The organism is Phyllobacterium sp. K27 (assembly GCF_054796155.1).
The window spans coordinates 115,344-173,014 of sequence record NZ_JBTWND010000003.1 but is presented as its reverse complement, the minus strand read 5'-3'; the positions used below and the strand labels follow the sequence as shown (position 1 = coordinate 173,014).

Below are 57,671 nucleotides of genomic sequence, written 5' to 3'. Positions count from 1 at the left end.
AGACCGCATCGGCGGCACCGCCGGCAAGGAAGCGCGCTGCATCGAAAGTATGGATTGCCATATCGAGAAACAGGACGTGACGCATCTCTTCGCGGAAGCCGCCAAAATGTGGAGCAAGGAAGAAGTCGCAATGGAGGCTGGTCACTTCGCCAATGGCACCGGATTGGATCAGTCGGCGGATACGGCGAATCTGGGCGAGATACCGCCGGTTTTGCACAATCGCATGGATGCGGCCCGCTGCTTCAGCCCGGAGAACGAGATCGCGTGCCTCATCCATCGTTTCCGCCATGGGTTTTTCGGAAAGCACATGGCAGCCGGCGGCAAGCCCGGCGGCTACGGTGGCATGACGTGCTGCTGGAACCACAATGTCAAAAAGCAGATCAGGTTTGGTGCGCGCAAGCGTGGCCGCCAGATCGTTGGACGCAATTGCCGATGTCAGGCCAAATTCTGAGACACGTGCTTGCGCACGATCTGCTGCAAGATCAACCACGCCGACGATCTCAATATCGCCAATGGTGCGAACCGCCTCAAACCAGGCTTTGCTCATGGCTCCGCAACCGACTAAAACGGCACTCTGCATTCTTGCTCCTCCCTACAGAAACCCGCTCTAAACCGAGAAAATCGGTTGTAAAACGCTTCCGTAAACGTTTACGATCTAAGAATGGAGAATTATTTTTGTCAATCCCTTATTTCGGTGTTTTATGGGAGAAGACCCTCACATCGAGTCGCCATCAGGAGAAAAGCGTGAGCATTCGGGACCTTGCCCGCCACCTAAATATTTCAATCGGGACGGTCTCGCGTGCGCTGAATGGCAAGAGCGACGTCAATCCGGAAACCCGTCAACGAGTGCTTCAGGCTGCCAAGACGCTGGGCTACGTTCCCAACCAGTCCGGGCGCAGCTTGCGGCAAGGCACGACCAACACGATTGGTTTCATGATCGAATCGACGGTTGAAACAGCAGAGAACGGGGATAGCTTCTTCTTTATGCCGGTATTTGGGGGGGTTCAATCCGTTTTCAGGCGACATCAGCTCGATCTTGTCGCACTATTGTGCGGGACCGACGAAGATCCTGGCGTTTATCTCAACCGCGTGGTGGGACGGCGTTTCGTTGACGGCTTGATTATATCAGCCACAATGCGAGACGACCCACGCATACCGTTTCTGCTTGAGCGGGAAATCCCGTTTGTGGCCCTTGGACGCAGTGGCGCCGATGGCTCATTCCCCTGGATCGATCTTGATTTTGAAGGCACGGCCATTACCGCCGTAACGCGGTTGCTGGGCTTTGGACACAAGTGCATCGCCGTCGGTGTCCCCAATAGCGATGTCAATCTTGGCCATGTATTTCTGAGCGGCTACAGACGAGCGCTTGTGAAGGGTGGCATCACGTTCAATCCGGATCTGGTTCTGGCTGCACCCAGCAATGAAGAGGGCGGCTATCAGGTTGCTTGTGCCATGCTTGAGCAGAAACCAATGCCGACGGCTGTTGTTCTGGTCAATGAAAACATGGCGATTGGACTTTATCGTCGCTTTTACGAGGCAGGCATCCACCCTGGACGGGATATCGCCGTTATAGGGTTTCGCGAAAGCACGCAAAGCCGCTTTTTGTCGCCGACCTTGACGTGCTTCCGGCTTTCACTTCGCGACCTTGGGATCAAGCTGGCCGAAACATTGCTTTCGACCATGCCTGCATTTGAAAACAATTATCCTCCGGTAAAGTCCGGCATCATATGGCCAATGGAACTGGTGGCCGGGGAAAGCGACCGCCCGCTGCCGTGATATTGATGACACGCAACCCCATTGCAACAGCGCCGATCTGAGTGCGGTTCCCTGGCTACCTGGCAGATAGAGGTGGTCCCGTTCTTGATTTCTGCTGGCGTATGCGGGACTGATGCTTTGTCCCTACACGCAGCAGCTTTTGAAAAGTGGTGCATTCCATGTGTGAGGTGGCAGGGCAATCTGCCACATGACGCATGATCGCTGCCAAAGCCTTTATCTCCTGCGCCTTTTTATCCAGAGCATCGGCGCGCGTGCGCAATTCGTCACGCGGGATCACAAGCTCACTGTTGCGGCCAAAAATATCAGCGACATCGCTTAGCAGAAATCCTGCTGTGCGGGCCATGTTGATCAATGCAAGCCGCTTGAGCACTACCGGCTCATATTGACGCCGCAACCCGTGCCTGCCGACGGAGGCGATCAGTCCTTGCTCTTCATAATATCGCAGCGTTGAGGCGGGTAATCCGCTTGCTTTTGCGATCTCGCCTATGTCCAGAAATTTCATGCTTGACCTCAAGTTGACTTGAATTCGTATGATGCCCGCTTGTGATTCAAAGGGCAATAGAGATGGTACAAATGCAGCTGACGAATGAACTTGAAGAACGGCCAATTCTCCGTGACCCGCGCGCCGTGGCGCTGATGTTGGTTGCATCTCTCACAGTGATGACGGCAGCCACGATCAGTCCCGCTTTGCCCGGCCTTGAAAGACAATTTGCGGGTGACGAAACCTATAGTTTTTTGATCCGGCTATTGGTTCCGGCTCCATCATTGGCAGTCGTGCTTGTCGCACCTTGGTGCGGTGTGATTGCTGACAGATCAGGTCGACGACGGATGCTCTTAGCAGGGTTGATCTTGTTCATTATCTCGGGAAGCGCCGGACTGTTTCTGCCGACATTGCCATTGATCATGGTCAGCAGATTGTGCCTGGGTGTTGCACTTGCCATGATCATGACGGCACAATCGGCGCTGCTGGGCGATTATTTCTCCGGAAAAACTCTGCATGTTGTCACCAGCGCTCAGGTCTCTGCCCGCAATCTTGGCGGGTTCGTTTTCATCGTGATTGCTGGCCTTCTTGCAACGGTCGGACCAAGGTTTCCTTTTGCAGTATATGCGCTGCCAGCCCTTGCCTTGCCATTCTTCTGGCGCGTCATTGTCGATGCGCCGTCGAGCATGTCAGTTGAGCAAAACCCCGCTTTGATCGGCGCTGGCAAAACTCAGCCCCTCGTATATTTGCTCGCCCTCGGTCAGATGGTCGTGACAATGCTGTTCTTCGTCATGCCCACGCAATTGCCCTTTTTTCTATCAGGACAAGGTTACTCATCGCCCGCCATGACCGGGGCTGCGCTCGGAACGCTCATGCTGGCGGGCGGGGCGGCGGCTCTCTATTATCCGCGCCTTCGCGAGGCGATTGGCTATGCTGGTAATTGGGCCTGCGGCTTTGGTCTGATGGCGACCGGGTTTGCGATCCTTGTGACAGTTAAAGCTGGAATGGCTGTCTTTGTCGGTTGCGCAGCCATTGGCGCGGGCTACGCCCTGGCCATTCCTGGGTTCGTGGCGATTTCTCTAAACGCAACCTCTTCCAATAAACGGGGAAAAACGGGTGCTTTGCTCACGGGATCTGTCTTCCTCGGCCAATTTCTGTCACCTTTTATAAGCACCCCTGCCATATCCGAATGGGGATGGCGTGCCAGTGGCGTCGGACTTGCGGTAGTATTGGGTATCTTGACACTGATTTCAGGGCTTGCATTCCAGCGGTCGCGGCGCGTTGCTCTTTAATTTTTATGCTTTGACTTTAAGGCTGGCGCTTAACGATACACAGCCGCAAGAGCAATGGCGTCGGCCACTTCCTCGCAGCGATTAGACAAAGTGGCTGTAGCCACCCGCAGGTGACTGCTGGGGAGAATTGAAAATTTGGCTCCGGGATGAACGGCAATGCCACGTGCCGCCATTGTTACCATGGCAAAAGGCTCGGACGACACGCAAACCCAGGCGCATAAGCCTCCCCCCGGAGCTGCTTCGACATTTCTTTCGCGCAATGCCGCAACAAGGTTGCTGCGTCTTGTCTGGTAGATTGTCCGCGCGTGGCGCACGGCTTCCTGTGTTGCTTCATCGCGCAGCAACCAGCCGGTAGCTGCCTGCAGGATACGGCTTGTCCAGCCGGCGCTGAAGCTGCGATAGGACTGGATCTGTTCGACGATTGCCCGCGAGCTTGAAAGCACGGCCAAGCGCAGATCGGGCCCATGCGTTTTCGAATAAGACAAAATGTGGATGACTCGATCGGGATAGTGGCGTCCCAACGAATGCCGCGGCGCCTCGCTAATATCGGCAACGCCATCGTCTTCCACGATCAATGTGTCAGTGCCGCGCAAAATCTCTGCCAAGCGCTCCATGCGCTGCGGACTGACGCTTTGGCCAGTGACGGAATGAATGCGCGGCTGAAACAGGAAGGCTACCGGGCGGAATTTCAGTGCTTCCTCCAGCGATGAGGGCATTGGTCCCTCATTATCGCAAGTCACAGGAATGATGCGTACGCCGCGATCTTCCAGAATATCCAGCAAGCGCATCCCGGTGGGGTCCTCAACCGCCACACTGGCGCCTGGAAGGACGAGAGCGTGGATCAGCGTATAAACGGCATTATAGCCGCCATTTGTTGCCAGGAAGGCCTCCGGTTCATAGGGCCAGGTCTTTCTTGCTTCGTTTTCCAATTCGGGGAGGATACGGCTGCGCTCATAGCTGTTGAGATTCTCAGCCGATGCACCATAGGCCATAGCGTCGGCGAGTTTCGGCAGCAGCGTGACATCAGGCACTGCGGCGGTCAGATCCAGCGCATCCTTTCCATAGTTGCCGACACTCGCCAACCGTGCCGGCTGCGCCACAAAACGGTCACCGCTCACCCATGTGCCGTTGCGTCCGCGTCCGCTGATGATTTTCTGCCTGCGTAATTCGTGCCATGCATGCGAAATGGTTGCAGGGCTAATCCCGAGCGCAAAAGCAAGATCGCGGATGGCCGGGAGCTTGGTTCCTACAGGCAACGCACCTGCGCGGATCAACGCGCTGGTTTCTATCGCAATACCGCGAATTGTCCGATCCTTCAGCTTCTGAGCGAACCAATCTGCATCCCGGGCTTCATTCATTTCATCACCGTTTTTTAAATGTTCAATAACGTAATAACATTTGATCACCCAGATTTGAACATTTAACGTGAGGCGGACAAGAAAAAATTGCGAGTGAATGTCTATGCCGATTACCCTTCGTCTTGCTCTCCGGGATTGGGACTACATGACGCCGCTTGTTCTTGGCGATGTCACGTCGTCAAGACTCGATATCAGGGTTGATCGCGTTGGCACATTGATCCCGCATGTGGGAAAGAGCGATGCCTATGATGCTGCGGAAATGTCTTTCAGCCGCTACACCCAGCTTTGTTTTGAAGGGGATAAAAGCGTTGTTGGCATTCCGAATTTCATTATGCGCGGGTTTCGGCACCGCTGCATCATCACCACCAAAGACAGTTCAATCCGAACACTCGCCGATCTTGCGGGCAAACGTATCGGTGTCACCGGCTGGCGCGATTCCGGCAACACGTGGACGCGGGCAGCGCTGCGCAGGGAAGGCGTGGGTGTTGAAGATGCGATGTGGTATGCGGGGCGGCTGACAGCGGCCCATCCAATCACCGATCGTCTCGACGGCTTCGGTTGTCCCGGAAGGATTGAGGCTGCACCCGGCGAAAGGCCCATGGTTGAATTATTGGCGGACGGGGAGCTTGATGCCGTGTTCACGCCCTTTATGCCAGATGGATTTTTTTCCGACGATTCTCCGTTCCGGCAGGTGCTTGTCGATTTCCGCAGTGCCGAGCGTCGTTATTTCGACGAGGTTGGATATGTACCGGGCATGCATCTCATCGGCATCAAGGCAGATATTGTGGCCGAGCACCCGTGGATTATCTCCGAACTGAGCAGCCTGATTGATGAGTCCCAACGCGTTTGGCTGAATAAGCGGCGTAAATATGCTGAGACAACCCCGTGGATGTTCGACGAGCTTCTCCGATGCTCCTCCGATCTGCCGGCCGGCTGGGATGCAAGCGGCTTTGCGGAAAATCGCGCGATGATAACCGGGTTCATCGAGGAGCTTTACACCCAGGGAATTCTCCCGCAGCGGCTTTTGCCGGAGATAATTTTTCCGTTCGATATCGATGGCAGTGACACTGCCGCCTCAAAAATGAAAACAAAGGGGAATGAACATGTCGCATAAAAAACTAGTCTGTCTCGCATTGGCGAGTGTAATGATCTCAGCTACTGCCGTGGCGCAAGAGAGTTCTGCGAAGCTTCCGGTAAATGATGAGCTCCACGCCAAACTGCCAGAAAATATTCGCTCGGCTGGAAAAATGATATCCGTTAACAACGGATCGTTTCCACCCTATGAGATTGTTACGGGTACTGAAATGAGCGGTGCAAGCGCAGACCTGACAGACGCGCTTGGTCAGATACTTGGCGTCAAGATCGAACACGCAACCGTTGGCGGGCTTCCAGCCCTGCTCGCAGGCGTCAATTCCGGCCGTTATCAGTTCGCGTTCGGGCCGGTCGGTGATTTCAAGTCGCGTGAAGAGGCCAATGATTTTGTGGACTGGGTTCAGGAATTTGTGGTCTTCGCCGTTCATAAGGGCAATCCGAAAGGGATAACGTCACTCGATTCCGCCTGCGGGCAGCGTATTGCCGTCATGGCGGGCGGTTCGGCCGAGAAGGTGATCAAGGCTCAGGCCGAAAAATGCAAAACCGATGGCAAGGAGCCGATTGAGGTTCAGTCATTTACCGATCAGCCAAGTTCCATTTTAGCAGTGCGCTCGAAGCGTTCCGATGCGTTCTTCTCGTCGCAGGCACCACTTACCTATTTCGTTACCCAAGCCAATGGTCAGCTGGAATTGACCGGGGTGGGCCAAAAGAACGGTTTTGAGAATCTTTATCAGGGCGCTGTTGTGCCGAAGGGCTCGCCGCTCGGGCCGGTCCTGCGGGATGCTATCAAAGTGCTTATGGATAACGGCACCTATGCCGCGATCATGAAGAAATGGGGACTTGAAAACAACATGCTCGAGGAGCCTGGCATCAATCTTGGCGGGACATTGCCGAAATGAGTAGAGTTGATGATGTAGGACTGATGCCGCCCGCCGGCGGCATCGGAAAGGACGTTGCCGAGGCTCATACACCTTTCCCTAAAGGTCGCGTCGCCGCGTGGCTTTTGACCCTGGCAATTGCAGCTTATTGCGCATGGTCTGTCGCCATGAACGAGAATTTCGGATGGCCGATCGTTGCTGAATATTTCTTCGATCCGACCGTGATAAGCGGGCTCTACGTCTCATTGGGGCTGACCGTAGTTGCAATGGTGATCGGTATTGTGATCGGCCTGCTTCTTGCCGTGGCAAGGATGTCAAAGGATGGGCTTGCCAAATCGTTGGCCTCGCTTTTCATCTGGTTCTTTCGAGGAACCCCGCTGCTTGTGCAGTTGATTTTCTGGTACAATCTGTCCACACTTTTTCCCACTATATCGATCGGCATTCCGTTTGGACCGACCTTCGTCAGCTGGGATACAAATTCGGTAATCAGCCCCATGACTGCTGCCATTGCCGGGCTTGCCCTGAATGAAGCTGCCTATATGGCCGAGATCATTCGCGGCGGCCTTCTATCGGTCGACCGGGGACAGTTCGAAACTGCAGAGTCCTTCGGCATGACGCGTGCGCGCGCACTTCGCCGCATCATCATACCCCAGGCGATGCGCTCAATCGTTCCACCGACAGGCAACCAGCTGATCAGCATGATCAAGGCGACCTCGCTTGTCAGCGTTATTGCAATGGCCGATCTGCTCTATTCTGTTCAGTCCATTTATAACCGTACCTTCGAAGTGGTTCCAATGCTGCTTGTGGCTGTCATCTGGTATCTTCTCATCACGTCGGTGCTGAACGTTGGGCAAAGTTATATTGAGCGCTATTACAGCCGTGGTGACCGCCAATCGGGAGCCGGTAACAGGACGAAGGAAGATGTTCCGGCAGTAGCGGCTGTGCCTACCCGTACTGTGGCACAGGAGGTGGCACAATGAATGCAAACGTCGACGCGACTCCTCTGGTAAGGGCGCGCAATGTCCACAAGTCCTACGAGCAACTGGAAGTTCTCAAAGGCATTGATCTTGATGTTGCGCCGGGGGAAGTCGTGGTTGTGCTTGGGCCGTCGGGCTCGGGTAAATCCACCTTCCTGCGCTGCATCAATCATCTGGAATCAATCAATCGCGGTTCGATTGAGGTGGATGGCGAGCAGATTGGTTACAAACTTCAAAAGGATCGGCTGCAGCGACTGTCAAATTATGCCATTGCCCTGCAAAGGCGCAAGATCGGCATGGTTTTTCAGCAGTTCAACCTCTACCCGCACATGACTGCCTTGCAGAACATTATCGAGGCACCTGTTGGCATCCATGGCGAGAGCCGCAAAGAAGCGTCGGAAAACGCGCGGAAGCTTTTGAAGCGAGTTGGCCTTTCGGAAAAGGCAGACAGCTATCCGCGGCAATTGTCGGGCGGGCAGCAACAACGTGTAGCTATCGCCCGCGCGCTGGCAATCAAGCCAAAGTTGATGCTCTTTGATGAGCCGACTTCTGCACTCGATCCGGAGCTTGTCGGTGAAGTGCTGGCGACCATGCGCGATTTGGCAGAGCAGGGTCTGACAATGATCGTTGTAACCCATGAAATCGGGTTTGCGCGTGAAGCTGCGGACCGCGTCGTGTTCATGGATGACGGCAAGGTAGTTGAGCACGGAAAGCCGGAAGACGTCCTCGGCAATCCTCAACATCCAAGGACCAGAAGCTTCCTGTCGCGCTTCATCTAGCGCTAACTGATCGAAAACCCCGCCACCCTTCCCAGGGTGGTTTTATCCCCAAACCGCCGGAATGATTATGACCTCCGATAATGATTTTGCCCGCCTTTCCGATTTTGACTCGATGAAAACGGAACTTGTAAAGGTCCGGCATCACCTCCATGCCAATCCTGAGCTATCGTTCGAGGAAGCCGAGACAGCGCGCTTCGTAGCAGAAAAACTTGAGGCCTGGGGTTATGAGGTCAGCAAGAATGTCGGTGGCCATGGCGTGGTCGCGCGCCTGACGGCGGGTGTTGGGACCAAGAGCATTGCCATTCGGGCTGATATGGATGCGCTGCCGATCGAGGAGCAGACAAACCACCCCTATGCCAGCAAATTTACGGGCAAAATGCATGCCTGTGGTCATGATGGTCACACGACGGTGCTTCTCGGGGCGGCCGAATATCTCGCGCGAACGCGCCGCTTCAGCGGGACAGTGAACCTCATTTTTCAGCCTGCTGAAGAGGCGGGCGGATGGAGTGGCGCGCAGGCAATGATTGCCGATGGTCTTTTTGAACGGTTTCCCTTCGACGCGATCTTTGGTCTGCACAATCATCCCGGGGCACCGGAAGGGACGTGGCTGATGCGTTCTGGTCCACTTATGGCAGCGGCTGATACTGTTGAGATGAAAGTTCACGGCAAGGGTGGCCATGCCTCGCGTCCCCATCTGACAATCGACCCGGTAGTGGTTGCCTGCAATATTGTGGTGGCTCTACAGTCGGTCGTTTCGCGCAATGTCGACCCCACGCAGACCGCCGTTGTGACGGTAGGAGCGATACACGGCGGCGAGGCGGCAAATGTCATTCCCGAAAGCGCAAGATTGCTTATTACTGTCAGATCGTTTGACCCGGGAATCCGTGACCTCTTGGAGACGCGTATCACGGCATTGGCGAACGCAGTTGCCGAAGGCTATGGGGCAAGAGCAGAGATCAATTATACCCGGGGCAATCCTGTTGTCGTAAATTCAGAAACGGAAACAGAGTTTGCGCGTATCGTGGCTGAGGAACTGGTGGGCGCGGACAAGGTTTCAATCTGCCCTCTAATCCCTGGCAGTGAAGATTTCTCACATTTCTTGCAACATAAGCCAGGAAGCTTCCTGCGCCTTGGCAATGGCGTGAATTCGGCGATTTTGCATAGCGACAAGTATGATTTTGCGGACGAAAGTCTCACGGTCGGCGCCGCGATGTGGGCACGACTGACGGAACGGTATCTCGCATAGCATGCCGTGAACTTCGCGTCGGACGGCACGACCCGCTGGGATTGCCAGGTGCACGGGCTTTGTGAAAATTTTTGCGGAGGTGGACTTTTATCTCCCGATCTGCTATTGTCGTTTTTAGAATACTAGGCTGTACTGGTTACGGTCGGCCAAGTCCGTTCCTCTTGGGTGTCCACATTATATTTCGCATTTTATGCTCGATTTTGCAGAAATTTTGCGCCTTTAACTCTGTTTGTACGGCCCGTACATCCGGATTTCGAGAAGGCCCTGTATGCGAGCCAAATGAAGGAGATCACCAACCGCTGTCGCAGGTTGAACATTGCTTATGATATCAGATACTAGAACAGACGATAAAACCCCTTCCGCAGAAGTCAAAATCCGCCTCCAAAATGTCTATAAAGTTTTCGGCAACAGGCCGGAAAAGGCGCTCGCTCTTTCCAGATCAGGCAAGGAAAAAGCAGATATCCATGCTGCAACAGGCAGTACAATTGGTGTTGACGATGCCAGTCTCGAAATTCGGGAAGGCGAGATTTTCGTTATCATGGGTTTGTCTGGTTCAGGCAAATCCACCTTGCTCCGCCTCCTGAATCGCCTGATCGAGCCTTCCGCCGGCAGTATTGAGATCAATGGCGTCGACATTACCAAAATGTCCAATCGGGAACTCATTGAATTGCGTCGACGCGATATGAGCATGGTCTTCCAATCATTTGCCTTGCTGCCAAATCGCAACGTCATCGACAATGCCGCTTTCGGATTGGAAGTGGCTGGCATTGGCGAAAGTGAACGCAACACAAAGGCTTTGGCTGCGCTTAAAGCTGTTGGACTGGAAGCCTATGCCACAAGCAATCCGGACGAGCTGTCGGGTGGAATGAAACAGCGTGTAGGTTTGGCGCGCGCGCTTGCAAGCGAACCAACCATCCTTTTGATGGATGAAGCCTTTTCGGCGCTGGATCCGTTGATCCGAACTGAAATGCAAGATGAACTTATGCGTCTCCAGGCAGAACATAGCCGAACCATAGTGTTCGTAAGCCATGATCTGGACGAGGCCATGCGTATCGGTGACCGGGTTTGTATCATGCAAAATGGCCGGGTAATTCAGGTTGGTACCCCCGATGAAATCATTCTTCAGCCAGCCAACGACTATGTTCGCTCATTCTTTCGCAATGTCGACGTTTCGCACGTTTTCAAGGCAGGCGATGTTGTTCGCAAGAACCAGATCACGATCTTTGACAGGCAAGGTGTAACTGCTCCTGTAGCGCTGGGCCGCATGCGGCAAGATGATCGTGAAGTCGCGATTATCACAGGCACTCGAAAAGAATATCTGGGCATGATCAGCCTCGAGTCTTTGATCGAAAAGGTGAATGCGCGTGATGCGGATCCTTATCGCAGCGCCTTCCTGCAGAACGTTGATCCAATCCTTGCCAGCGAGTCACTGTCTGATGTGATGGGCCGGGTGGCCGGCAGCCGTTGGCCGGTTCCGGTGATTGATGATCAGAAGAGATATGTCGGATCAATCAGCAAATCATCCCTCCTTGAAGTGCTTGATCGCGCGCATTAAAAATTGGACATCCTTATGAATTTTAACTTTAGCATAGGCGATGGTGCCGATACCGCCGTCAATTTTATCCTCGACAATTTTACACCTGCCCTCGATTTCATTGCGATGATTATTGGCATCGTTACCGATGGCATAGAGGGCGCGTTACTTTTCATCCCTCAGCCGATAGGAATAGCGCTGCTGGGTGCTATTGCCTTGTGGCGCGTCGGTTTGGGCTTTGCTGTTTTCACGGTGATTTCGCTTTGGCTCGTTGGTCATATGGAGCTTTGGTCCAGTATGATGGAGACATTGGCGCTCGTAATTGCAGCAACCTTGATTGCTGTTCTTATTGGCATTCCCGCCGGAATAGCCATGGCAAGAAACGACGCGATTGCATCCACCGTTCGTCCGGTGCTCGATTTGATGCAGACCATGCCAGCCTTTGTGTACCTTATTCCAGCAGCGATGTTCTTTGGACTAGGTGCAGTGCCTGGAACAATTGCCACGGTCATCTTTTCCATGCCTCCAGTCGTCCGGCTTACCAATCTCGGCATACGTCAGGTTCATAGTGAATTTGTCGAGGCTGGCCTGGCATTTGGCTGCACACGGATGCAGTTGTTGTTCAAGGTGCAAGTTCCCAACGCCATGCCATCGATTATGGCGGGCATCAATCAGACAATTATGCTGTCGCTTTCGATGGTTGTGATTGCTTCGATGATCGGCGCCGGTGGTCTGGGCAACACCGTATTAACGGGTATCCAGAGACTGGATATAGGCACCGGATTTGAGGGTGGTCTGGCGGTCGTCATTCTCGCTGTCATACTGGATCGCATTACCCAGAGTTTCGGCAAAAAGCGTCCAGCCTTATTTCGCCTTCCGTCGTTCACCAAGCGAGACAGTGAGGGTGCTCGATCATCCATTCAACCCCTCGCACAAAATCAAAAATGAGGCCGCTACCGGCCTCATAAATGAAAAGGAGAACCTATGTTCCGAAAAATAGTATCAATAGGGCTGGCTGCCATGGTCGCAGCGTCACTGTCTACAGCAGCATTTGCCCAAGATCAGGCCAAGCCTGTCAAACTGGGTTGGGCTGCCTGGTCTGATGCCGAGTTTGTTACGAAACTTGCCGCAAAGCTCATAGAGGATAAGCTTGGCCGCAAGGTCGAACTGGTACAGACCGATGTTGCTCCGCTCTACCAAGGTGTGGCCCGCGGTGATCTCGATGCGATGTTGATGGCATGGCTCCCTGAAACGCATGCAGATTATTTTGCGCGGGTGAAAGACAAGGTTGAAACGCTTGGAACAGTGTATGAGGGAGCCAAGCTGGGGTGGGTTGTTCCAACCTATATTCCTGCTGATGTAGTCAGCACCATTGAGGACCTCAAGAAACCCGACGTCGTGAAGCAGCTCGGTGGCACCATTCAAGGCATCGACCCCGGTGCAGGTCTTACCCGACTGTCTGAGCAAGCCGTTAAAGACTATGGCCTGGACTACAAGTTGCAGATATCCAGCGAGGCCGGAATGTTGACATCGGTCGAAAGAGCGACGCGATCGAAAAAGTGGTTTGTCGCTACCTCGTGGAGTCCCCATTGGATGTTCGGCAAGTATGATCTGCGTTATCTCGAGGATACCAAAGGCTCGTTGGGCAAGGCCGAACATGTTGATGTGATTGCTCGCAAAGGGTTCACGGAAGAAGATCCAAAAGTGGCAAAGTTCCTCTCGCGGATGAATCTGCCTATCACCGATCTGGAGCCTGCCATGTTCAACGCCCAGGAAACCTCCTATGACGCGGCGGTCGACAAGTATATCGTCGATCATCCCGACCAGGTAAATGCCTGGCTCGAAGGCTTGAACTAACCGATTTTTTTAAAGACCACTTCGTGCTGGACGCCTTTTGCCGTGTCCAGCACGATGTGCCATCGGGCAAGAGGGCATGCCCATGGGCCATGCCCTCACGATATTTCAGCAGATTTCATACAGTGACTACGCTTCAGGCGATATAATGCGCGTCGCATTGTGCGGACAGCGCCCCCTTCTTCCAAACCATTACACACTGCGTCCTAATGTCAGGCTTGCACAATTTTAAAGCATGCGCAAAATTGAGGCATGATTGCTGCCTTGTCCATAATGATCTTCGACGAAAATCGTATCCGCGCCTCAATTATCGAGGAAGGACTGCGCGAAGCTGGACATGATAAAGTTGTCGTTTTGCATGATATTGTCGGGCTTGCACGGCAGATCGAAAGCATCGGGCCGGATGTAATTGTCATTGATATAGAAACGCCGAACCGTGACATGCTGGAACATCTTTTTCAGCTGACACGATCTATACGCAAACCTATTGCCATGTTCGTAGACAGATCCGACAGTTCCTCTATCGAAGCGGCAGTCGAGGCGGGTGTTTCTGCCTATATAGTCGATGGACTCAAGAAAGAGCGGGTAAAGCCCATTCTTGATATGGCGGTCAGCAGGTTCAAAGCATTCAGTCGATTGCAGCAGGAATTGGCAGAAGCCAAGAGTGCCCTTGAGGAGCGGAAGATCATTGATCGCGCCAAGGGCATCTTGATGAAGTCCCGCTCCATGTCGGAAGACGAAGCCTATTCATTGCTGCGACAGACGGCAATGAACGAAAAGCGGAAGATTGCCGACATCGCGCAGAGCGTTGTTACGGCGGCCGCACTCTTAGGATCTTAGGAAGGGTTACAATGAGTTTCATCCGCACCGGTATCGATAAAGGCGGACTGGCAGCACCGGCTACTGTTGCCGGTCCCGGGTCGAAGTTGGTTCGTGCAGGATTCATTCCTTTGGTTGACGCTGCGATTCTGATTGCGGCGACCGAATTTGGTTTTGCTGCGCGCGAGGGCATTCAACTCAGTTTGATTAAGGATGTGTCGTGGGCAAATATCCGTGATCGTCTGGCGTTCCGGCAGTTTGATGTTGCCCATATGCTTGCGCCCATGCCGGTTGCCGCCGGTCTGAGCCTCGGTTCCAATCCGTCTCCTGTAATAGCGCCTTTTATCCTCGGGCGTGGAGGAAACGCCATCACGCTTTCACTTGGCTTGTACCGGCGCATGCAGGCGATGGCGGACCTGTCCGGCAAGCAGGATGCGCTGGCAAATGCAAGGGCTTTGAAGCGCGTAATAGAGGCCCGCAGAAACGAAGGGCAGGGGCCAATTACACTGGGTATAACCTATCCCTTCTCATCGCATAATTATGAGCTGCGATATTGGCTGGCGGCTGGTGGCATTGATCCAGACCTCGAAGTAAAGCTGGTTGTGGTGCCGCCCCCCATGACCTCGGACGCATTATCGGCCGGCGCTATTGATGGGTTCTGTGTCGGCGCGCCTTGGAACATGGTGGCGGTGTCGCGGGGCGTAGGGTGTATTGTTGCGGTTAAGGAAGACATTTGGTCGTCCAGCCCGGAAAAAGTCATCGGCATGCGCCCGGATTGGTTTGATCAAAATTCAGAGACGGCTTCACGCCTGATCGTTGCGCTGGATCATGCCGCCCGCTGGTGCGATCGTGCGGACAGTCGGCGGGAACTGGCTCTGGCGTTGTCAGGACCCGATTATCTTGATGTGCCATTTGATATCCTGCATCGTATTCTCCTCGGGCAATTTACAATTGATCCGGATGGAGCCGAGCGCACTGTTCCCGACTATTTCAATTTCCACCGGGATGCTGCGAATTTCCCCTGGGTCAGCCAAGCTCAATGGATTTACAGTCAGATGGTCCGCTGGGGCCAGGTGGAATATGGTTTACTCCTTGCCGAAAAAGCAGGCGCTGCCTTTCGCCCTGACTTGTACCGCAACGCCATAGGACAGCGTCCTGATACGCCAGCAAATGACGCGCGCGTGGAAGGAATGGGCATCGCAGATGCTTTCCTCGATGGTGCTGTTTTCGACCCTGAGGACATTCCCCGTTATCTGCGAAGTGTTGGTTCAAACGAGCGCTGATGGGAAGCAGGGCTGCTTATTTCTTGTGCATCGCACAAATTATCTGCAGAGGCTGCACTCAAAAATCGGTGGCATTCTGGAGATTTTATGTGTTGAAGAAGGGCATATTAAAAAACTTCATTTAGAATCAAGTAATTAACAAAATTCTATCGCAGTTGGCACGCTAATTGCTTTTATAAATATGTTCCGTCAATGGAGACAGGAACCGCTGGCACCGCATCGGGTGCTTTCAAAAGACACAGACGTCGCTTGGCTCAGTTCATTCCAACGGTTTACCGGGAGTGTGCGTGATCCAGCGGCGTTTTTTTTTCGACCAGCCTTTATGGCCAAATAGTGCAGGGAAGCTTATGGATCAGAAACTTTCAAATGGCATGGCGCGACGCAAATTCCTGAAGACAAGTGGCGCGCTGACCCTGTTGGCAGCCGCAAAATCTCTGTTTCCCAGCGGTGCCTTTGCCGCTGGTGCCGGCCCTGAAACGACCAAGGCCGTTCTCGGCTTTATTGCTTTGACGGATTCAGTCCCGCTCATCGTTGCAAAGGAAAAAGGCCTCTTTGCCAAATACGGGATGCCGGACGTTGAGGTTGTAAAGCAGGCTTCGTGGGGAACGACGCGTGATAATCTTGTCTTGGGTTCTCAAGGGAATGGCATAGACGGCGCTCACATCCTGACGCCCATGCCCTATCTGATAAGCACGGGCAAGGTGACCCAAAACAATCAACCTTTGCCCATGGTCATATTGGCCCGCCTTAATCTGGATGCTCAGGGCATTTCCGTTGGTTCGGCCTATGCGCACAATAAAGTGGGCGTGGATGCCAGTGCTTTGAAGGAAGCTTTCGCCAAAAAGAAAGCCGAAGGAAATGCAGCCAAGGCTGCCATGACGTTTCCTGGTGGAACACATGATTTGTGGTTGCGGTATTGGCTGGCGGCGGGCGGTATTGACCCGGACAAGGATGTTGACACGATCGTGGTGCCGCCACCCCAGATGGTTGCCAACATGAAAGTCGGTACCATGGACTGCTTCTGCGTCGGCGAGCCCTGGAACGCACAGCTTGTAAACCAGGGTATCGGCTATACGGCACTCAATACGGGAGAATTATGGGCGAAGCATCCGGAAAAGTCGCTCGGCATGCGGGCCGACTGGGTCGAGAAGCACCCCAATGCTGCCAAGGCGCTGCTCATGGCAATCATGGAAGCGCAGCAATGGTCTGATGATCTGGCGAATAAGGATGAACTTGCGAAAATGGTCGGTAAGCGGGCCTGGTTCAACGTTCCGCCCAAAGACATCGCGGGCCGGCTGAAGGGTGAGTATGATTACGGCAACGGTCGAATCGAAAATGCCAGCCCCCACCTCATGAAGTTCTGGCGTGATCATGCCTCCTACCCCTTCCAGAGCCACGACAAATGGTTTCTCGCTGAAAATATCCGTTGGGGAAAGTTTGCACCGGATACGGATATTTCCGGGCTGGTCGGACAGGTGAATCGCGAAGACCTGTGGAGGGAAGCTGCGAGCGAACTTGGTATCGCAACGGCAGATGTTCCAACCTCCAAATCTCGCGGCGTCGAAACATTCTTCGACGGCAAGGTTTTCGATCCCGAAAATCCGCAGACCTATCTCGCCAGCCTCGACATCAAACATTTTGCGTGAGGAGAACGGAATGACCGCTAATCCTGTCCGCCTGAAAACCAGTGAACCTGTTAAACCCCAGGCTCAAATAGTTCCTCTTGCCGTTTCCAAGCGGATTCCTGCAAGCGATGCCCTGCGTCAATGGCTTTCATCTGTTACCGCACACGTCCTTCCGCCACTCGTGACCCTTTTGTTTCTGCTGATATTCTGGGAGATCGTCTGTTCTTCTCCCACCGCAAACGTCCCGCCGCCTTCGCGTGTCGTTTCTGAAACCTGGGAACTTATTATTCATCCGTTTTACGTGGGGCAGGGCATTGATCAGGGATTATTCTGGCATATTTTCGAAAGCCTCAAGCGGGTTGCGCTCGGATATTGTCTTGCCGCATTTGCAGGTATCGCGCTCGGAGTGCTGGTCGGCCAAAGCGAGTGGGCCATGCGTGGTCTCGATCCGATCTTTCAGGTTCTGCGAACGGTGCCACCTCTCGCATGGCTGCCCCTGTCTCTGGCTGCTTTCAAAGACGGCAATCCATCAGCAATCTTTGTGATTTTTATCACCGCGATTTGGCCGATCATCATCAATACCGCGGTCGGTATCCGCAATATTCCACAGGATTACCAGAATGTGGCGAAGGTATTGCGGCTTAATCAGCTTGAGTATTTTGCAAAGATCATGATCCCGGCTGCGGCACCCTATATTTTCACCGGCCTGCGCATCGGTATCGGGCTTTCCTGGCTCGCTATTGTTGCCGCGGAAATGCTGATCGGTGGTGTCGGCATCGGCTTCTTCATCTGGGATGCCTGGAACTCATCGCTCATCAGCGACATCATTCTGGCGCTCATCTATGTTGGCATCGTCGGATATTTCCTTGATCGCCTCATTGCCTTCATCGCCAAGGCTGTCACCCGCAACACGGCAAGTGCCTGAGGAGCTCATCATGGCAAAACCCTATCTTTCGCTAGAACAGATCGACATGGTGTTCAGCCGTGGCGGCGCCACCACCCAGGTTCTCAATCAAGTCTCGCTTACTGTTGAAAAAGGCGAGTTCATCTCAATCATCGGTCATTCCGGCTGCGGGAAGTCGACACTGCTCAACATTGTTGCAGGGCTTACACAGGCAACGCGGGGCGTTGTATTTCTTGAAGGCAGCGTCGTCGACAAACCGGGACCGGACAGGGCCGTTGTGTTTCAAAACCATTCACTTCTGCCATGGCTTACAACCTATGAGAATGTGAAGCTGGCGGTCGACAAAGTATTCTCGTCAACCAAGACCCGCGCAGAGCGGCATGAATGGACCATGCGCAACCTTGAACTTGTGCAGATGGTACACGCCAAGGACAAACGGCCTTCGGAAATATCGGGCGGCATGAAGCAAAGGGTGGGCATTGCGCGCGCCTTGGCCATGGAGCCCAAGGTGCTTCTGCTCGATGAACCGTTCGGAGCACTCGATGCCCTGACGCGCGCGCATCTTCAGGACCAGGTGATGCAGATTCATGCGGAACTCGCCAACACGGTTCTGATGATTACCCACGATGTTGACGAGGCAGTCCTCCTTTCAGACCGTATCGTGATGATGACCAATGGCCCCTCGGCAAAGATTGGCGAGGTACTCGACGTGCCGCTGGACCGCCCGCGCCGTCGCATCGAGCTGGCCTCGGATGCGTCCTATACCCGCTGCCGCTCGGCAGTAATGAAATTCCTGTACGAACGTCACCGTCTTGTGGAGGCCGCATAATGGCAGCGCGCAAACAGAAACTGGTCGTCATCGGCAATGGCATGGCTCCCGGCCGTGCGCTGGAGTATCTGCTGGAACTGGCGCCCGACGCCTATGAAATTGTCATCTTCAATGCCGAACCACGGGTTAATTACGATCGGATCATGCTTTCGCCCGTCCTTTCGGGCGAGAAGGAATTTGAAGAGATTATCATCCATGGCGATGGATGGTATATCAAGCACGGCATCACCCTCTATAAGGGCCACAAGGTCGTCAATATTGACCGCGAGGCGAAGACCGTTACCTCCGATGCAGGTACGACGGAAAGTTATGACAAGCTTCTCATCGCCACCGGCTCCGTGCCCTTCATTCTGCCATTGCCGGGCAAAGACCTTCCGGGCGTTCTGACCTATCGTGATCTTGATGATGTCAATGCCATGCTGTTGGCCGCACAGTCACGGGCAAAGGCAATCGTCATTGGCGGTGGCCTGCTCGGACTGGAAGCGGCAGCGGGTCTTGCATCGCGCGGCATGGAAGTGACCGTGCTGCATGTCATGCCGACACTGATGGAGCGCCAGCTTGATCCGGCGGCGGGCTATCTCTTGGAAAAGGCTGTAGAGGCACGCGGCATCAAGGTTATTACCAAGGCCAATACCAAGGAAATTATCGGCAACGGCAAGGTCGAAGGCGTTCTATTGGCCGATGGCACACAATTGCCAGCCGATCTGGTTGTCATGGCGGTTGGCATCAGGCCAAACGGAACCTTGGCGAAGGATGCAGGACTGGAAATCAATCGCGGCATTGTCACGAATGCCGGAATGAGCACCTCCGACCCCGATATCTATTCCATTGGCGAATGCGCGGAGGTTGGCGGCCAATGTTACGGGCTTGTCGCACCATTATATGAAATGGCCCGTGTTGTTGCGGCGCAACTCGCTGGCGATTCAAGCGCGGCCTTTGTTCACAGCGAAACGCCAACAAAACTGAAGGTAACAGGCATTAATCTGTTCTCGGTGGGTGATCTTGGCGAAGGTGACGACCGGCAGGAGATCGTGCTGCGCGACGCAGCCGCCGGTGTCTACAAGCGCCTTGTCCTGAAGGATGATCGGATCATTGGAACCGTGCTTTATGGCGAAACCTCTGACGGCGCATGGTTCCATGACCTCACCAAAAAACGCACCGATATTTCGGAGATGCGAGAGACCCTGATTTTTGGCCAGTCCTACCAGGGAGGATCCCCGCTGGACCCTATGGCGGCCGTTGCAGCATTACCGGATGATGCGGAAATCTGCGGTTGCAACGGCATATGCAAAGGAAAAATCACAGGCGCGATCACATCCAAGGGCCTGACATCGCTTGATGATGTTCGTGCTCATACCAAGGCATCAGCTTCGTGCGGCAGTTGCACTGGACTTGTCGAACAGCTTCTGACGCTGACGCTCGGCGACAAGTATAACCCGTCAGCTGTTACACCCATGTGCGGCTGTACTGATCTTGGTCATGATGATGTACGTCGCCTGATCAAAGCCAAGGGATTGAAGTCAATCCCCGCGGTGATGCAGGAACTGCAATGGAAAACGTCCTGCGGCTGTGCAAAATGCCGTCCGGCATTGAACTACTATCTCGTTTCCGATTGGCCCGATGAATATGCGGACGACTATCAGTCCCGCTTCATCAATGAGCGCGTGCACGCCAATATCCAGAAAGACGGCACTTATTCTGTTGTTCCCCGCATGTGGGGCGGCATGACCAACTCATCGGAATTGCGCGCCATCGCCGATGTCGTTGATAAGTTCGACATCCCTGCGGTCAAGGTCACGGGTGGCCAACGCATCGACATGCTGGGGATCAAGAAAGAAGACCTGCCCGCCGTTTGGGCCGATCTCGGCAAGGCCGGTTTTGTATCGGGGCAAGCCTATGCCAAGGGTCTGCGCACGGTGAAAACCTGCGTCGGGTCCGATTGGTGCCGCTTCGGTACCCAGGATTCAACGGGCCTCGGCATCCGCATTGAAAAGTTCATGTGGGGCTCATGGACGCCAGCAAAACTCAAACTGGCTGTGTCCGGCTGTCCGCGCAATTGTGCGGAGGCCACCTGCAAGGACATCGGAATTATCTGCGTGGATTCCGGTTATGAAATTCACTTCGCCGGTGCAGCGGGGCTGGATATCAAGGGAACGGAGGTGCTGGGCCTCGTCAAGAGCGAGGACGAAGCGCTGGAGCATGTTGTTGCGCTCGCGCAAATGTACCGAGAGCAGGCGCGTTATCTGGAGCGCATTTACAAATGGGCCAAGCGTGTCGGCCTTGATGAAATACGCCGCCAGATCATGACTGACGCGGAGAAGCGCAAAGGCTTCTTTGACAGGTTCGTTTTCAGCCAGAAATTCGCACAGGTCGATCCCTGGTCGGAGCGCGTTTCGGGCGTGGACAAGCACGAGTTCAAACCGATGGCCACGATCGGCTATGCACAGGCAGCGGAGTAAGGCGATGAGTGAATGGATTGCGATCGGTTCGATCAATGATATTCCACGGCGCGGTGCCCGCTGTGTCATGACTCCGCAGGGAAAGATTGCAGTCTTCCGCACGATGGAAGATCAGGTCTTCGCCATTGACGATCATTGCCCGCACAAGGGAGGCCCTTTGAGTCAGGGCATTGTGCACGGCGCATCGGTTACATGCCCTTTGCACAATTGGGTCATTTCACTGGAAACAGGAAAAGCGCTTGGCGCTGATGAGGGCAGTGTTCGAACCATTCCGCTCAAGCTGGACGGGGACAGTATTCTCGCCCATCTGGAAACCACAGCTGTCGCGGCGGAATGATGAATCAGGAAGCAGCAGGCACTCGCACCACATGCCCCTATTGCGGGGTGGGGTGCGGCGTGCTCGCCACCCGGGAGGAGAGCGGAACCATTGGCATCAAGGGTGACCCCTTGCACCCTGCCAATTTCGGGCGTCTTTGCTCGAAAGGTTCCGCTCTTGGCGAGACCGTTAGTCTGGAAGAGCGGTTACTTCAACCGAAGGTGTTTGGAGCGGGTGCAAGTTGGGATGAGGCATTGGGGCTGGTAGCAAGCCGATTTTCCGATGTGATCCGCCAGCATGGCCCCGACAGTGTTGCCTTTTATGTTTCAGGGCAACTGCTCACGGAAGACTATTACGTTGCCAACAAGCTGATGAAGGGTTTTATCGGCTCGGCCAATATTGATACGAATTCGCGCCTGTGCATGTCCTCTTCGGTTGCAGGCCATGTGCGCGCTTTCGGTTCAGATACTGTTCCCGGCACTTATGAGGATCTGGAACTGGCGGATCTTGTTATTCTGACGGGCTCAAACCTCGCATGGTGCCACCCCGTGCTCTATCAGCGGCTGGCCGCAGCCAAAGCTGAACGCCCCCAAATGAAGATTGTTGTCATTGATCCGCGCCGGACAATGACTGCCGATATTGCTGATATGCACCTTGCCATCCGCCCGGACGGCGATGTTGCATTGTTCCTCGGCCTGCTTGGTTTTCTTGCGGGATCGGCGAGCGTTGATCATGATTATATTGAGAAGCACACATCGGGCTTTGCGATGGCTTTCGCTGCCGCGCGTCAATTGAGCGTTGATGAGCTAACCCGAAAGACGGGTCTGGATGAGCAGCAATTGGAAGCTTTCTACAAGCTCTTCATTGCCACGCCAAAAACAGTCACCTGTTATAGTCAGGGTGTGAACCAGTCATCCTCCGGGACGGACAAGGTAAACGCCATTATCAACTGTCATCTGGCAACCGGCCGTATCGGCAAGCCGGGTATGGGGCCGTTTTCTCTGACAGGCCAGCCCAATGCCATGGGCGGGCGCGAGGTCGGCGGACTTGCCAATATGCTCGCTGCACATATGTCAATTGCAAGCGAGGAGGACAGAGACAGGGTTCAGCGGTTCTGGGGTTCGCCACGCATAGCCTCCAAGCCCGGACTGAAGGCTGTTGATATGTTCCAGGCCGTTGCCGATGGCCGCATCAAAGCCATCTGGATCATGGCGACCAATCCTGTTGTATCCATGCCCGATGCGGATGCGGTTCAAGCTGCTATCAAAGCCTGTCCATTCGTTGTTGTGTCTGACGTGACCCGAACCGATACGAGCCGCCACGCCCATGTTTTCCTGCCATCGCTTGGGTGGGGTGAGAAAAGCGGGACGGTCACCAATTCCGAGCGCAGGATTTCGCGGCAAAGGTCATTTCTACCCGCCCCCGGGCAAGCCAAGGCGGATTGGTGGCAATTGGCTGAGGTGGGCAGAAAAATGGGTTTCGACGCCGCTTTTCAGTATAACTCGCCCGATGAAATATTTGCAGAGCATGCTGCTCTTTCAGCTTTTGAAAACGAAGGCACGCGCGATTTTGATATTGGCGCCTATGCGCAAATTGACGGGCAAGCCTATGATGCGCTGTCCCCTGTGCAGTGGCCACAGCCGCAAACAGGGTCGGGAGAGGAAAGCCGGTTCTTTGGCAATGGTGGCTTTTTTCATGCTGACAGGAAAGCGCGGTTCATTGCGGTAGAAGCTGGAAATGTGGAACGGTCGGATACCCATTTTCCATTAACGCTCAATACCGGACGTATTCGCGATCAATGGCATACCATGACCCGAACTGGCAAAAGTGCTCGTCTTTCCGCGCATATTGCAGAGCCCTTTGCTGAAATCCATCCTGTCGATGCCGGGGAAATCGGAGTTGAAAGCGCCGATCTGGTGGAGCTGGAAAGCCCCTATGGCAATGTTATCGTCAGAGCATCGGTGACTGATCGGCAGACGCGCGGCAATGTTTTCGTGCCCATGCACTGGAATGACAATTTTGCCGCCAAAGCCCGCATCGATAGCTTGGTTGCGCCCCGCGTTGACCCGGTTTCGGGTCAGCCCGCTTTGAAAAGCAGCGCCGTTGCAGCGAAAAAATTTGCTGCTTCAAATTATGGTTTTGCCGTTTCCATTACAAAGCCGAAAGACATCGATCTGCCCTATTGGGCAGTAGCAAAAGCGCAAGATGGCTGGAGGGTGGAGTTTGCCGGAAACGACATTGCTGACTGGACGCAATGGGCCCGGACAACGTTTGGCATTCCGGCAGATATCGAACCATTGGGCTATCACGACGGACAGTCAGGCGATTTTCGGTTGGCGTTTTTTGACGAAGGCAGGCTTTTGGCCGCCATGTTCATTGCAGCTAAACCTGTTGCAGCTGCGCGCAGTTGGATGATCGAGCAGCTCTCATGCTCCCATACTGATCTGTCAAAGCGTTTTTCCATCATTGCTGGCCGCCCCGGAGACAGAAGCGCGGACAAGGGAGCCATTGTCTGCTCCTGCTTCAGCGTAGGCTTTAACCAGATCGTTGCTGCTGCTCGCAGCGGTTGCATGAGTGTCGCTTCTGTAGGGGCGACGACGAATGCAGGAACAAATTGCGGTTCCTGTCGGGCCGAAATCAGAGGGATCATCGATGGATGCAACGTTGTGGCCGCTGAATAAGCGGCAAGGAAATCAAACAAGCGCGCGCGTATCCCCATTGGCAAAATTGCCGATCTTCTGGGATTTGAAGGGAAAGCGTGTCGTTATTGCCGGCGGATCGGAAGGTGCGGCATGGAAGGCAGAGCTTCTGGCGGCGTGCGGCGCAATGGTTCACATCTATGCGCAAGAGTTATCCGATGTTTTTTCCAGTCTGGTCGATGATTTATCGGGCTCAGACCTTCAAATATATGCGCACCATGCGAGGCCTTACACAGTCGCGGACTTGAAAGGCGCATCGCTGGCGATTGGCGATTTTGACAATGAAACCGATGCGGAAATTTTCCTCAATGCCGGTATAGAAGCAGGCGTGCCTGTAAACGTTATAGACAAGCCGGCGTTCTGCCAGTTTCAATTCGGCTCAATCGTCAATCGCTCCCCCGTGATCGTGTCGATATCGACGGATGGCGCTGCACCTATACTTGCTCAGGCAATAAGGCGCAGGATTGAGGCGATACTGCCTGCTTCCTTGCAGCTTTGGGCGCAAATGGCGCAAGGCCTTCGCGGTAAGGTAAACGACCGGCTGGAATCTGGACGAGCCCGGCGGCGTTTTTGGGAAGGATTTGTGGACCGGGTTTTTATCGGCAAACCCAATGAGGCAGCGCTGACGGAACTGCTTGCGGAGGCAGCAAATGGTGATAGCCGCCCGTCACGCATGGGAAAAATTACTTTCCTTGCCGCCGGACCGGGAGACCCGGAATTGCTCACGCTCAAGGCCATTCGTGCATTGCAGGCGGCCGACATCGTTCTGTTTGGGCCGGGGGTGTCCAACGAAATCCTTGAATTCGCCAGACGAGAGGCGCGCAGAACCCCTGTTGACCGACGTACAGGGCAAACGGTTGATTACATTGCGGCCCTGTTGGACGAAGGAAAAAATGTCGTCCGCATAGAGTTGGGAAATCCTGCTGGTGCCGATTATTTGCGCGAGGAAATAGCTGCGCTGGAACAATTCGGGATCCGCGCGCGCATGATTCCGGGCGTGATTGCGGATAGCGCAGAAATGCTGCGCTGTGAGGTGGCCACTGTCCCCTTCAGCTATGCCAATGCAGGATATAGTGAACAAGCTGGGAGATAGTTCGATGGATCAGTTTGCCTGTTCCTGCTCAAAATGGCTGCCTGATATCAGGCCGCTATGAAACAAAGCGGCCTGATGAGTTGCAGGAAGTTAGAGGGAAGCCATGTCTATGACGAAGCGATAGCGTACGTCGCTTTTCAGGACACGCTCATAGGCCTCATTGATATCTTTGATACTGATGGTTTCGATCTCGGCAACGATGTTGTGCTTGCCGCAGAAATCCAGCATTTTCTGGGTTTCCTTGATCGAACCAATCATGGAGCCGGCAAGGGTTTTGCGCCCGCCGATCACTGAAAATGCATGCACGGGTACGGCATTCTCCGGGACGCCAACCAGCACCATCGTGCCGTCTAACTTCAGCAGGTTGAGATAGGCATTCCAATCAATCGTGGTGCCGACCGTGCAAATGATCAGGTCGAACGTGCCTGTCAGCGTCTTGAATGTTTCCGCATCGCTGGTTGCATAATAATGGCTGGCACCCAGTTTTATCCCGTCGTCTTTTTTCGACAGAGTTTGACTGAGAACGGTGACTTCGGCGCCCATTGCGTGTGCAATCTTGACGCCCATATGACCGAGCCCACCCATACCGACAATTGCAACCTTTTTGCCGGGACCGGCCTTCCAATGGTGAAGCGGCGAATAGAGGGTGATACCCGCACACAGAAGCGGGGCAGCTGCATCAAGCGGCAGGTTCTCCGGGAAGGAGAGAACATAACCTTCCTTGACGACAATCGAGTCCGAATAGCCGCCATAGGTCGGAGTGGTGCCATCAGCTTCAAAATCATTATAGGTCTGGACGAGCCCGGGCATATACTGCTCGAGATCGACATTCCGCTCTGCACATTTGGTGCAGGAATTGACAAAACATCCGACGCCGACGCGATCACCTGTCTTGAATTTCTTCACCTTGGAACCAACCGCAGTGACAATGCCTGCCACTTCGTGGCCGGGCACCATCGGGAATATGCCGTTGCCCCATTCATTGCGGGCCTGATGGATATCGGAATGGCAAACACCACAATATTTGACCGATATGACGACATCATCTTCGTTCGGTTCACGGCGCTCAAAAGTGAAGGGGGTAAGAGGTTGCGACGCATCTGTTGCTGCGTAGCCTTTTGCAATAGCCATGGGTATTTCCTTTTTGGGGGATGTAGAGCGCTACTATGAGCCCAATCGGAATTGGAGCGGTAGAGTGATCCTGCAAGCTTATTGCACAATCCTGCAAAAGTGACAGCGAGCCTGATACCGCGCTGATCAAGCATGATATAAAGTGCTGTGCCTTGGCAACCTCAGAAGCAAGCGATCAGGATATGACACTACCATTCTCTCCCTTTCAGGAAATTGCCACAATCATCGACCGTTTTACCGGTGGGGATGGTGATTTTTCCACGGCGATTGGCAATCTCAGTTTTTATCGCCGCAGTGCACCGACGATGCCCCACCATAGCGCCTATCGACCGGGCTTTGCCATTGTTGTGCAGGGCGCAAAAAGCCTGACGGTAGGGCAGGAAATTTATCGCTATGGCGCGGGTCAATATCTCTTGACCTCGCTTGACCTGCCGGTTGAATCGCATGTGATAGAGGCTACCCCGGAAGCGCCTTATCTGTGCTTTACATACACGATTGACAGTGCCCGGTTGAGCGACATGATTGCCCGTGACAGTATTCCGCGTCCTGTGGCAGCAGATGGCATAAGGGGCTGGGCTGTGAATGTTGCATCGCCAGAGATTCTTGATGCCTCGGTGCGGCTGCTGCGGCTTCTCGACCGGCCTGAGGATATTGCCGTCATAGCCCCGTTGATAGAACACGAAATTCTTTATCGCCTTCTCTCTGGCCCTGACGGCACGCGATTGCTGCAGATTGCCATGTCCGAAAGTCAAAGCAACAAGGTGGTCCGCGCTATTGCATGGATAAGGGATAATTTTACCGAAACGCTACGGATCGAGGATTTGGCGGGGCGTATCAATATGAGCGTTTCCTCGCTCCATCACAATTTCAAGGCCGTCACGGCAATGACGCCGTTGCAGTACCAAAAGAAGCTTCGCCTGCATGAAGCGCGCCGACTTATTTTGGTAGATCAACTGGATGTCGGCATGGCCGGACACAAGGTCGGCTATGACAGTCCATCACAGTTCAGCCGCGAGTATAGCCGCCTCTACGGCTCACCACCATTGCGCGACGCCGAACGTATGCGTCGTGCCGGGGGCGAGAGCAAATCGTTGTCGTGATCGTTCTCCAGCCTGATGCGTTCACGTCATCGATTTCCGCACATCGCGGGGGCGTATGCCGAATTGCCGCCTGAAGGCAGTCGCGAAGTTTTCCGGGCTGGAATAGCCCGCAAGCAGACTTGCATCATTGACACTCGCCTCATCCGACCGCAGGGCTGCAAAAGCACGCTCCAGCCGTGCCTTGCGAGCATATTCGAAAACACTCATTTCCTCGGAGACACGGAATAATCGTTGTAACCCACTGGCACTGACACCGGCGGCGCGGGAAATCGCCTCTACGGTCAGAGGTGTGGCAATGTCCTTTGCAATGACTTCTTTTGCCCGTTGAAGGCGCAGCAATTCCCGCTTGGTGAGGGCAGCCGGCCGTTGTTGGGCACGATCTGTATTGAGCAATGCAGCGACTGTCTCCGCCACTATCTCTACGCAGCGTCCTTCGAGAAAAAGATTGTGAAGCGAGGGGATCATGTCCGACGGAGCCATGACTTGCCTGACCACTTCACGCAGGCGCGGCGTGGGTATCCATCGACCATGTGCCAGATGATCCTTGAAAAGCCGCTGGGCGAGGCTGCCGCTGGCAACATCGCCCCCATCCATCTCGAGCCATTCCGGTGTGACCGACACGACAAGATGTCTTACGTGCTGCCGCTCCCGCGATATTCTTTCGAAGCGCTCCTCGCTTACGCTCATGATTGCGGCGCCCTCCAGATTGCAGTGCCGATTGCCTTTGAAAACGAAATTCCTGTCGCCGACATTCAATTCGACCTGTCCTTGGAGAAAGAAGATGCAGGACAGGCCTTCGCGCAGCACAGACGTGGCCGTGAAAGCACGTTCCTCCATCACGTCGCCACCGTGAATGCACATGCCGTGACGCAGTTGCCGATGGAGAAACTGCCCCTCGATCAGGGTATCATCCAGAGAAAGCTTGTCATCGCTTGTCTCAAGGTTCAACCCTTCGACATCCATGAAATCGCCGATGCAGACACGCCGTTTCCGGTTCCGGTCAAGACCGTCAACCTCCGCCTCCCGAGGATCTTTCATACGCAGTCTTCCCATCTCAAAACTTCGGCACAGGCAATTCCGGCAATTGCGCTGCTTCATTTGGTTGTCTGGCAAAGTTTTCTCGCTGGCGAGCAAAGGTTTGAACATTGTCAGCCATATCCCAATGTCATACTACGTAAATTAATCTGATAATAATAGTCAAGTTTAAGAGGCGCGGCGATGACGGTTGAGCAAACATCCGGACTTGGAACGATGAAGGCGCATTTTTGCAAATTGCCTTATCTTTTGCTCGGGTCAACCCTGCTTTTCAGTGTGCCCTTGTTCAGTGTTGCCAGTGCGCAGCAGGTAAGTGATACCGGATCAGAGAGTATCAAACTGGATACGATCGTGATCGATAGCGGTAATTCTGTCGACGGTGAAAAAGGGATTGTTGCCAAGCGAAACCGCACCGGGTCCAAAACCGATACGCCACTTATCGAAACACCGCAGGCCGTGAGCGTCGTCACGCGCGATCAGATGGATGCGCAAGGGGCAAATAGTGTCGCCGAAGCGCTCAGATATACACCCGGCGTTTTTGCCGATCCGAATGGCTACGATGTGCGCTACGACTGGTTGTATATACGCGGGTTCAACACCTACGGGACAATGTGGCTCGATGGGCTGGCCATTCCGGGCGATCCCGCCAACTACGCAACGCCAACGATTAACTCCTATGCTCTCGAGCGCGTTGAGGTGATCAAGGGCCCTGCCTCGGTGCTTTATGGACGTGCCGTCCCCGGTGGACTGGTGAATATGGTAAGCAAGCGACCGCAAGGGACGCCTTATCGTGAGGCTTCAGTTCAGACGAACGGCTTTGGCGGTGTTCAGGGTTCTGTTGATATGACAGGTCCGATCACCGAGGATGGTGAATGGCTCTACCGTTTCACTGGGCTTGCCAAAAACCTGCACACCCAGATCGACTCGGAGCGTGACGAACAGATCATGCTGGCACCAAGCCTGACCTGGAGCCCCTCAACAGATACTTCGCTTACACTCTACGGCTATTACCAGCGTGACCGGCCGACTTTCAGTCCACGGTTCTATCCCGCTGTTGGTACGTTGCTGCCCAACAAGTTCGGTCAGATACCGCGGGATGTGTTTCTCGGAGACCAGTCATCTGGCGAGTTCAACCGCGATTATTACATGGGCGGCTATGAGTTTTCGCATTCCTTCGACGAGACCTGGACGGTGCGCCAGAATTTACGATATGGGCGTTCGGACCAGGACATGTTTCTGGCCCTGGTCAATCCTGCCTTTGCATATGGCGGCGAGGGTCATACATTGAACAGGGTATCGGCAATATCTGACGAGTATCTGACAACATTTGCCGTCGATACCCAGGCCGAGGCGAAGTTCGAGACCGGCGAGTTTGAACATACGGTTCTTTTTGGCCTTGACTATCTTCGTGCGCAATCCAGTACCCAGTTCGGCAACAGCCCGCGGAATATGCCTGTTCCGCCTATCGATTATCTCGATCCGATTTATCAAGGCCCAATTCCTGTCCCCGATTTTCAGCGCTCCGCACTTCAAAAACAAAGTCAGGTTGGCTTCTATGTGCAGGACCAAATCAAATATGATCGCTGGGTAGGAACGTTTGGCCTACGCTACGACATTTCCAAGATCGATAGCCTGAACAGAATGAGCAATGCCGCTCTCGTTGAAACAGATGACAAGAAGCTGACAGGGCGGGCAGGCATAGCCTATCTCTTTGACAATGGGCTTGCGCCTTATGCCAGCTATTCCACATCGTTTCTGCCGGTGCTGGGAACGGACCGCCTGAACGCCCCTTTTGAGGCGCAAACCGCAGAACAGTTTGAAGTCGGTGTGAAATATGCGCCGGACGGCGGACGAGGCATGATAACGCTGTCGCTGTTCCAGATGACCATGGACAATTATCTGACACCGGATGCATTGGATATACAGCGCTCGGTTCAAAGTGGCCGACAGCGCGTCCGTGGCCTGGAGGTCGAGGGAAAGTATGAAATCAGTTCTGAACTAACTGTGCTCGCCGCATACGCCTATTCTGACTCTGAAGTCATTCGCTCCAATAATGCGAAAGAGCTTGGCAAAGAAATGCTGCGACTGCCGGAACATCAGGGTAGCCTATGGGCAATCTATGCGCCTTCTTATGTTCCGGGATTGGCGGTCAGTGCCGGTGTGCGGGCAATATCTTCCTACCAAACGGATAGTACATACCTCTCGGATTTGAGAATTCCCTCGAGGGCACTGGTCGATATAGGGGCGGAGTATGACTTCGGGGCCCTGAACAAGGAGTTCGAGGGAACCAAGCTGCGCATCAATGTGTCTAATCTCTTTGACAAGAAGTATGTTTCCCATTGCCTCAACATAACGGGAGGCAGCTGCAATTACGGGGCAGGACGGACGATCACAGCCAACCTGAAATACGCATGGTAATGCGGTCTGCTGTGAAGGTCGGCCTGGGAGCAAAGGTGTTCTGGCTGAGATTGGCCAGCCTGCTCTTTGCTGCCATCCTCCTGCTTGTCGCGCCGGAAGCCAGATCAGAAATCATTGTGAGGGATGCGGTGGGTCGTGAAGTGCGGCTTGCAAAGCCTGCAACCAGAATTGTGACCAATGAAAGCCTCACGCTGCTGACACTGGCGTTGCTTGATCCAGACCCGGTTTCCAGATTGGCAGGGTGGGCCGCGCCAAGGCGGTTTGACCGGGGCATTTATGAAACGCTACGCCGCAAATTTCCGGCCATTGACGACATTCCTGTCGTGGGCGGTGTCATGTCCGCCGATACATCGGCAGAATCCATACTGAGCGTGAATCCTGATCTCTTCGTGGTGAGCATATGGCAAGCAGGTTGGGAGCCGACGGCTGATCTGTTGCAGGCAGCTGGCGTGCCGGTGATCTTTCTTGACGTTGCTGACAGTCGTTCCGGTTCTCCTCTGGGTGCCACAAACACGGGTATCGAACTTCTCGGCAAGGCGATCGGTCGTGAGGACCGCGCCAAGGACATTACCGGCTTTATCAATGAGCGGTACCGCTTCGTAACCCGAAGACTGACACAGCAATCGACGCGTCCTGACGTATTGATCGACGCACATGCGGGATCGATCTGTTGCGCAACTCCGGGCTCCGGAAATCGCATGACCCAGCTCATCGAAATGGCTGGTGGCCACAGCATTGGTTCCAATGTTCCGGGCTATGATGGTCAACTCAATATCGAATCTGTGCTGAAGGCCGACCCCGAAGTTTATATCGGCACCGGTGGACCACATCTGGCCGCACAAGCCGGGTTGGTAGTGGGTGGCGGTATAGACAAGACTGCTGCACAGGATTCTCTGCGGGATGTTACGCGACGAAATCATCTGGGCCAGCTGGCAGCCATCCGCAAAGGAAACGGCTTCGCAATCTCGCATCAATTGTCCATATCCGCGCTGAGCGTTCTTGTCCTTGAATGCTTTGCAAAGTGGACGCATCCCGAACTGTTCGCCGACCTCGATCCATCGGACACGCTCGCCGAAATTAACCGGCGGTTTATGGCTGTGCCATTGGAAGGAACATTCTGGACCAGCCTGAAGGATACCGGCAATTGACCTTCGAACATAGGATCAAAAGCAAGTTTGAAGCGCATGCCAGTCTGCCGCTACGCGATCATGATGCCGTGATCGCCCCCATGTGCGAACATATGATTGAACATGGCGCTGAGGTCGAGGTTGCTGGAAATGAACACTGGGTCCGGCTTCGCGGAGCCACGGCCCGGTTCCGCCGGGCGGGGCCAATGACATTAGTGGACCTGACGGCGAAGACGCTTGAGGCACTCTATTTCATCCGGTCAGCTGTCGCGTCCCATATAGTCGAGTTTTCGACCGACTCAATTGATATGGCTTGGACCGGGGACGGCAGCGAGATCGTGCGTCCCCCGAATTTCGATATTTTTGAAGTTGTGAAGGTGCGGGATGTGACGCCGCGCTTGCGGCGTATCACTTTTTCCACCAATGCACCGGAACGCTTCGTACCGCTTGACGCACTTCATCTCAATCTTCTTGTTCAGCACCCGGAAATTGATACGCCGCAATGGCCAACAGTCGGCAAAAACGGGTTGATCGATTGGCCCGATACAAGCAGACGGCCGACGCCGCGCAAGTACACTGTAAGATCGGTCGATGCGAAATCCGGCACGCTCGATATCGATTTTGTAATCCATGCGGATGCCGGGCCGGGATCGCAATTTGCTGAAACTGCAATTGTCGGACAAGAAGTAGGCGTGCTCGGTCCGGGTGGCGGCGGCCTTGCATCGGCGGACTGGTATCTTTTTGCAGGCGATGAAACAGCTTTGCCTGCTATTGCCCGCATGCTTGAGCATTTGCCACCTCAATCACGCGGAGTTGCACTGATTGAGGTGGAGAATGAGCGAGAGATACAGCGATTGTCGACGCACGCAAGCATCGCAATCATCTGGTTGTGCCGTAGCCAAAGGCTCTCCGGCGGCACGCATAGCTTACGCTCTGCTATCAAAGAGGTCGATTTTCCCGATACGGGCACATCAATTTTTGTCTGGGCGGGGTGTGAATTCGAGGATTTCAAATCGATCCGAGCCCACTTGCGGGAAGAGAGAAAACTCCAGAAGCATGAGCATCTGGTTGTAGCGTATTGGCGCAAGGGCATGCCGGAAGATCCGGCTGGTTAAACATGCCTTTGGAAACGGGGTCAAGCGGTGGGATTCAGTCTGTGCTTGATCCGGTCTTTGCGTCTAGTTCGAATTGACAGGGACTCTGCGAATAACATCATCATAAGGTGCAAGGTCGAGAAAAGCGTTTACTTCAACAGCCTTTCCATCCTGCATACGGAAGATCCAGGCGTAGCTATTGCTATAGGGCACGCCATCACCCGCTACGGCCACACCTTCCCAGTTGATGATCACGTGCTCGCCGTCGGCCCAGATCTTTTTGCTGACCGGTGTAACGGGTTTGGAAAGACGGGATACGAAAGGGCGAACTGCGCGCTCGACGAATGCGTCACGCCCTTGAAATAGGCCAGCGCTCGGACCAGACCCTTCAATCTTCCAGTTTACATCCGGCGAAAGCACATCGGTGAAAAATGTCTGTCCACCAGCGGCCCAAGCGTCGAATGCTTCGGTTACAATCTGCTTGTTGCGCAGGGTTACATCCTGCGATGCTACGGCCGCTCCTGTTTGCAGTCCCGGGTGTATCAGTAAAGCGAATGCGAATACCGCGCTACGAATCGGATTGGATTTTGAAAGTTGCATGATTTTCTCCTTCGAACCTGTGGCCGTTAAATGAGGGAACGTGTGGACAATCAGTAAGGGCTTGCGGCCGGCCGGATAATGATTTCGCTCACATCAACGTCAGAAGGCTGGCTTATGGCGTAGAGAATGGAGTTTGCGATGGCCTCCGGACTGATCGTGACGGCGCGAAAGCCTTTCATGGTGTCGCGAGCAACGGGATCGCTGATCGTATCGGCGAGTTCCGATGCTGTCGTGCCGGGCGAGATAACCGTGACGCGAATTCTGTCATTCTCCTGCCGCAAGCCATCCGAAATGGCGCGCACCGCAAATTTTGTGGCGCAATAAACCGCAGCAGTCGGTGACACAGTGTGGCCGCCAATTGATGAGACATTGATGATCTGGCCGCTACCCTGCTGTTTCATGATTGGAAGCGCTGCGGCAATGCCGTAAAGCACGCCTTTTATATTGACATCGACCATCCGATCCCATTCATCGACCAATAAGGCAGCCATGGGCGATAATGGCATGATGCCTGCATTGTTGATCATGACATCGAGACGCCCAAATTCCGAAACAGCAAAATTGGCAAAGCTGCTTACTTGTTCGCGATTAGTGACATCCAGTTTCATGGTTCGAACCGAGCCGCCATCAAAGGTGATTTCCTTAGCCAATTGATCGAGCCGGTCTATACGCCTTGCTCCGATGACGACATGGGCTCCGGCCTTGGCAAGCACCCGCGCCGTTGCTTCGCCAATTCCACTGCTGGCTCCGGTGAGGGCTATGACTTTTCCCTGAATCTCAGACATTAAAAACTCCATATTTACTTGGAAAGGGGGGAGGATTATTTACGACGCAGGATCATTCCGCCGTGGTGAAGCGTGTTCTCGTCCACAAAGTCGCCATCGGCGGTGAAGCCCGTATCGTCCCAGTATTCGATATGAGTGCCGGTCACCTCGTAGCGGCCCTGATAGGCACTTTCGAGGTTTCCGCGTGCCTCATCATAACGATTATCGCGAAGCAATTCGTGGCGGACGCGGCCATCATCGGTCACCCACATGCCGACATAAGAGTGTTGCAACATTTGAACCTCATTTGATTTTGTATCGTGCTGACCGGAGCGTTTTTGTTTCGGCTCGGATGCCGCATTGAATGCGCCAGACATCGTTAGAAAAAGAACGGTCATGGTGCCTGCAATGAGCCGGGAGCTGTGAACTGGCATGAACTGTCTCCTTTTGAGCTGATATGAATTACTGTTGTATGACCAAATTAGTTCATTTCAACTGGTGTGATAAAGTTGCCAATTGCAAATGCATCAGTTAATATTGTTAACCAATGATGGATGATCTGGAAGGTATCCCGGTATTTCTGGCGGTCGCGGAAGCAAGGAATTTTCGCATCGCAAGCGAGCGGCTGGGCGTTACACGCTCTGCGGTTAGTCAGGCGCTTCAAAGATTGGAAGATCGGATTGGCGTTGCGCTGGTACAACGAACCACACGCAGCGTGCGGCTGACGGAAGCCGGAGAACAGTTCTACGGGGCGGTAAATCCGTCTGTTGCCCAAGTCAGGCAAGCGGTGGAAGCCGTCCGCGAGGTGCAGAGCAAGCCCAGCGGCTTGTTGAAGATTGCTGTTTCATCCATTGCCGAAAGCTTTTTGTCTGGTCCACTACTTGCTGGTTTCATAGAGCGGTATCCGGAGGTGGCGCTCGACATTACCGTTACGGACGACGAATTCGATATTGTCAGCGCCGGTTTTGATGCTGCCGTAAGGCTTGGCGAGGTGATCGAACAGGATATGATCGCCGTGCCTGTTTCTTCACAGCAGAGGCAATGTCCTTTTGCGTCACCGGCCTATCTGGCAAAGAACGGCAGTCCAAATCACCCGCGCGACCTGTCAGAGCATGTTTGCATCGGCTGGAGGCCTCGCCCGGACAGCGCACCTTATCGTTGGGAATTCACGGAGAATGGCCGTGACTTCGATGTCGCCGTCAACCCCAAGGTAACGACCAACGACATGCAATTGATGATCCGCATGGCCTGCGCCGGAGCGGGGGTTACATTCGGCATGGTCGATACATTTCAGCCCTGGGTTTCCCGCGGCGAACTCGTGCCGCTTCTGGAAGCTTTCGGGCCCCCCTTCAATGGCTTTTATCTCTACTATCCCAGACGCCACAGGCAGCCTGTCAAGTTAAGGGCGCTGGTGGATTACATACGTGTCGCAAGGGCAAGGCCATAGCCCTCAGATGCGAATGCCCTTGTCATTGAAAAGATGAATTGGGGCGTTGGACAGCGAGAGGTCAATCTCCATACCTGACGTGAGATCATGCTGCCCGGGGATGACGACCAGAAACTTTTGCCCCGCAACTTCCGTGTGGAGTACTGTTTCCGAGCCAAGCGCCTCGACAAGCTGGACCTTGGCCCGGATGCTTTTTTCACCGGCACCGAGAGTAACGTGCTGCGGACGAATTCCGAGAGTGATATTTGCGTTTTTCTCAAGCGTTCCATTGCCGACCGGGAGGGTGAGTTCATAGCCATCGGCAAGCGCCACCTGGATATTGCCTGTTTCGACCGAACTCACGGTGGCTTCAAGGAAATTCATGTGCGGAGCGCCGATGAACCCTGCTACAAAACGGTTGGCTGGCGTATTGTAAAGTTCAAGCGGCGTGCCAACCTGTTCGATTTTTCCCGCACGCAACACGACAATGCGGTCGGCGAGTGTCATCGCCTCGACCTGATCGTGGGTGACGTAAATCATGGTTGATGACAGGCGGGCATGAAGCGCTGCAAGCTCGGCGCGGGTTGAAACCCGCAATTCGGCATCCAGATTTGACAAAGGCTCATCCAGCAGAAAGGCGACGGGGCGGCGCACAATGGCACGGCCGATTGCAACCCGCTGACGCTGACCGCCGGAAAGCTGGCCGGGGCGGCGGGCAAGATACGGCTCGATCTCAAGCATGCGTGCAGCTTCGGCGATGCGCTCATCAATCTCCAGCTTGGGCATTTTGGAGTTTTCAAGGCCGAAGGCAAGATTTTGCCGCACGCTCATATGCGGGTAGAGTGCGTAAGACTGGAAAACCATGGCAAGACCGCGATCAGCCGCCGTGACATCATTGACCGGCTTTCCGTCAATGGCAATTTCACCGCTGGTGATTTTCTCCAGACCGGCAATGGCACGCAATAGAGTCGATTTTCCGCAACCCGACGGACCGACAAAGACAACGAGTTCGCCGTCATTTATGTCGAGGTTGATGCCATGCAGGACATCAATGGTTCCGAAGGATTTCTTGACATTGGAGAGTGTGATCTGGCCCATGTGAGTTTCCTTATTTTAGGCCCGTACCGGCGATGCCAGTCGTTATGAAACGCTGCAGGAAGATGAATACCAGCACCACCGGAATCATGGTGACGACCGTCATCGCAAGGATGAAATGCCATTGCACATTCAGCTCGCCGGAATAGATGCTCAGTCCCACCTGCAAGGTGTAAAGCTCCTTGCGGGACAGAACGATCAATGGCCAGAGGAAGTCATTCCACCGCCAGACGACCGAGAAAATTGCAAGCACTGCGAGTGCAGGCGCGGTTAGCGGCAAGACGATGCGCCAGTAGATCTGCCACTCGGATGCCTTGTCCATACGGGCAGCGTCGATGAGTTCATCGGGAATGGTCAACATGTATTGGCGCAATATGAAAACGCCTGTGGGGGTGGCCACGGTTGGTAAAATGACACCCCAGAGATTGTTGAACAGGCCAAGTGCCGAGATGATCGAATAGAGTGGCACCATGATCACCGAAAGCGGCACCATCAGCGTTGCAAGAATGATCAGCATGGCGAAGGAGCGACCGCGAAACTCATATTTCGACAGGGCGAAAGCCGCCATTGAATTGACGATGAGGGTAATCAGCGTTGCCATGACTGTGACGAACACCGAATTCCACAGATAGCGGAAGAAATCGAAATGCACGAATGGCCCGGTGTAATTCTCCGTGGCGAATGACAATTCCTGTACAGGTTTGCGGCTATTAATATTGACGCGAATGGTTTCGTCGGGTTTTGCAGGATCAACCATCTGGCTGAACAGGCCAATGCGGCGCACTTCGGCGAGCTTCTTCGTCGTGCCATCAGGCAGCGTCACATTGTAGAGTGTCAATGGCTTGTCATGGCCTTCAACACTGATCTGCTGACTGGCATAGGGCAAGATGGACGGCGGGAATTCAGCCAGTGCTGCCGGTGTCTTGAAGGAAGAGAACATCAGCCACAGGGCCGGTCCGAACATGATAAGCAGTCCGCTGATCAGCCAGACCCATGTGACAATATCGGTCCAATGCCAACCCTTGCCGCCCCTGCGGCGCAGAATGAAAGCTGCGGCTCTCCCCATCAGCGTTTCCCCTTGTTTTCGCCGCGCCGACCAAGGCCAAGCTGGACCAATGTGAGCACGACAAGGACCAGACCCATAAGAATGGATGCAGCGGCTGCAAGCCCAGGATTGCGCGGCTGCGAGACAAAGCCGGTTTCATAAATATACTGGGTAATAAACAGAGTGCTGGTTCCCGGGCCTCCGCCTGTGAGAATGTAAACCTCGTCAAAGACCTGTACGGAGCGGATAAGCGCAAGAACAATCACAACGACGAGATTAGGCATGAGAAGCGGCAGGGTGATGCGCCAGAAGACTCTGGCTGGCTTGGTGCCATCCATATCCGCAGCTTCATAAAGATCTTTCGGGATCGCCTGCAGGCCAGCCAGCAGGATCAAGGCGTAAAAGCCCATATGTGCCCAAAGGGAAACACCAACTGCTGCGGCGAAGGACCAGGTACGGTCTGTCAGCCAGGTGTAGGGTTCAACCCCGAACGGGTAGAGAATGAAATTCAACAGCCCCTGACGCTGAAGAATCCATCGCCAGATGAGACCGACAACCACAGGTGAGAGCAGGACGGGAAAGAAGAATACCGCGCGCCAGAAAGAACGGGCTGCAAGGTTCCGGTTCAGGATCAATGCAGTCACCAATGCTGCGCCGATCATCAGAGTTACCTGCAATACCACAAACCAGAACGTGTTGCTGATCGCGGTCCAGAATGCGTCTTCCTGACACGTCAGAGGCTCAAGATAATTGCTGCAATCAAAGAGGCGCTGATACTGGTCCGCACCGACATAGGTGCGCTCCGGCAGGAACAATGCAGAACCGCCTGTTGTCGAATAGATGAAGTTGATGAAGAGCGGCAACAGAACGAAAATGCCGAAGATCAGCATATTAGGCGCGAGGAAAAAGATCGCCATGCCGCTGAGGCCGGTCATTCTCTGCAACGCCCGCAAAGGACGATCAAGCAGGCCCATAACGAGCCGGATTGGTGCGAGCGCAACCGCGCCGAAGCGCTGAATGGCCGATGGTTTCAATGCAGTTTCAAGCGGCGCCGTCATAGCGCGTCTCCTGTGCCGAAGTGTCAGGATTGCGCGGCTTGTCCCCCACTTTGAAGGGGAAAGCAAGCCGCTTGACCGGTTCTGTCAAAGGCCGGAATCCTTGACCTTGGTCGCAATGTCAGAATCGATACGGGTAAAGGCGTCATCGAGTGGCAACTCACCGGCAATCACCTGAGCCACACGCGTGACCAAGGCGCCATAAACCGTATCGGCCCAACGCCAGCCGGGCATTTTCTGGGCGGCAGGTGCGGTTGTCTTGCTTGCTTTGACGAAGACATCAAGCGCCGCCTTGACCTGCGGGTCCTCGGTCTTGAAATTGAGATCGCCCTTATCGAGAATGCCCTTGTGGGCAGGGATGAAAAGCGTTCGCTCGGAGAATTCCTTCACGACTGCTTCGCTTGCCAGATAGTCCATGACCTTGGCGACGTCTTTCGGGTTTTTCGTGTATTTCACCGCAACCAGTCCTGCCCCTCCAGGCATGCCGGTGCAAGCTGCCGGACCGCATGGGCTGCCGGTCGCAACCCAGTCAAAGCCATTGCCGATCTTGGTTGCAAAATTGGGGATTTGCCAGGAACCGGAATAGTAATAGGCAAGCTGCGCATTGATGAAGTCGTCACCTGCAGCACGATAGGTCTGACCGGCAGCGGAGACCCAGACATCCTTGCTCATGATCCCGTCACTCGTCCACCCGACAAATTTTGCAATGAAGTCTTTTGCCCCTTTATCAAGCGGCGCTGGCTTACCGTCAGCTCCGATATAATTGGCACCAAAGCTTATGTTTGGTGCCGTGATGCGATGGCCGGAACGGTCGAGTGCCATGGCAAAAGGAATTTGCTGACTGTCGGCGACCTTCTTTGAAGCGTTTGCCCAATCGTCCCATGTAGCGTCAGGGCCGGGCAGGGGAACGCCCGCCTGTTCGAACAGGGTCTTGTTGGCAAAGCCACCGGTCAGGGTAACCTGTGTCATGAAACCCGATATCTGGTTGGAGCCGTCGGGCCGCATCCAATCGGCTTGGTCACCGAAGTTGGTATCCCAATAGGCCGCGTCCGAGACGAGTGGACGCAGATCAAGCCAATGCTGGCTGAGGTCTTTCAGCGATGTGACCCGCGCGATATCCGGGCCATGACCTGCTTCAAGTTGAACCGGTAATTGTTCCTTGATGACACCAAAGGCAACATTATCAATCGTCACTTTGATATCCGGATTTTGCTCCATGAAGCGGTTCATGAGGTCAGCCAGTACCTCGCCTTCAACGCCGTCGGAATACCACATGATTCGTACGTCGCCGGCATAGGCCGTCGATGTCAGAAGTGCGAGCGTAGCGCCCGCCAGAAGCGATCTCAATTTCATGCCTGTTTCCTCCTCCAAGGACAAGGCGAGCCTCCACCCGCCGGGTTCATTCTTATGATTGGTCCAGCATTTTCGCTTCGCCCTTTACGCTGTAATCGGCTCTCGTGATGGTACGGCTTTCAGCCTCAACGCTACCATCGGCCCGGAAACGGACAGTGCCATATTCGGGATCGTCAACGACAATAGTGCCGTCGTTTTCCTCACGTGCGTCAAGGAGTCCAAAGCGTTCTTCGACAGATGCCAGATCATTCGACGTGCAGACCCGGACGATCCAGCGGGTTTTCATGCCATACTGCCGGATTTCCACATTCGCAGATGGGCCTTCCGCGACCTGCAATAGTGGTTCGCTGGCATGCAGCAAAACGGCTCCTGTTCCTGAACGGGCTATAGCGCGATTGCCGGAAATCCGGCTTTCATCGAACTCGGCAATCGGAAACCATGCATGGGTGAAATTCGGCTGTTCCTCATGAAGCGCAAAGGCCAGCACAGCCAGACCGCGATATTGCTGAACGCGCGGAATCGTTCCGCATCCGCCCCAATAGGAGGGCCGGCCGTAGCCGAACTGGATGCTTTCGCCAGGATGATTGATCCAGATCGCAGCTTCCGGCTTTTCTCCCAGACGCAAATGCAGGATGGTTTCCTGATAGCCCCAATCGCCCCAGCGATAATTGACGGCTGATCCCATGGCGAAATCAGCGCTTTTGTAATGATAAAGCGCGGCGAAAGCGTTTTCGCCTTGCGCAAACCGCCATTCCTGATGCCGGGCATCCTGCAAATCGGCGATTGCGGAAAGCGAAGCCGGGATTTCGAGGCCATGATCGCGCAGGCAGACGGCAAGCTGTGGCAAAGCATGCACACGGCGACCGTACCAGCCCTTTGCCCAAAGCAGACGGGCCACGCCCGACAGTTCAAGCGAACGTCCGGCACAAAGCGTATGTTCATAGGAGCGGCCTTGGGCAGCCGTGACCATGCCATGATGCGCGGAGCGAGCAATAATTTCACAAAGCCGGATGATGCCGGCCTTGGCACGCCGGGAGATATCTTCATCCGGTGCCAGCGCGGCAAGCGCCGTCAAGCCCTTCAGATCAATCGGGAAATAGGGCGCGGAGTTGAACTCCGCCATTTCCCAATGCTCGAAATGATCCAGCCACGCGCGCACCCGCGCCGCGCCGACCTTGCTCTGCTCGGTCCCGCTGCGACCCGAACGGACAAAGATGCTGTTCGCAAGAAGATTGCCCGCAAGATAGGCTGATGTATGAAAAAGCAGAGCGTGGTTCTCCGAGAAATACCACTGAACATCATTGCCCGGCTCATCCATCCAATAGCGATAATTGAGAATGGCTGCGTCGATCCGATCGCGTGTTTTCGCGTTGATGTCTTTGCCCCAGACGGTGCGGGACCAGATGAGCGGAACAAGCGAGAAGTCTGCACAATCATGACAATCTTCGATCGAGGGCAGAATTTCCTCGATCATCGCATCGGTTTCAGCACCCGCGCGACCACTGGCAAGGCGGGCAAAGGCGCGAACAGTATCCCGTTCCGAATATTCCGAGACTTCATCAAGGGTTTCGGAAATGCGGCTGGCCAGTGTCGCTCCGGCTGCGCCTTGCCGTTCCGCATGGCAAATTTCCACCCCGAGCGAGCGCGAGGCGACAAAGCCCCCCGCATTCAGGGTGATACGGAAATGGCGGAAATCGGCGGGGGCTTCCTCGGACGGGCCAATAAGCAGGCTGGTTGCGCCTGCGGCGAGGTCGAAATCGAAATCGAAACGCTCGCGGGACATGAAGTCACCTTCGACAGCGACATTTACCTTCACATCAACTGGCAGGGGCTGCGCCAGCAGGAGAGTGATGTCACCGCCAAAATAATGCGGGCGGTCGAGAGACATTCCGTCAAGCGCTGCTTCAAGGCTTGCGGCAACCGATCCTGCAACAGGCACGGGAAGGGCTATTGTTGCTGCGGGACCGGAGAGATAATCGAACTGGAAGAAATAGCGTGCATCGCGCTCGGCAAGATCATCGAAGAAAAGCGTGATTTCATTGGTGCCTTCGATGAGGGGTAACTCGAATTCCTGTTTCACTTCAAGGTTTCGGCTATAAGGTGCCATCCAGCCGATCTCGACCCCATTGAGCCAAAGAACTGCACCGCCGCAGGTGCCCAGCCGGATTCTTGCGATCCCGGCGGTCTCAGCCTCGATATAGGTGCGCGTCCATGTGGCAAGCCGGGTCGGGCGGAACCAGAAACCGGACAAATCAAGCCGGGGCGAGCCAAAAGGCAGCCACCATTTGGCAGCATCAAAGCTGCCGCGAACGTCCGGGCGTTTGCCACGATAGGTCTCGGCAAAAATCGTACGGCAGGGATATTCGTGCGGGATGAAATTCTTCACCTTTGTCAGGAAGAAGAATGGGTCCATTTCACCTTGCATGGGTGCATCAGGTACGTCAAAACGCTCTTCCGCCAGCGCGCCCAATTGCCAATATTGCAAGGGCTCTCCCGACTTGAGAGACTTGCGCATCCAATGTGTTTCCGCGTTCATTTCAAATCCGCTACAGCAACTGGTGCCACGTCATTGTATTCCTGGTTTTCCCCCGTCATGCCCCAGACAAAGGCGTAAGGTCCGGTGCCAGCGCCCATGTGGATGGACCAGGCCGGAGAGATCAATGCCTCCAGATTGGCAACCACGAGATGACGTGTTTCATCGGGGCGACCCATGAGGTGAATAACGCGATCCTCAGGAGCAAGGTCGAAATAGCAATAGGCTTCCATGCGCCGTTCATGCAGGTGAGGTGGCATGGTGTTCCAGATACTTCCATCGGCAAGATCGGTAATACCCATCAAAAGTAGGCAGGAAGGGGCGACTTCCGGGTGAATATACATGCGCAGCTTGCGCTTGTTGGATCGCTGCTCGGTGCCAAGTTCAAGCAATTTGGATTCTGAACGCTGAATCAGGCGGTGCGGGATATCGCTGCCTGCCGGCACAGAATTCATGTAGAAGCGGGCAGGCGCGTCGGCAGTCACGCTGGAGACAGTGATTTCTTTCGCACCACGACCAATATAGAGTACATCACGGTTTTCCAGCGTGAAGCTTTGACCGTCAACAGTAATAGTACCAGCACCGCCCAGATTGGCGACACCCATTTCGCGGGCAGAAAGCAGGTAGGGCGTACCGATATCCTTGCCTGTCCCGAATGTCAGTTGTTGTGTTACCGGTACGGCTCCACCGAGGATCAAGCGATCGACATGGGTGTAGGTGAAGCTGACTGCATCTGGTTGAAACAGGTCCTCTAGAAGGAACTCTGCACGCAACCGCGCGGTGTCGAAAGCCTTCGTATCCTCGGGGCCTGACCCATAAAGCACTTTCATTGTCATGCTGCCTGTTCTCCTGCTTCCACATGCTGCAGCGCTTCGGAAAGACACAGAATGGAAAGTGCCTGTCCGTACCCCGTAGGTTGAATGGGAATGTCCTTGTAGAATTGTAGATTGTGGCCCATGCGCGTGCCATAGGAGACGTTGAGCACGGTGCCGGTTTCGTCAATATTGTTCAGAACCGCCTGTATGGCTTTCAGGCCCGCCTTGCGCCATTCCGGTGTTCCCAGTCCGATGCGATATCCCTTCAGCAAGCCATAGCCAATACCGGCGGTCGCCGAGATTTCTTCGTAGGAAGAGGGATCGTCAAGCAGTGTGCGCCAAGCGCCGGATTGAGTCTGCAAGGGGAGCAGCGCGTTGACCTGTGCAACCAGCACTCCAAGAAGAAAGTCCTTCACGGGTCTAGGCATATCCGCGAGATCGAAGAGATCAAGCATGCCGGCAGTTATCCAGGCATTGCCACGAGCCCAGCGCGCCTGCGCAAAATTATGACGTCCATTGAACGTCCAGCCATGGAACCAGAGGCCGGATTTTGTGTCTGCAAGATAGCGGGAATGAACAAGGAACTGGCGTGCTGCTTCGTCCACAAGCTCGCGGCGACCGCTCGCCTGCCCATAAGAGGCAAGAAACAAGGCAACCATGTAAAGCGTGTCGTCCCAGAGTTCGTGATCGTTCACCTTGTCGGAAACATGATGCTCGAATGCACCTTCCTCGGTGCGGGACATTTGCGCCATGACTTGATCCGCCCAGTCATCAAGCGGCTTTTTCCAACGCGGATCGCGTGTTTCCTTCCAGAGAACGGATAGAGCCAGCATGGGCGCAGTGGTATTGACGTTAAGCGCTGGAAGGCCAGCTGTAATACGGGCGGTGTACCAATCTTCAATCAGCGTCTTCAGATCGACACGACCAGTAAAAAGCCATAGCCGGACGAGGCCGTAAAGCCCGACACCTTGCGGCCACTCCCAACTTTCGAATGATATATAATCGCCTGCTGTGCCGTCGAGATTAGGCTCATCGAAGCGGCCATCATTGCGAAGTCCGGTCATGCCGGCCACGACAAGATCCAGCTGGTTGCGGATATTCTGGCCGGTAAGGCCCATCTGATTTCCTCCGAGTGCCGGCCTTGCACCTTCCTAGGTGAATGGCTGAATGCTTACGCTTCTCCCAAGCGACGAAACTATGGAAGCACCAGAAAATTATTTGCGCAATATGAAAATTTTTTGCAGTGTGTGCCAAGTGGAGAAGAATTCATGATCGCAAGACCCGAACCTGGAAAACGGGGAAAACAGAGTAAGCGTGTCAGACTTGAAGACATTGCCAAGAAAGTCGGTGTTTCGTTGAGCACCGTGTCGCGCGCGCTTTCCGGCGAAAAGGGCGTGCGCGCTGATATACGCGAGAGGGTGGTGGAAGCAGCGAAAGCTGCCAATTATACGGTGCCGACGCCGGTTGCTGGCAAGAAGGTTATTGTTGCCGCATCAAGCGCTGCAATGATCGATTATGTGCGCAACCAGTTCACTCTCTACGTATTGGAGGGATTGCGGGACCGGGCGCAGGTGCTTGGATTGGAAATCATTACACGCGCCGTGGCAGGACAGGCTGAGGAAAACGCCATGCTCGAGGAAGCGCTTGCCGACCCGGATGTGGCCGGCCTCCTGTTTCTGACCGTTGACGATGAGGCAATTCTTGCGGCAATGCGGGATTTCGGCAAGCCGGTTGTCATGATCAATGGCGATGATCCACTGATGCGGCTTTCAAGCGTAACGCCTTGCAACCGCTCTGCTGCGCGGGTTGCAGCCGAACATCTGATCAAGCTTGGCCATGAACGTATCCTCTTTCTCATGCGCCCGGGACGGCACACGATTGAGAGGCGGCGGGAAGGCTGGCGGGATGCGCTTTTGCACCATGGCCTTGCCTGCGCGGACGAACTTGTCGTGCCTGTTGAGGACTGGTTGCCGGAACTTGCTGCACAGGCAATCGGCAAGAGGTTGGGCGAAAAAGGTCTGGACTTCACCGCAGTGCTTGCCGCGGGGGACAGTCTGGCAGTCGGTGCAATGATGGGTGTTCAGCAGGCAGGTTATTCGGTGCCGGGAGATGTCTCGGTCATGGGCATGGACGACCTGCCGCAAGCCGCTTTCCTCAATCCGCCACTGACCACAATGCATATACCGATGCGGGAGCTTGGCTATGTTGCACTGGATCTTCTGCGGGACAGTCTGACAAATGTGCCGATGCCGCCGCGCCGTGTCGAGCTTGCATGCCATCTTGTCCTGCGGGATTCCACCGCAAACAGACAATAAAGCCAAGGCGGCGGGCTTGCGCCCGCCGCCATGAAGTCTGATCGATAAGGATCAGAAATTGCGCTGGAAGCGGATGATACCACCAAAGGCGTCATCATTGCCGTTATTGGCAATCGAGTCGTCCTTGCGTGCGCCGTCGAACTTGGTGTAGTTGATTTCCGGTGTGATCTTCAGGCCGGGAACCAGTTCATAGGCAACGTTGACAGCGAAAGCATAGGTGCCTTCTTCTTCATAAGCAGCCTGTGCATTCAGGACTGCCTTTTCAGAAAGCTTGGCAGCAACGCCACCCCAGAGAGCATAGTCACCCTGGAACTGGGCGAACCAGTTTGTGTCGTGATTGTAGAAGCTTTCACGCTTGAAGTCGGACTGATATGCACCCATGACCCATGCCGAGATACGGTCAGTGACGTTCACATCAAGGCGCAGATTGACAGCAACGTCTTCGACCTTGGAATCATAGCCGACAGTACCGGCAATCTTGCCCCATGCCTGCTCAAACTTTGCACCGGCAAGAACGTGAGGCATGTAATCGTCGATCACATTGTCGCCGAACTCGTCGGAGCCCTGTTCAGCTGCGATAATTGCAGAGAAGCCATTGCCCGCTGCAAATGTATAGCTGATCTGGTTGGACTTACCCGACTGATAGTTGATCACATCGTCCTGAATGATATCGCCGGCATAACCGACCCATGCACCGAAGATTTCATCGGCGACACCAACGCGGAAACCGCCAAGTTCGATAAAGGCTTCAGGAATGGTGGCGTCCGAATTTGAGCCGTCATCATACTGGAAACGTGTTGCGGCGTAGGACCGCAAGGTTCCAAGTTCGGTTTCGGTCCTGGCATCGAAAGTCACCTGCACACGGGTGCGGGCATGATAACTTTCATCATTCCGGCCGGAGGCATTTCGGCGTCCGGAATTCGAACCATCATAGGGATCGTCACCGCCCTGTAGATCGAAACGCACATATCCGCCTACCTTGAGGCAGGTTTCCGTGCCTGGCAGATAGAAGAACCCGGCGCCATATGTGTCGCAGACGCGGACATATTCGACAGGTTCAGGTTCAGCAACCACCACAGCATCGGCGGCGCGGGCTCCTGATACCGCTGTGAGTGCAGCGGCGGAACCGAGAAGAAGACTTCTAAAATTCATCTGGAATCTCCAGTAAAGATCATGAGTGAGGGATCACATTCAAGAGAGTGAATGCTTCCTCTATGTCTTACTTTCGGGGCTCTCAGGTCAAAGGACAAAACTGGTTGCTTCTCCCTGATGCCACAGTGTTGCTTAATTGGCACGAATTAATAGTTGCGCCGAGCTGTGATCAGCGACAAATTTGCTTAAAAGTCCGAATGGGGGAGCATTCCGGGGCATTTTTGTTCACAATTCTGTGAGTAGCATTGAAAAGCCGAGGCAGAGTTACGCTGCCTTAATTCGAAAGAATTAGAATAATCAACTAATATTTCCCTTAAAAGTAGTAGAAAATTTCGACATGAAGCAACTGATTATGTCCTTTGACGCCGGGAACTTTTCGCTGCAAAATGTCTGTACGCCTTGGAACCTGTTGATCTTTCACCAGAAATCAGGGCGCTTGAGTTTACTTGATCTCCAGTCAATGCTCAAAGACCCCGCCCTAACCGGTGGGGTCAAGTCTTTTGATGTATTTATTGGCGTGGCTACTCTTTTATTTCAAAATTTGAAATAAAAATTCAGCATAACTTCTCATGCGCACAGATCAGCCGGAAGCAGATCATAGTCTTCATTTGCGAGGTGCATATCGAACTGCACCTTGGCGACATGGGAGGCGACAATAGTATTGAACACTTCTTTCAAGGGTGGCAACAATTCGATGTGGCGTCCACCAGCGTCCATAAGCCGGACCATGCCCTCTGTCTCGGCCTTCTTCATCAAGCGCCTGATATGGGTACGGGATACGCCATAAAGATGGCCAATCTCATCAAACGGCAGGCTGACAACATTCTGGTCGCGTTCCGTGCGTCCTGCCATGAGCTTGCAGAGCAGCATTTCGCCGCTATCGCTGGTAGCGAATAATCGTGAACGGCGATCCTCAATGATTAGTGGTTCTATATCAAAGAGCGAGTGCAGGCTGGTGGCGAAGTACCGCTCAAGGAAACCAGACGAACTGTCGAGGAGGGCTCGATAACGCCGCAACGGGAAAAGTCTGTCCGCAGCAGAAAGGCAAACAGCAATAATATCATGCAGGACTGAAACCAGTTGCTCTGTCGGCTCTATAAGGTGGCTGCGGTGGTCCGCCTCGTCCTTGACGCGCGTTACATGCCCGATATTCTCAAGCAGGTTAACGGTGGCCGCTGTCGTGCTCTTGCTGCACAGACCAAGTGCGGTAGTAACGTGCTGAAGGTTTGAAATGGAGGCACCGTGATGGGCCTCATCGCGTCCGTAATGCATGGCAGCAATCGTCATACAAATGACTTGTCGTGCAGCGTTCGCCATGACCTTATTGGCCATGTACTGGCCTTCGAAAACCCGGACAATGCCATGAGCATATTCAAAGGAAGCCTGACAGAAATTCGGATTATTGCGAAGGATGACAATACGTTGCCGCAGCCAAAGAGAACGGGTCTCATTGCGTCCACACGATGAGATTTGAACTGCGCTGCCGTCCATATGATTTATCCTGATCGATATGCCCCATCAATTATATGGATAGATGTCGGCTTATTTCAAACCGTTCGGTTCGATTTCAATAGAATTATTTTTTTGCCGCAGTTCAATGTGCTGCCATGACGCTGGCAGCAACGATCAAAAGCCATCCGGCACCGGCTTCTATGATCCGTCGACGCTTGTCATTGAAATGGCCGCGGTTTCTGACTTTGCCAATGATGAGACTCAACAGCGTATAGACCACGCCACACCAGCACACAAAAACAGCAGACAAGACACCAGCCTGGAAAGCGGCATTGCTTTGCCCATGCATAAATTGCGGCAGTATGGCAATGTAGATCATCATACCCTTGGGGTTGAGCAATGCCGTCAGAAATCCGCGCTTGAGTGGTGCCGAATTAGGCATGGCTCTGATATTCAAAAGATCTGTGCTGAGCGCAGACCGTATCAGCCGTAAAGCGAGATAGATCAGATAGGCAATGCCCATCCAGCGGAGCCCCTCGAACAGGATGGGCGAAGCGGCAATGATCGCAGCCAACCCGAAGGCCACGAGTGCAGAGTGAACCACATAACCCAGGCAGACACCGGCGGTGGCGCGCAAACCAGCCGCTGCTCCTGTGGAGACGGCTTGTGATGCGATGAAGAGCATGTCTGGACCTGGGGTGCAGATCAAAGGCAAAACGGTTGCAGTGAAGAGAGCTATAGTTTGAAATTCCATATTGAAATACTAAGACAGTGCTGTCGCAATTTTCTTGCAAAGATTGCTTGAAACTGGGAAAAATTAGCATTGAACAATACTAAAAAGCAATTATATGGCATGGAACTCCAATGATACTGGATGAGATAGACAAGCGGATTTTGAGGGCGCTGCAGCGGGATGGTCGCCTGCAGAATGTGGAACTTGCGCAGCAAGTCGGTCTGTCGCCCTCACCATGCCTGCGCCGTGTCCGCTTAATGGAGGCGGCGGGTATAATTGATCGCTATGTTGCTGTTCTTAATCCAGCCAAACTCAATCTGGCACTTTCCATGTTTGCTCGTGTGTGGCTGACGGCACAGGACGCGGAAACCATCGAGCATTTCATGGAGGCCATGAAGAAACTCCCCCAAGTGGTCGAATGCTATATCATGCTCGGTGAAAGTGACGCTCTGCTTAGGGTGGTCGTTGCCGATCTCGACGACTACCGGCGTTTTCAGTCAACTCACCTGACGAAGATCAATGGCATACAGAACGTTAAAACCGACGTTCCCAGCCAAATTGTTAAACAGAGCTTTGCCTTGCCCATTGATTAGAGCCCTGTTCTGGCGAGCTTTTGCAGGTCGGACGTATCTGAATTGCCGGGCCCGTGATTGTTTGACGAGCACGGGTCTTTCACGGACGACCAGTTGCAAATATAGGCACCACATTCTCGGCAATGCACTGGAGCGTCGTCAAACGATTCTTCCGGGATTTGCAGGAAGACAGTTTTGCATTCCACACAGGAAAGTGGTTGCCTGAGCCTGAAGAAATCCGACAAATAACGCGACAATGATCCCGCTCCAAATCTCGGAGCATTCACGCTCGATTCAACCAATGATGAATTAGGATACATTTTAATAAAATTAGAAATGAGTCAATTGTTGTTTTATGATGTAAAATATTCAATTGGGCAGAAACATCAAATTTCCTCATTGGCATCGAGCGAAATGCCAAGTCATTACCCGGCTTCCCCCATCCTTGCACGCACCTGCATGTAAGCCGTCGTCAAATCGATAAGAACTGACGAGGTGACCTGACCACTCGCGCCGCCAATCGGGTCCTTGATGTGGATGTTCCGCAGTTCTTCCATGAACTTTTCCCACATCACCGGGCCACCATTTTCCAGAAGTTCAGCCCGAATACTCAAGTCCGGAGTAACGGGAAGGTGTTTGCGTCCCCAGCCCGCCATCATGGCAAGAAGGGGAACGAGTTGTATGGCTGGTTCCGTTAAACTGTATATGGCTTTCTGACTGTGGCTGGGATCATCCTGCTTATCGATCAAACCAACTGACAACAAGTGCTTGAGCCTTGCAGCAAGGATATTCGAAGCTATTCTTTCTTCCGAATGGGTCAGTAGATCCCGAAAATGCCGCCGATTTCCAAACATCATATCGCGTATGATGATCAGGCTCCATTTATCACCCAAGACCTCCAGTGACAGGTTTATCGGGCATCCAGATCTTTTTTCAACGTTCAAATGCGCTCATCTCCACCGCAACTGGTTGCAATATAGGATCGGTTGTGTCATTAGACAACCAGTTGCAAAGAACAATTGGTTGGAGGACGTGATGACAAAAGTGAAGGTAGGCGGTTTTTCCGTTTCAATTGATGGGTTCGGGGCAGGGCCGGAACAAAGTCTGGCTGACCCTTTGGGCAAGGGAGGAGAGGAACTGCATCAATGGGTGTTCGGGACGAAGATGTTCAATGAAATGGTTGGAAAGCAAGCCGGAAAGACGGGACTTGATAATGACTATGCTGTCCGCAGCATGGCTGGTTTTGGTGCCTTCATTCTCGGACGCAATATGTTTGGCCCAGCTCGGGGCGAATGGCCCGATGATAACTGGAAGGGCTGGTGGGGGAACAATCCGCCTTACCATGCACCGACCTTTATTCTCACCCATTACGCGCGCGATCCGATTGTCATGGAGGGCGGTACAACCTTCTATTTTGTAACAGAGGGAATTGAAACTGCACTCGAGCAGGCAAAAGCCGCAGCTGGAGATGCTGATGTGAAGATTGGCGGCGGCGTGAGCACTGTTCGCCAGTACTTGCAAGCTGGGCTCATTGACGAATTACATTTTGCGATCTCACCAGTGGTCTTGGGACAAGGTGAAGCAATGTTTGCGGGGATCGATCTGCCCGAACTTGGGTTCAGCGTCACGCAACGTACTCTGACGGAACATGCGCTTCATATCGTGCTGGCAAAGTAGGAGGCGAGATGGCCGCTCATCCCACCGGTGCACCCAAAGGAAATGAATAATGACGCTGATCATGTACCTTCATCCGCTCTCATCATATGTACAAAAAGCCAAAACCGGCTTTTATGAGAAGGGCGTGACCTTCGAAACACGAATGCTTGATGGTACTGAACCTGTTGCGAGCGAGTTCGCAGCGCTTTGGCCGATCAAGAGATTCCCAGTCTTGAAAGACGGGCAGGAACTAATCTTCGAGGCCACGACTATTATTGAGTATCTTGATGCCCGCTACCCAGACACGCCAAAGCTGATACCCGCTGACCCCATGAAAGCTGTGGAGGTACGGATGTGGGATCGGTTTTTCGATAACTATGTCAACTACCCGCAGCAGAGGCTTGTCTACCTTTCGATCGGTCGCGAACCGGATGATGGTGAAGATGGTGCAAAATGGAAAGAGGCATTGGGCGATGCCTATACGCTTCTCGACCAGCGCATGGCTGAGCGAGAGTGGGTGGCCGGTGATTTCAGTCTGGCCGATTGCGCCGCAGCGCCGTCCTTGCTTTATGCGGATTGGACCTACCCCATACCAAAGCATTACCAAAATCTCTGGACTTACCGCAATCGCCTTCTTGCGCGCGCAAGCTATGCCCGGGCGCTGGATGAAGCCCGACCTTATCGTTACATGTTCCCACTTGGCGCGCCGGAAGGCCGTGATTGAAACGTCTCTGGCTTGTTGAAGGCCTCAATTGAAACGCAGTATGGATTCAAAGCCCGTGCTGGCGTTGGTTGCGGGAGATTTTAGCTCCAATGTCGCTCCCATTTGAGTTGCCAGCTCGGTGGCTATAGACAGGCCAAGACCTGAGCCTGGAGACGTTGTCGCGCCGCGGCTGAAGCGATGCCGGATGGATTCAAGTTCATTCGCGCTAAGGACCGGCCCATCATTGGCAATACAAATTGCACCATTCTGCTCGAAACTTATTCTCACGGGAGCTTTTTGATCGCCATGGATCAGGGCGTTTTCTATCAGGTTCCGAAGGACAATGGCAAAAGCATCCTCACTGACCTGGCGGTGAAGCGTGGCAGTTGGGGCTCTGCTGTACCGGATTCGATCATCTGTCCCGGAGGCACGATTGAAGTCCTCTATCACAAGCTCCAGAACATTTCCCAAATCAGCGGTTTCATTTGCAGTACCGATCCTTGCCTCGGCGCGCGCCAGTTGCATAAGCTTTTCGACAAGCCTGATAAGCTTTTGCAAAGATGCCTCGATGAGCGCCAAGCGTGACTTTGAGCCTTTGCTGCGCACTTCGGATTTCAGCATCTGGGTTTGCGCAAGTGCCCCGGCGAGAGGAGTGCGTAATTCGTGAGCGCTGTTGGCGGTGAATTCGCGCTCGGCTTTAAGGGTTGATCGCAAGCGTTCAAGCAGGCGATTGACCGATGATACAATGGGTTGAAGCTCGCGTGGCAAGGTTGACAGCTCTATTGGAGCAAGATTGCCGCTATCCTTGCCAGCGATTGCCTCACGCAAATCATTGACGGGCTCAATGGAGCGGCGGACAATGAGCCATATACCTATAATACTAACCGGAATGAGCACCAGAACAGGGAGGAGCAGAGCCAGCCCCCCTTCGACGGCGGCTTCGGTGCGATGCGCTATGGAATCGGCGACCTGCACGAAGATGGTGTTATTGGCCGCCGGAACGGTGTAAAATCGTGAAACATCATCTTGGAAGAAGCCGCGTTTCAACGGTGCAACGAAGGGTGTTGCCGATACATCGTGGGAGTGAAGAATAACTTTGCCTGTCGCATCCCTGACTTGATAGGTAAGATAACCCTTATGGGTGGATTCACTCAGACTCTGCTGTCGGCGGGCCTCGGACATTTGCGCGTTTTGCAGAACATCATCGACGACGAGTGGCGTCAGACGTTCAGTCGTCGCCTGTAGAGAGCCATCGAATATTTCTCCGAATTCGTCCTGCATAACAAACATGCCGGCTATTGTCGCAAGAAGCCAAAAAACGATCAGTGTCGCGGTCAGCGAGAAAATCAATCGACGTGTCATGCTGCGATTTTTCATGACCGGCCTTCAATCTTGTATCCGACGCCGCGTATCGTCGAGACATGCTCGCGTCCGAGTTTTTTGCGCAGTCGGCTGATATAGACTTCAACAGTGTTGCTCTCGACTTCCCAACCGAAGGCGTAGAGAGCCTCTTCAATTTGAGACTTGGACACAACGGCGCCGGTGCGGGAAAGCAATTTATCGAGTACAGCCCATTCCCGTCCTGACAACACGATCTCATGCTTGCCTGAGAAGATGCTTCTGTCGGCGATATTGATGCGAAGTGTGCCCACTGTAATGACGGAGCTTGAGCTGCCGGAATGCCGTCGCGTGACCGCAAGTATGCGTGCGCTTAATTCATCGAGATCGAACGGCTTGACGAGATAATCATCTGCGCCCGCATTTAATCCCTCAATGCGGTCAGAAATCTGGTCGTGTGCAGTAAGAATGATAACGGGTGTAGCATCACCCTTTGCGCGGAGCGTTTTGAGAAAGTCGATGCCGCTGCCATCCGGCAATCTGAGGTCAAGCAATATGAGCCCGTACTCAACAACACGGACGGATGCCGTGGCATCGTCGATGGTCTGCATCCAGTCGACCGCATGGTAAGTACTGGCGACGTGATCACGCACAGCCTCACCAAGGGTTTGATCGTCTTCAACAAGGAGAACCCGCAAACCTGACCCCGGTCTTATTTAGTGACAGCATTCAATACCCAATTAAGTTGAGGTCAGCAAATCGATTACAACATAGGCTGTGAAGATGGCATTGATACCGAGAACGCCGAAGACTGCAAAGGAACCCAGATCCTTCGCATTTCGTGCGGCAACCGAGTAATCACGGGAAATATGATCAACGATTTCTTCGATCGCCGTGTTCAAAGCCTCGACAGCAAGAAGCAACAGGAACAAAGCTGTCAGCACCACATAGTCAAGAAGCGCGGCTCCCATGAGCGAGAACAATGCAACTGCGACAAGATAAGCAATGACCTCGTGCCGCGCGGCTGACTCGTGCAGGAGTCGCTCAGCCCCTTTCATGGAGTAGCTTGCAGCGGCAAACAGATGACGAAATCCGGTTATCTTTTTGAAGTACGGGCTGTCGCTCACGATGATTGCCCCTGCCGGCATGGCGCAAGAGCATCAAGCGCCTTGTCGTGCACCGTTGTTTCCACATGCATCATGCCCAGCACAGTATGAAACAGATTGTCATGCGAGTGGGTTTTTACAGCCTCGGTCGCAAGACATTTGGCGTCAATTTCCGATTTGGCTGTCTGGCCGAGCCACAATACAAAGGGCACATGGGTCTGTTGGGTCGGCGCCATGAAGTAGGGCGCACCATGAAGGTAAAGCCCATATTCCCCTGTCGATTCCCCGTGGTCTGACATATAAATCATCGAGGGTGATATGCGGGATTCCCGTGCCTTGAGCTTGTCGATCACAGTCGAGATAATATGGTCCGTGTAGAGAATGGTATTGTCGTAGGAATTTATTATTTCCTGCCGTGTGCATTTTGCAAATTCCGATGTGCGGCAATCGGGTGTAAAGCGGCGGAACTCTTCCGGATAGCGCAGATAATAGGCAGGCCCATGACTGCCGAGCTGATGAATAACCAGCACTGAATCGGATTTCACATTGTCGAGCCAATTGTCGAGTTGGTCGAGAAGGATGCTGTCCAGACATTCGCCATCCTTGCAGTATGCCGGATTTCCGGACTTGTAGAGCGGCTGATAGGCGGTCCGTTTGGCGATCTTCTTGTCGCCGGTATTGTTGTCCCACCATTCTGTCTTGATCCCGGCATGACCAAGCACATCCAGAAGGTTTTCAGTTTCGAGGCCTTTGCGATGCGTATATTGCTTGCGCGTATAGACCGAGAACATGCATGGCAATGAAACTTCGGTAATGGTGCCGCAACTACTCGTCTGGGGAAAATAGGTGATATCCTGTCTGGACAATTCGGGATTGGTTGCTTGCCCATATCCCCCGAGCGAAAAGCTCTCGGCCCGTGCGGTCTCTCCTGCCACGATAATTGTTACCCGGGGTTTGCCTGCCGGTGCGGCAGAATAGATACGTGCATCTGTACCGAGTGGTTGCACGATGATGTTCTGGCTGCTGGTCGTCCGGATCGCCAGTTTGACCACATTCACGATAGGTGCGATGGGATTTAAAGTGGCAAACCAGTCGCGATGTTCCCGCCCAAGCGACAGATACGTGCTTGCGTGGGAAAGCGCCGCGACCAGGAAAAAGACAAGCGCTGGTAAAATGACAACCATGTTCCATTTGACCTTTTGCAGGTAGGTCCGGTGCTTGATCCGGACCCAACTGACCAGAAGGGCAGGCAGAACGCCGAACAGGAACATGTGCCAGATATAGGCAGGCGTCATGAGATGACCAGCTTCAGCATTTGTGGTGTCTATGGTGCTTTGCAACATGTTCACGTCGATGATTGTGCCGTAGCTATCCATGAACCAGGATGTTGATGCGCTGAAAAGCAAGAGCGTGATCAAGAACGGTTTTGTGAGATATTTCAGGGAAAATGACACGCACAGGGCGATGAACGCGCATGTGAGGCCAAATGCCAGGTAGATTAGCGTGACGGTCTGGCCTTCCAGCAGGACGGTGGCTTTCCCCCAAAACGTATTATTGGCGGTAGCAATCAAAAAGATTGCAACCAGAATGCTCAACGTCACGCTTCCAAGTTGGGGGCGAAACGAGCGACCTTCAGAATAATTCAGTGCGATTGACACGTGCGACTTCCTTGCATGCTCAAGCTCAAGACACCGCCCTTGGCGGCAAAGATGGAGCTGCAATCGCCCTTTTTCCTGACAGGAAGCTGAATGAGAAAAAATTGCCGGGTCAGGCCAGGAAATGTGAAGGTTCAGGTCCGTGTCAGCTTTTGCGATGAAAATGTCCGCATTGATTCAATGTGGACTGAGATATGAAGTTTAGAATAAACTATGGAATATGCTTGATCATTGGGCTTATTGCGGCGCTCTCGCTGGTTCCGCTGGCCGCGAAATTCGACTCCAGGCATCGGACCAGAACGAACGCAATCTCATTCCAGCAGTGATAAACCAGCTGGCGTGCCAGTCGTTTGCCGGCTTGGCAAATGAACGCGACCTTACCATTCAGTCTATTGCCCTAGTTCAAATTGCTGACACGACAGAGAGGTGGCGTCTGGCCTATAACTGCATGCAGTGCCGCTCGGCTTTCCCTGTGCCATGAAAAAGGCCAGGCGGCGGAACTTGGGGAAAGCGATGAATGCGCAACGATACGACACGCTCGATGCTCTCAGAGGGATCGCGGCCCTAATTGTCGTTGGATTCCATCTGTCACAGTTTGGCATGATTCCGGCTATCGTCCCGCGAGGTTATCTTGCTGTCGATTTCTTTTTCGTACTCAGCGGATTCGTTGTCGCGCATGCCTATGAAAAAGATCTTCGAACTCATTTGTCGCTTAGGTCATTCATCATAAAACGCATTATCAGACTCTATCCGCTGGCGTTCCTTGGTGCCGGTATGGGCTTAACTGTGCTCCTGTTGAAATGGATGTTCTTTCCCGAAAAAGTTGAAACTTTGGGTATCTTGTTGGCATCCGGAATGCTCAATCTCGCAATGGTTCCATCTTTCCTCGGAGCGACAGTTGCATCTCACGATCTATTTCCCGGTAACGGCCCGCTCTGGTCTCTGTTTTTCGAGTTGCTTATAAATCTTGCGTGGGCGGCCTGTGGTATTTGGCTGCGCACCAGCACGCTGATCTTAATTATACTGATGAGCCTGATCTTTTTGGCGCTTTTTGCGAGCCATTATCAAGCGTTCAACATCGGATATGATACCGCAACCTTCTGG

General features: G+C 53.8%; 53 protein-coding genes (2 of these 53 cut by a window edge). 30 read left to right on the top strand and 23 right to left on the bottom strand.

Annotated features, from left to right (window positions below; all coding sequences use genetic code 11):
• Positions 1-580, bottom strand: partial view of a Gfo/Idh/MocA family protein gene (locus tag ACYJL1_RS18625; RefSeq protein WP_460898424.1) — the 5' portion only. The gene continues 443 nt to the left of window position 1, outside the view; 580 of the gene's 1,023 nt are visible here — the first part of the coding sequence; the start codon lies at positions 578-580; its stop codon lies off the left edge, out of view.
• A 164-nt stretch (positions 581-744) separates the two neighbouring features.
• Between ACYJL1_RS18625 and ACYJL1_RS18620 the strand changes: the two genes are divergently transcribed.
• Positions 745-1,776, top strand: a complete 1,032-nt coding sequence (locus ACYJL1_RS18620; RefSeq protein WP_460898423.1) for a LacI family DNA-binding transcriptional regulator — start codon at positions 745-747, stop codon at positions 1,774-1,776.
• A 55-nt stretch (positions 1,777-1,831) separates the two neighbouring features.
• Here ACYJL1_RS18620 and ACYJL1_RS18615 read toward each other — a convergent pair whose 3' ends face one another.
• Positions 1,832-2,278 carry a helix-turn-helix domain-containing protein gene (locus ACYJL1_RS18615; RefSeq protein WP_460898422.1) on the bottom strand — a complete coding sequence of 149 codons (447 nt, stop codon included), beginning with the start codon at positions 2,276-2,278 and terminating at the stop codon, positions 1,832-1,834.
• Between the two features lie 71 nt (positions 2,279-2,349).
• Here ACYJL1_RS18615 and ACYJL1_RS18610 point away from each other — a divergent pair, with 71 nt between their 5' ends.
• On the top strand, positions 2,350-3,549 hold the full coding sequence (locus tag ACYJL1_RS18610) for an MFS transporter (RefSeq protein WP_460898421.1): 1,200 nt from the start codon (positions 2,350-2,352) through the stop codon (positions 3,547-3,549).
• 29 nt (positions 3,550-3,578) lie between these two features.
• On the opposite strand, the gene ACYJL1_RS18605 is transcribed toward ACYJL1_RS18610, so the two are convergent.
• Positions 3,579-4,907, bottom strand: coding sequence for an aminotransferase-like domain-containing protein (locus ACYJL1_RS18605; RefSeq protein WP_460898420.1), 1,329 nt, complete (start codon positions 4,905-4,907; stop codon positions 3,579-3,581).
• Positions 4,908-5,010: 103 nt separating this feature from the next.
• On the opposite strand from ACYJL1_RS18605, the gene ACYJL1_RS18600 reads away from it, so the two are divergent.
• The 17 genes from ACYJL1_RS18600 to ACYJL1_RS18520 all read left to right on the top strand — a co-directional run bounded on the left by ACYJL1_RS18600 (position 5,011) and on the right by ACYJL1_RS18520 (position 25,294).
• A complete protein-coding gene (locus ACYJL1_RS18600) occupies positions 5,011-6,021 on the top strand; it encodes an ABC transporter substrate-binding protein (protein WP_460898419.1) in 1,011 nt (336 codons plus the stop codon).
• Entirely contained in the window at positions 6,011-6,898 is an 888-nt protein-coding gene (locus ACYJL1_RS18595) for an ABC transporter substrate-binding protein (RefSeq protein WP_460898418.1), read from the top strand. The genes ACYJL1_RS18600 and ACYJL1_RS18595 overlap by 11 nt, the downstream gene beginning before the upstream one ends.
• Complete coding sequence (locus ACYJL1_RS18590) at positions 6,895-7,857, top strand: amino acid ABC transporter permease (RefSeq protein WP_460898417.1); 963 nt, start codon at positions 6,895-6,897, stop codon at positions 7,855-7,857. Before ACYJL1_RS18595 ends, ACYJL1_RS18590 begins: the two co-directional genes overlap by 4 nt.
• A complete protein-coding gene (locus ACYJL1_RS18585) occupies positions 7,854-8,633 on the top strand; it encodes an amino acid ABC transporter ATP-binding protein (RefSeq protein WP_460898416.1) in 780 nt (259 codons plus the stop codon). The genes ACYJL1_RS18590 and ACYJL1_RS18585 overlap by 4 nt, the downstream gene beginning before the upstream one ends.
• Positions 8,634-8,700: 67 nt before the next feature.
• A complete protein-coding gene (locus ACYJL1_RS18580) occupies positions 8,701-9,879 on the top strand; it encodes a M20 aminoacylase family protein (RefSeq protein WP_460898415.1) in 1,179 nt (392 codons plus the stop codon).
• Positions 9,880-10,201: 322 nt separating this feature from the next.
• On the top strand, positions 10,202-11,434 hold the full coding sequence (proV, locus tag ACYJL1_RS18575) for a glycine betaine/L-proline ABC transporter ATP-binding protein ProV (protein WP_460898414.1): 1,233 nt from the start codon (positions 10,202-10,204) through the stop codon (positions 11,432-11,434).
• Between the two features lie 15 nt (positions 11,435-11,449).
• Positions 11,450-12,361: an ABC transporter permease gene (locus ACYJL1_RS18570; RefSeq protein ID WP_460898413.1), complete on the top strand. Its 912-nt coding sequence runs from the start codon at positions 11,450-11,452 to the stop codon at positions 12,359-12,361.
• A 36-nt stretch (positions 12,362-12,397) separates the two neighbouring features.
• Positions 12,398-13,270 (top strand): glycine betaine ABC transporter substrate-binding protein, encoded by an 873-nt coding sequence (locus ACYJL1_RS18565; protein WP_460898412.1) that lies wholly within the window; start codon positions 12,398-12,400, stop codon positions 13,268-13,270.
• 270 nt (positions 13,271-13,540) lie between these two features.
• Positions 13,541-14,107: an ANTAR domain-containing response regulator gene (locus ACYJL1_RS18560; RefSeq protein WP_460899157.1), complete on the top strand. Its 567-nt coding sequence runs from the start codon at positions 13,541-13,543 to the stop codon at positions 14,105-14,107.
• A gap of 11 nt (positions 14,108-14,118) precedes the next feature.
• Complete coding sequence (locus ACYJL1_RS18555; protein ID WP_460898411.1) at positions 14,119-15,369, top strand: CmpA/NrtA family ABC transporter substrate-binding protein; 1,251 nt, start codon at positions 14,119-14,121, stop codon at positions 15,367-15,369.
• A 347-nt stretch (positions 15,370-15,716) separates the two neighbouring features.
• Positions 15,717-17,015 carry a CmpA/NrtA family ABC transporter substrate-binding protein gene (locus ACYJL1_RS18550; RefSeq protein ID WP_460898410.1) on the top strand — a complete coding sequence of 433 codons (1,299 nt, stop codon included), beginning with the start codon at positions 15,717-15,719 and terminating at the stop codon, positions 17,013-17,015.
• Positions 17,016-17,025: 10 nt separating this feature from the next.
• Positions 17,026-17,919: a nitrate ABC transporter permease gene (gene ntrB / locus ACYJL1_RS18545; protein WP_460898409.1), complete on the top strand. Its 894-nt coding sequence runs from the start codon at positions 17,026-17,028 to the stop codon at positions 17,917-17,919.
• Positions 17,920-17,929: 10 nt separating this feature from the next.
• A complete protein-coding gene (locus tag ACYJL1_RS18540; protein ID WP_460898408.1) occupies positions 17,930-18,727 on the top strand; it encodes an ABC transporter ATP-binding protein in 798 nt (265 codons plus the stop codon).
• Positions 18,727-21,186 carry a nitrite reductase large subunit NirB gene (gene nirB, locus ACYJL1_RS18535; RefSeq protein ID WP_460898407.1) on the top strand — a complete coding sequence of 820 codons (2,460 nt, stop codon included), beginning with the start codon at positions 18,727-18,729 and terminating at the stop codon, positions 21,184-21,186. The genes ACYJL1_RS18540 and nirB overlap by 1 nt, the downstream gene beginning before the upstream one ends.
• A 4-nt stretch (positions 21,187-21,190) precedes the next feature.
• Positions 21,191-21,523, top strand: coding sequence for a nitrite reductase small subunit NirD (nirD, locus tag ACYJL1_RS18530; RefSeq protein ID WP_460898406.1), 333 nt, complete (start codon positions 21,191-21,193; stop codon positions 21,521-21,523).
• A complete protein-coding gene (locus ACYJL1_RS18525) occupies positions 21,520-24,183 on the top strand; it encodes a nitrate reductase (RefSeq protein ID WP_460898405.1) in 2,664 nt (887 codons plus the stop codon). Before nirD ends, ACYJL1_RS18525 begins: the two co-directional genes overlap by 4 nt.
• Positions 24,155-25,294, top strand: coding sequence for an SAM-dependent methyltransferase (locus tag ACYJL1_RS18520; RefSeq protein ID WP_460898404.1), 1,140 nt, complete (start codon positions 24,155-24,157; stop codon positions 25,292-25,294). The genes ACYJL1_RS18525 and ACYJL1_RS18520 overlap by 29 nt, the downstream gene beginning before the upstream one ends.
• A gap of 90 nt (positions 25,295-25,384) precedes the next feature.
• Here ACYJL1_RS18520 and ACYJL1_RS18515 read toward each other — a convergent pair whose 3' ends face one another.
• Complete coding sequence (locus ACYJL1_RS18515) at positions 25,385-26,425, bottom strand: NAD(P)-dependent alcohol dehydrogenase (protein WP_460898403.1); 1,041 nt, start codon at positions 26,423-26,425, stop codon at positions 25,385-25,387.
• Positions 26,426-26,607: 182 nt separating this feature from the next.
• On the opposite strand from ACYJL1_RS18515, the gene ACYJL1_RS18510 reads away from it, so the two are divergent.
• Positions 26,608-27,525: an AraC family transcriptional regulator gene (locus ACYJL1_RS18510; RefSeq protein WP_460898402.1), complete on the top strand. Its 918-nt coding sequence runs from the start codon at positions 26,608-26,610 to the stop codon at positions 27,523-27,525.
• A gap of 21 nt (positions 27,526-27,546) precedes the next feature.
• Here ACYJL1_RS18510 and ACYJL1_RS18505 read toward each other — a convergent pair whose 3' ends face one another.
• Complete coding sequence (locus ACYJL1_RS18505; protein WP_460898401.1) at positions 27,547-28,563, bottom strand: helix-turn-helix transcriptional regulator; 1,017 nt, start codon at positions 28,561-28,563, stop codon at positions 27,547-27,549.
• Positions 28,564-28,743: 180 nt separating this feature from the next.
• On the opposite strand from ACYJL1_RS18505, the gene ACYJL1_RS18500 reads away from it, so the two are divergent.
• Genes ACYJL1_RS18500 through ACYJL1_RS18490 form a run of 3 tightly spaced genes read left to right on the top strand, consistent with a single transcriptional unit; the run spans position 28,744 to position 33,220 of the window.
• Positions 28,744-30,978 (top strand): TonB-dependent siderophore receptor, encoded by a 2,235-nt coding sequence (locus tag ACYJL1_RS18500; protein WP_460898400.1) that lies wholly within the window; start codon positions 28,744-28,746, stop codon positions 30,976-30,978.
• Complete coding sequence (locus ACYJL1_RS18495) at positions 30,972-32,126, top strand: ABC transporter substrate-binding protein (RefSeq protein WP_460898399.1); 1,155 nt, start codon at positions 30,972-30,974, stop codon at positions 32,124-32,126. The genes ACYJL1_RS18500 and ACYJL1_RS18495 overlap by 7 nt, the downstream gene beginning before the upstream one ends.
• Complete coding sequence (locus ACYJL1_RS18490; protein WP_460898398.1) at positions 32,123-33,220, top strand: DUF2218 domain-containing protein; 1,098 nt, start codon at positions 32,123-32,125, stop codon at positions 33,218-33,220. The genes ACYJL1_RS18495 and ACYJL1_RS18490 overlap by 4 nt, the downstream gene beginning before the upstream one ends.
• A 63-nt stretch (positions 33,221-33,283) precedes the next feature.
• Here ACYJL1_RS18490 and ACYJL1_RS18485 read toward each other — a convergent pair whose 3' ends face one another.
• From ACYJL1_RS18485 to ACYJL1_RS18475, 3 genes are read right to left on the bottom strand one after another with little or no spacing between them, the layout of a single operon-like run.
• Positions 33,284-33,799, bottom strand: a complete 516-nt coding sequence (locus ACYJL1_RS18485; RefSeq protein WP_460898397.1) for a nuclear transport factor 2 family protein — start codon at positions 33,797-33,799, stop codon at positions 33,284-33,286.
• Positions 33,800-33,849: 50 nt separating this feature from the next.
• Positions 33,850-34,584 (bottom strand): SDR family oxidoreductase, encoded by a 735-nt coding sequence (locus ACYJL1_RS18480; RefSeq protein WP_460898396.1) that lies wholly within the window; start codon positions 34,582-34,584, stop codon positions 33,850-33,852.
• A 35-nt stretch (positions 34,585-34,619) separates the two neighbouring features.
• Complete coding sequence (locus ACYJL1_RS18475; protein WP_460898395.1) at positions 34,620-34,997, bottom strand: Atu4866 domain-containing protein; 378 nt, start codon at positions 34,995-34,997, stop codon at positions 34,620-34,622.
• A gap of 113 nt (positions 34,998-35,110) precedes the next feature.
• On the opposite strand from ACYJL1_RS18475, the gene ACYJL1_RS18470 reads away from it, so the two are divergent.
• The gene (locus ACYJL1_RS18470) at positions 35,111-36,010 is read left to right on the top strand and encodes a LysR family transcriptional regulator (protein WP_460898394.1); all 900 of its coding nucleotides are present in this window, start codon (positions 35,111-35,113) and stop codon (positions 36,008-36,010) included.
• Positions 36,011-36,013: 3 nt separating this feature from the next.
• On the opposite strand, the gene ACYJL1_RS18465 is transcribed toward ACYJL1_RS18470, so the two are convergent.
• From ACYJL1_RS18465 to bglB, 7 genes are all read right to left on the bottom strand, one after another.
• On the bottom strand, positions 36,014-37,087 hold the full coding sequence (locus tag ACYJL1_RS18465; protein WP_460898393.1) for an ABC transporter ATP-binding protein: 1,074 nt from the start codon (positions 37,085-37,087) through the stop codon (positions 36,014-36,016).
• Positions 37,088-37,097: 10 nt separating this feature from the next.
• Complete coding sequence (locus tag ACYJL1_RS18460; RefSeq protein WP_460898392.1) at positions 37,098-38,150, bottom strand: carbohydrate ABC transporter permease; 1,053 nt, start codon at positions 38,148-38,150, stop codon at positions 37,098-37,100.
• Complete coding sequence (locus tag ACYJL1_RS18455; protein ID WP_460899156.1) at positions 38,150-39,103, bottom strand: carbohydrate ABC transporter permease; 954 nt, start codon at positions 39,101-39,103, stop codon at positions 38,150-38,152. Before ACYJL1_RS18455 ends, ACYJL1_RS18460 begins: the two co-directional genes overlap by 1 nt.
• A gap of 168 nt (positions 39,104-39,271) precedes the next feature.
• Complete coding sequence (locus ACYJL1_RS18450) at positions 39,272-40,537, bottom strand: ABC transporter substrate-binding protein (protein WP_460898391.1); 1,266 nt, start codon at positions 40,535-40,537, stop codon at positions 39,272-39,274.
• Positions 40,538-40,589: 52 nt separating this feature from the next.
• Positions 40,590-43,073 carry a hypothetical protein gene (locus ACYJL1_RS18445; protein WP_460898390.1) on the bottom strand — a complete coding sequence of 828 codons (2,484 nt, stop codon included), beginning with the start codon at positions 43,071-43,073 and terminating at the stop codon, positions 40,590-40,592.
• Complete coding sequence (gene kduI / locus ACYJL1_RS18440; protein ID WP_460898389.1) at positions 43,070-43,906, bottom strand: 5-dehydro-4-deoxy-D-glucuronate isomerase; 837 nt, start codon at positions 43,904-43,906, stop codon at positions 43,070-43,072. The genes ACYJL1_RS18445 and kduI overlap by 4 nt, the downstream gene beginning before the upstream one ends.
• Positions 43,903-45,003: a beta-galactosidase BglB gene (bglB, locus tag ACYJL1_RS18435; RefSeq protein WP_460898388.1), complete on the bottom strand. Its 1,101-nt coding sequence runs from the start codon at positions 45,001-45,003 to the stop codon at positions 43,903-43,905. The genes kduI and bglB overlap by 4 nt, the downstream gene beginning before the upstream one ends.
• A 150-nt stretch (positions 45,004-45,153) precedes the next feature.
• On the opposite strand from bglB, the gene ACYJL1_RS18430 reads away from it, so the two are divergent.
• The gene (locus ACYJL1_RS18430; protein WP_460898387.1) at positions 45,154-46,200 is read left to right on the top strand and encodes a LacI family DNA-binding transcriptional regulator; all 1,047 of its coding nucleotides are present in this window, start codon (positions 45,154-45,156) and stop codon (positions 46,198-46,200) included.
• A gap of 51 nt (positions 46,201-46,251) precedes the next feature.
• Here ACYJL1_RS18430 and ACYJL1_RS18425 read toward each other — a convergent pair whose 3' ends face one another.
• Positions 46,252-47,352 (bottom strand): porin, encoded by a 1,101-nt coding sequence (locus ACYJL1_RS18425; protein WP_460898386.1) that lies wholly within the window; start codon positions 47,350-47,352, stop codon positions 46,252-46,254.
• Between the two features lie 337 nt (positions 47,353-47,689).
• On the opposite strand from ACYJL1_RS18425, the gene ACYJL1_RS18420 reads away from it, so the two are divergent.
• Positions 47,690-47,902 carry a hypothetical protein gene (locus tag ACYJL1_RS18420; RefSeq protein WP_460898385.1) on the top strand — a complete coding sequence of 71 codons (213 nt, stop codon included), beginning with the start codon at positions 47,690-47,692 and terminating at the stop codon, positions 47,900-47,902.
• Between the two features lie 17 nt (positions 47,903-47,919).
• Here ACYJL1_RS18420 and ACYJL1_RS18415 read toward each other — a convergent pair whose 3' ends face one another.
• Positions 47,920-48,843: a hypothetical protein gene (locus ACYJL1_RS18415; protein WP_460898384.1), complete on the bottom strand. Its 924-nt coding sequence runs from the start codon at positions 48,841-48,843 to the stop codon at positions 47,920-47,922.
• Positions 48,844-48,946: 103 nt separating this feature from the next.
• The gene (locus ACYJL1_RS18410; protein ID WP_460898383.1) at positions 48,947-49,558 is read right to left on the bottom strand and encodes a LysE family translocator; all 612 of its coding nucleotides are present in this window, start codon (positions 49,556-49,558) and stop codon (positions 48,947-48,949) included.
• A 110-nt stretch (positions 49,559-49,668) separates the two neighbouring features.
• Here ACYJL1_RS18410 and ACYJL1_RS18405 point away from each other — a divergent pair, with 110 nt between their 5' ends.
• Positions 49,669-50,130, top strand: coding sequence for an Lrp/AsnC family transcriptional regulator (locus ACYJL1_RS18405; RefSeq protein WP_460898382.1), 462 nt, complete (start codon positions 49,669-49,671; stop codon positions 50,128-50,130).
• 404 nt (positions 50,131-50,534) lie between these two features.
• Here the strand turns inward: ACYJL1_RS18405 and ACYJL1_RS18400 are convergent, their stop codons facing one another.
• On the bottom strand, positions 50,535-51,053 hold the full coding sequence (locus tag ACYJL1_RS18400) for a winged helix-turn-helix transcriptional regulator (RefSeq protein ID WP_460898381.1): 519 nt from the start codon (positions 51,051-51,053) through the stop codon (positions 50,535-50,537).
• A gap of 91 nt (positions 51,054-51,144) precedes the next feature.
• Here ACYJL1_RS18400 and ACYJL1_RS18395 point away from each other — a divergent pair, with 91 nt between their 5' ends.
• Entirely contained in the window at positions 51,145-51,786 is a 642-nt protein-coding gene (locus ACYJL1_RS18395; protein WP_460898380.1) for a dihydrofolate reductase family protein, read from the top strand.
• Positions 51,787-51,835: 49 nt separating this feature from the next.
• Positions 51,836-52,489 (top strand): glutathione S-transferase family protein, encoded by a 654-nt coding sequence (locus ACYJL1_RS18390; protein ID WP_460898379.1) that lies wholly within the window; start codon positions 51,836-51,838, stop codon positions 52,487-52,489.
• 24 nt (positions 52,490-52,513) lie between these two features.
• Here ACYJL1_RS18390 and ACYJL1_RS18385 read toward each other — a convergent pair whose 3' ends face one another.
• The 4 genes from ACYJL1_RS18385 to ACYJL1_RS18370 are packed head-to-tail and all read right to left on the bottom strand — an operon-like array spanning position 52,514 to position 56,570.
• Positions 52,514-53,845 (bottom strand): ATP-binding protein, encoded by a 1,332-nt coding sequence (locus ACYJL1_RS18385; RefSeq protein ID WP_460898378.1) that lies wholly within the window; start codon positions 53,843-53,845, stop codon positions 52,514-52,516.
• Complete coding sequence (locus tag ACYJL1_RS18380) at positions 53,842-54,504, bottom strand: response regulator (protein ID WP_460898377.1); 663 nt, start codon at positions 54,502-54,504, stop codon at positions 53,842-53,844. The genes ACYJL1_RS18385 and ACYJL1_RS18380 overlap by 4 nt, the downstream gene beginning before the upstream one ends.
• Positions 54,505-54,546: 42 nt before the next feature.
• Positions 54,547-54,933, bottom strand: a complete 387-nt coding sequence (locus tag ACYJL1_RS18375) for a diacylglycerol kinase (protein ID WP_460898376.1) — start codon at positions 54,931-54,933, stop codon at positions 54,547-54,549.
• Entirely contained in the window at positions 54,930-56,570 is a 1,641-nt protein-coding gene (locus ACYJL1_RS18370; RefSeq protein WP_460898375.1) for a phosphoethanolamine transferase, read from the bottom strand. The genes ACYJL1_RS18375 and ACYJL1_RS18370 overlap by 4 nt, the downstream gene beginning before the upstream one ends.
• Before the next feature lie 498 nt (positions 56,571-57,068).
• On the opposite strand from ACYJL1_RS18370, the gene ACYJL1_RS18365 reads away from it, so the two are divergent.
• A protein-coding gene (locus ACYJL1_RS18365) for an acyltransferase family protein (protein ID WP_460898374.1) crosses the window boundary here: on the top strand, positions 57,069-57,671 show its 5' portion. It continues 543 nt past the right edge of the window; 603 of the gene's 1,146 nt are visible here — the first part of the coding sequence; the start codon lies at positions 57,069-57,071; the stop codon falls past the right edge of the window.

Bases quoted from the DNA above. Each gene is read 5' to 3' on its own strand.
- ACYJL1_RS18615 (WP_460898422.1), bottom strand. From the start codon at position 2,278: ATGAAATTTCTGGACATAGGCGAGATCGCAAAAGCAAGCGGATTACCC.
- ACYJL1_RS18610 (WP_460898421.1), top strand. From the start codon at position 2,350: ATGCAGCTGACGAATGAACTTGAAGAACGGCCAATTCTCCGTGACCCG.
- ACYJL1_RS18605 (WP_460898420.1), bottom strand. From the start codon at position 4,907: ATGAATGAAGCCCGGGATGCAGATTGGTTCGCTCAGAAGCTGAAGGAT.
- ACYJL1_RS18600 (WP_460898419.1), top strand. From the start codon at position 5,011: ATGCCGATTACCCTTCGTCTTGCTCTCCGGGATTGGGACTACATGACG.
- ACYJL1_RS18595 (WP_460898418.1), top strand. From the start codon at position 6,011: ATGTCGCATAAAAAACTAGTCTGTCTCGCATTGGCGAGTGTAATGATC.
- ACYJL1_RS18590 (WP_460898417.1), top strand. From the start codon at position 6,895: ATGAGTAGAGTTGATGATGTAGGACTGATGCCGCCCGCCGGCGGCATC.
- ACYJL1_RS18585 (WP_460898416.1), top strand. From the start codon at position 7,854: ATGAATGCAAACGTCGACGCGACTCCTCTGGTAAGGGCGCGCAATGTC.
- ACYJL1_RS18580 (WP_460898415.1), top strand. From the start codon at position 8,701: ATGACCTCCGATAATGATTTTGCCCGCCTTTCCGATTTTGACTCGATG.
- proV (WP_460898414.1), top strand. From the start codon at position 10,202: ATGATATCAGATACTAGAACAGACGATAAAACCCCTTCCGCAGAAGTC.
- ACYJL1_RS18570 (WP_460898413.1), top strand. From the start codon at position 11,450: ATGAATTTTAACTTTAGCATAGGCGATGGTGCCGATACCGCCGTCAAT.
- ACYJL1_RS18565 (WP_460898412.1), top strand. From the start codon at position 12,398: ATGTTCCGAAAAATAGTATCAATAGGGCTGGCTGCCATGGTCGCAGCG.
- ACYJL1_RS18560 (WP_460899157.1), top strand. From the start codon at position 13,541: ATGATCTTCGACGAAAATCGTATCCGCGCCTCAATTATCGAGGAAGGA.
- ACYJL1_RS18555 (WP_460898411.1), top strand. From the start codon at position 14,119: ATGAGTTTCATCCGCACCGGTATCGATAAAGGCGGACTGGCAGCACCG.
- ACYJL1_RS18550 (WP_460898410.1), top strand. From the start codon at position 15,717: ATGGATCAGAAACTTTCAAATGGCATGGCGCGACGCAAATTCCTGAAG.
- ntrB (WP_460898409.1), top strand. From the start codon at position 17,026: ATGACCGCTAATCCTGTCCGCCTGAAAACCAGTGAACCTGTTAAACCC.
- ACYJL1_RS18540 (WP_460898408.1), top strand. From the start codon at position 17,930: ATGGCAAAACCCTATCTTTCGCTAGAACAGATCGACATGGTGTTCAGC.
- nirB (WP_460898407.1), top strand. From the start codon at position 18,727: ATGGCAGCGCGCAAACAGAAACTGGTCGTCATCGGCAATGGCATGGCT.
- nirD (WP_460898406.1), top strand. From the start codon at position 21,191: ATGAGTGAATGGATTGCGATCGGTTCGATCAATGATATTCCACGGCGC.
- ACYJL1_RS18525 (WP_460898405.1), top strand. From the start codon at position 21,520: ATGATGAATCAGGAAGCAGCAGGCACTCGCACCACATGCCCCTATTGC.
- ACYJL1_RS18520 (WP_460898404.1), top strand. From the start codon at position 24,155: ATGGATGCAACGTTGTGGCCGCTGAATAAGCGGCAAGGAAATCAAACA.
- ACYJL1_RS18515 (WP_460898403.1), bottom strand. From the start codon at position 26,425: ATGGCTATTGCAAAAGGCTACGCAGCAACAGATGCGTCGCAACCTCTT.
- ACYJL1_RS18510 (WP_460898402.1), top strand. From the start codon at position 26,608: ATGACACTACCATTCTCTCCCTTTCAGGAAATTGCCACAATCATCGAC.
- ACYJL1_RS18505 (WP_460898401.1), bottom strand. From the start codon at position 28,563: ATGAAAGATCCTCGGGAGGCGGAGGTTGACGGTCTTGACCGGAACCGG.
- ACYJL1_RS18500 (WP_460898400.1), top strand. From the start codon at position 28,744: ATGACGGTTGAGCAAACATCCGGACTTGGAACGATGAAGGCGCATTTT.
- ACYJL1_RS18495 (WP_460898399.1), top strand. From the start codon at position 30,972: ATGGTAATGCGGTCTGCTGTGAAGGTCGGCCTGGGAGCAAAGGTGTTC.
- ACYJL1_RS18485 (WP_460898397.1), bottom strand. From the start codon at position 33,799: ATGCAACTTTCAAAATCCAATCCGATTCGTAGCGCGGTATTCGCATTC.
- ACYJL1_RS18480 (WP_460898396.1), bottom strand. From the start codon at position 34,584: ATGTCTGAGATTCAGGGAAAAGTCATAGCCCTCACCGGAGCCAGCAGT.
- ACYJL1_RS18475 (WP_460898395.1), bottom strand. From the start codon at position 34,997: ATGCCAGTTCACAGCTCCCGGCTCATTGCAGGCACCATGACCGTTCTT.
- ACYJL1_RS18470 (WP_460898394.1), top strand. From the start codon at position 35,111: ATGATGGATGATCTGGAAGGTATCCCGGTATTTCTGGCGGTCGCGGAA.
- ACYJL1_RS18465 (WP_460898393.1), bottom strand. From the start codon at position 37,087: ATGGGCCAGATCACACTCTCCAATGTCAAGAAATCCTTCGGAACCATT.
- ACYJL1_RS18460 (WP_460898392.1), bottom strand. From the start codon at position 38,150: ATGGGGAGAGCCGCAGCTTTCATTCTGCGCCGCAGGGGCGGCAAGGGT.
- ACYJL1_RS18455 (WP_460899156.1), bottom strand. From the start codon at position 39,103: ATGGGCCTGCTTGATCGTCCTTTGCGGGCGTTGCAGAGAATGACCGGC.
- ACYJL1_RS18450 (WP_460898391.1), bottom strand. From the start codon at position 40,537: ATGAAATTGAGATCGCTTCTGGCGGGCGCTACGCTCGCACTTCTGACA.
- ACYJL1_RS18445 (WP_460898390.1), bottom strand. From the start codon at position 43,073: ATGAACGCGGAAACACATTGGATGCGCAAGTCTCTCAAGTCGGGAGAG.
- kduI (WP_460898389.1), bottom strand. From the start codon at position 43,906: ATGACAATGAAAGTGCTTTATGGGTCAGGCCCCGAGGATACGAAGGCT.
- bglB (WP_460898388.1), bottom strand. From the start codon at position 45,003: ATGGGCCTTACCGGCCAGAATATCCGCAACCAGCTGGATCTTGTCGTG.
- ACYJL1_RS18430 (WP_460898387.1), top strand. From the start codon at position 45,154: ATGATCGCAAGACCCGAACCTGGAAAACGGGGAAAACAGAGTAAGCGT.
- ACYJL1_RS18425 (WP_460898386.1), bottom strand. From the start codon at position 47,352: ATGAATTTTAGAAGTCTTCTTCTCGGTTCCGCCGCTGCACTCACAGCG.
- ACYJL1_RS18420 (WP_460898385.1), top strand. From the start codon at position 47,690: ATGAAGCAACTGATTATGTCCTTTGACGCCGGGAACTTTTCGCTGCAA.
- ACYJL1_RS18415 (WP_460898384.1), bottom strand. From the start codon at position 48,843: ATGGACGGCAGCGCAGTTCAAATCTCATCGTGTGGACGCAATGAGACC.
- ACYJL1_RS18410 (WP_460898383.1), bottom strand. From the start codon at position 49,558: ATGGAATTTCAAACTATAGCTCTCTTCACTGCAACCGTTTTGCCTTTG.
- ACYJL1_RS18405 (WP_460898382.1), top strand. From the start codon at position 49,669: ATGATACTGGATGAGATAGACAAGCGGATTTTGAGGGCGCTGCAGCGG.
- ACYJL1_RS18395 (WP_460898380.1), top strand. From the start codon at position 51,145: ATGACAAAAGTGAAGGTAGGCGGTTTTTCCGTTTCAATTGATGGGTTC.
- ACYJL1_RS18390 (WP_460898379.1), top strand. From the start codon at position 51,836: ATGACGCTGATCATGTACCTTCATCCGCTCTCATCATATGTACAAAAA.
- ACYJL1_RS18385 (WP_460898378.1), bottom strand. From the start codon at position 53,845: ATGAAAAATCGCAGCATGACACGTCGATTGATTTTCTCGCTGACCGCG.